At 73.3% G+C, this 56180-nt stretch carries 50 protein-coding genes and 3 tRNA genes (1 of these 53 cut by a window edge); 29 read left to right on the top strand and 24 right to left on the bottom strand.

The features are described 5' to 3' along the window. Window positions 1-1247, top strand: the 3' end of a protein-coding gene (gene aceE / locus ACIRST_RS21880) for a pyruvate dehydrogenase (acetyl-transferring), homodimeric type (protein WP_350523983.1). Its footprint begins 1504 nt before the window's first position; 1247 of the gene's 2751 nt are visible here — the last part of the coding sequence; its start codon lies off the left edge, out of view; it ends in the stop codon at window positions 1245-1247. Between the two features lie 119 nt (window positions 1248-1366). Here the strand turns inward: aceE and ACIRST_RS21875 are convergent, their stop codons facing one another. Continuing rightward, entirely contained in the window at window positions 1367-2971 is a 1605-nt protein-coding gene (locus ACIRST_RS21875) for an MFS transporter (protein WP_402803684.1), read from the bottom strand. Window positions 2972-3187: 216 nt separating this feature from the next. Between ACIRST_RS21875 and ACIRST_RS21870 the strand changes: the two genes are divergently transcribed. From ACIRST_RS21870 to ACIRST_RS21830, 9 genes are all read left to right on the top strand, one after another. Continuing rightward, a complete protein-coding gene (locus ACIRST_RS21870; RefSeq protein ID WP_350523981.1) occupies window positions 3188-3868 on the top strand; it encodes a TetR family transcriptional regulator in 681 nt (226 codons plus the stop codon). Window positions 3869-3952: 84 nt separating this feature from the next. Beyond that, complete coding sequence (locus ACIRST_RS21865; RefSeq protein ID WP_402803682.1) at window positions 3953-5266, top strand: sensor histidine kinase; 1314 nt, start codon at window positions 3953-3955, stop codon at window positions 5264-5266. After that, window positions 5263-5952, top strand: a complete 690-nt coding sequence (locus ACIRST_RS21860; protein WP_402803680.1) for a response regulator — start codon at window positions 5263-5265, stop codon at window positions 5950-5952. The genes ACIRST_RS21865 and ACIRST_RS21860 overlap by 4 nt, the downstream gene beginning before the upstream one ends. A 125-nt stretch (window positions 5953-6077) precedes the next feature. Beyond that, window positions 6078-7199, top strand: coding sequence for an alpha/beta hydrolase (locus tag ACIRST_RS21855; RefSeq protein WP_402803678.1), 1122 nt, complete (start codon window positions 6078-6080; stop codon window positions 7197-7199). 26 nt (window positions 7200-7225) lie between these two features. Further along, window positions 7226-8455 (top strand): acyltransferase, encoded by a 1230-nt coding sequence (locus ACIRST_RS21850; protein ID WP_402803676.1) that lies wholly within the window; start codon window positions 7226-7228, stop codon window positions 8453-8455. 192 nt (window positions 8456-8647) lie between these two features. After that, a complete protein-coding gene (locus ACIRST_RS21845) occupies window positions 8648-10588 on the top strand; it encodes a galactose oxidase-like domain-containing protein (RefSeq protein WP_350523976.1) in 1941 nt (646 codons plus the stop codon). A 28-nt stretch (window positions 10589-10616) separates the two neighbouring features. Beyond that, entirely contained in the window at window positions 10617-13043 is a 2427-nt protein-coding gene (locus tag ACIRST_RS21840) for a Dyp-type peroxidase (protein WP_402803674.1), read from the top strand. Window positions 13044-13125: 82 nt separating this feature from the next. Next, the gene (locus ACIRST_RS21835; protein ID WP_350523974.1) at window positions 13126-13461 is read left to right on the top strand and encodes an MmcQ/YjbR family DNA-binding protein; all 336 of its coding nucleotides are present in this window, start codon (window positions 13126-13128) and stop codon (window positions 13459-13461) included. A 200-nt stretch (window positions 13462-13661) separates the two neighbouring features. After that, entirely contained in the window at window positions 13662-14876 is a 1215-nt protein-coding gene (locus ACIRST_RS21830) for an alpha/beta hydrolase (RefSeq protein ID WP_402803672.1), read from the top strand. Between the two features lie 78 nt (window positions 14877-14954). On the opposite strand, the gene ACIRST_RS21825 is transcribed toward ACIRST_RS21830, so the two are convergent. Next, window positions 14955-15944 carry a WYL domain-containing protein gene (locus ACIRST_RS21825; protein ID WP_350523972.1) on the bottom strand — a complete coding sequence of 330 codons (990 nt, stop codon included), beginning with the start codon at window positions 15942-15944 and terminating at the stop codon, window positions 14955-14957. A 101-nt stretch (window positions 15945-16045) separates the two neighbouring features. On the opposite strand from ACIRST_RS21825, the gene ACIRST_RS21820 reads away from it, so the two are divergent. After that, the gene (locus ACIRST_RS21820; RefSeq protein ID WP_396549499.1) at window positions 16046-16624 is read left to right on the top strand and encodes a TIGR03086 family metal-binding protein; all 579 of its coding nucleotides are present in this window, start codon (window positions 16046-16048) and stop codon (window positions 16622-16624) included. 161 nt (window positions 16625-16785) lie between these two features. Here the strand turns inward: ACIRST_RS21820 and ACIRST_RS21815 are convergent, their stop codons facing one another. Together ACIRST_RS21815 and ACIRST_RS21810 are read right to left on the bottom strand one after the other, a co-directional pair. Beyond that, on the bottom strand, window positions 16786-17799 hold the full coding sequence (locus tag ACIRST_RS21815) for an aldo/keto reductase (protein WP_402803668.1): 1014 nt from the start codon (window positions 17797-17799) through the stop codon (window positions 16786-16788). Further along, a complete protein-coding gene (locus ACIRST_RS21810) occupies window positions 17796-18302 on the bottom strand; it encodes a MerR family transcriptional regulator (protein ID WP_396549501.1) in 507 nt (168 codons plus the stop codon). Before ACIRST_RS21810 ends, ACIRST_RS21815 begins: the two co-directional genes overlap by 4 nt. 158 nt (window positions 18303-18460) lie before the next feature. Between ACIRST_RS21810 and ACIRST_RS21805 the strand changes: the two genes are divergently transcribed. Next, window positions 18461-19291 carry a serine hydrolase domain-containing protein gene (locus ACIRST_RS21805; RefSeq protein ID WP_350523968.1) on the top strand — a complete coding sequence of 277 codons (831 nt, stop codon included), beginning with the start codon at window positions 18461-18463 and terminating at the stop codon, window positions 19289-19291. Between the two features lie 88 nt (window positions 19292-19379). On the opposite strand, the gene ACIRST_RS21800 is transcribed toward ACIRST_RS21805, so the two are convergent. Continuing rightward, complete coding sequence (locus ACIRST_RS21800) at window positions 19380-20156, bottom strand: pirin family protein (protein WP_350523967.1); 777 nt, start codon at window positions 20154-20156, stop codon at window positions 19380-19382. 207 nt (window positions 20157-20363) lie between these two features. On the opposite strand from ACIRST_RS21800, the gene ACIRST_RS21795 reads away from it, so the two are divergent. The 5 genes from ACIRST_RS21795 to fabF all read left to right on the top strand — a co-directional run bounded on the left by ACIRST_RS21795 (window position 20364) and on the right by fabF (window position 25401). Continuing rightward, complete coding sequence (locus tag ACIRST_RS21795; protein WP_350523991.1) at window positions 20364-21560, top strand: helix-turn-helix domain-containing protein; 1197 nt, start codon at window positions 20364-20366, stop codon at window positions 21558-21560. 91 nt (window positions 21561-21651) lie between these two features. Continuing rightward, window positions 21652-22602 carry an ACP S-malonyltransferase gene (locus ACIRST_RS21790; protein WP_350523966.1) on the top strand — a complete coding sequence of 317 codons (951 nt, stop codon included), beginning with the start codon at window positions 21652-21654 and terminating at the stop codon, window positions 22600-22602. Further along, the gene (locus tag ACIRST_RS21785) at window positions 22599-23630 is read left to right on the top strand and encodes a beta-ketoacyl-ACP synthase III (protein ID WP_350523965.1); all 1032 of its coding nucleotides are present in this window, start codon (window positions 22599-22601) and stop codon (window positions 23628-23630) included. The genes ACIRST_RS21790 and ACIRST_RS21785 overlap by 4 nt, the downstream gene beginning before the upstream one ends. Before the next feature lie 79 nt (window positions 23631-23709). Then, the gene (locus ACIRST_RS21780) at window positions 23710-23952 is read left to right on the top strand and encodes an acyl carrier protein (protein WP_189918130.1); all 243 of its coding nucleotides are present in this window, start codon (window positions 23710-23712) and stop codon (window positions 23950-23952) included. A 183-nt stretch (window positions 23953-24135) separates the two neighbouring features. Continuing rightward, the gene (fabF, locus tag ACIRST_RS21775) at window positions 24136-25401 is read left to right on the top strand and encodes a beta-ketoacyl-ACP synthase II (protein ID WP_350523964.1); all 1266 of its coding nucleotides are present in this window, start codon (window positions 24136-24138) and stop codon (window positions 25399-25401) included. Between the two features lie 63 nt (window positions 25402-25464). Here the strand turns inward: fabF and ACIRST_RS21770 are convergent, their stop codons facing one another. Together ACIRST_RS21770 and ACIRST_RS21765 are read right to left on the bottom strand one after the other, a co-directional pair. Beyond that, window positions 25465-25959: a DUF3145 domain-containing protein gene (locus tag ACIRST_RS21770; RefSeq protein WP_402803665.1), complete on the bottom strand. Its 495-nt coding sequence runs from the start codon at window positions 25957-25959 to the stop codon at window positions 25465-25467. A 365-nt stretch (window positions 25960-26324) separates the two neighbouring features. Continuing rightward, window positions 26325-27350, bottom strand: a complete 1026-nt coding sequence (locus ACIRST_RS21765; protein ID WP_402803663.1) for an NADP-dependent oxidoreductase — start codon at window positions 27348-27350, stop codon at window positions 26325-26327. 103 nt (window positions 27351-27453) lie between these two features. Between ACIRST_RS21765 and ACIRST_RS21760 the strand changes: the two genes are divergently transcribed. Both ACIRST_RS21760 and ACIRST_RS21755 read left to right on the top strand, forming a co-directional pair. Beyond that, entirely contained in the window at window positions 27454-27918 is a 465-nt protein-coding gene (locus ACIRST_RS21760; RefSeq protein WP_402803661.1) for a MarR family winged helix-turn-helix transcriptional regulator, read from the top strand. A gap of 120 nt (window positions 27919-28038) precedes the next feature. Beyond that, entirely contained in the window at window positions 28039-29547 is a 1509-nt protein-coding gene (locus ACIRST_RS21755; protein WP_402803659.1) for an LCP family protein, read from the top strand. Window positions 29548-29600: 53 nt separating this feature from the next. On the opposite strand, the gene ACIRST_RS21750 is transcribed toward ACIRST_RS21755, so the two are convergent. From ACIRST_RS21750 to ACIRST_RS21725, 6 genes are all read right to left on the bottom strand, one after another. Further along, window positions 29601-30515: a 1-aminocyclopropane-1-carboxylate deaminase/D-cysteine desulfhydrase gene (locus tag ACIRST_RS21750; RefSeq protein ID WP_402803657.1), complete on the bottom strand. Its 915-nt coding sequence runs from the start codon at window positions 30513-30515 to the stop codon at window positions 29601-29603. A gap of 86 nt (window positions 30516-30601) precedes the next feature. After that, window positions 30602-31249 carry a GPP34 family phosphoprotein gene (locus ACIRST_RS21745; RefSeq protein ID WP_350523958.1) on the bottom strand — a complete coding sequence of 216 codons (648 nt, stop codon included), beginning with the start codon at window positions 31247-31249 and terminating at the stop codon, window positions 30602-30604. A 38-nt stretch (window positions 31250-31287) separates the two neighbouring features. Beyond that, window positions 31288-31530 carry a hypothetical protein gene (locus ACIRST_RS21740; RefSeq protein WP_396549517.1) on the bottom strand — a complete coding sequence of 81 codons (243 nt, stop codon included), beginning with the start codon at window positions 31528-31530 and terminating at the stop codon, window positions 31288-31290. A 9-nt stretch (window positions 31531-31539) separates the two neighbouring features. Next, window positions 31540-32487, bottom strand: coding sequence for an SPFH domain-containing protein (locus ACIRST_RS21735; RefSeq protein ID WP_402803655.1), 948 nt, complete (start codon window positions 32485-32487; stop codon window positions 31540-31542). A gap of 108 nt (window positions 32488-32595) precedes the next feature. Continuing rightward, the gene (locus ACIRST_RS21730) at window positions 32596-34023 is read right to left on the bottom strand and encodes a glycoside hydrolase family 18 protein (protein ID WP_402803653.1); all 1428 of its coding nucleotides are present in this window, start codon (window positions 34021-34023) and stop codon (window positions 32596-32598) included. Window positions 34024-34252: 229 nt separating this feature from the next. Beyond that, a complete protein-coding gene (locus tag ACIRST_RS21725; protein WP_402803651.1) occupies window positions 34253-34720 on the bottom strand; it encodes a transposase in 468 nt (155 codons plus the stop codon). A 107-nt stretch (window positions 34721-34827) separates the two neighbouring features. On the opposite strand from ACIRST_RS21725, the gene ACIRST_RS21720 reads away from it, so the two are divergent. Genes ACIRST_RS21720 through ACIRST_RS21710 form a run of 3 tightly spaced genes read left to right on the top strand, consistent with a single transcriptional unit; the run spans window position 34828 to window position 37485 of the window. Next, window positions 34828-35337 (top strand): AidA/PixA family protein, encoded by a 510-nt coding sequence (locus tag ACIRST_RS21720; protein WP_402803649.1) that lies wholly within the window; start codon window positions 34828-34830, stop codon window positions 35335-35337. A gap of 56 nt (window positions 35338-35393) precedes the next feature. Further along, window positions 35394-35942: an AidA/PixA family protein gene (locus ACIRST_RS21715; protein ID WP_402803647.1), complete on the top strand. Its 549-nt coding sequence runs from the start codon at window positions 35394-35396 to the stop codon at window positions 35940-35942. 55 nt (window positions 35943-35997) lie between these two features. Further along, window positions 35998-37485, top strand: a complete 1488-nt coding sequence (locus ACIRST_RS21710) for a hypothetical protein (RefSeq protein WP_402803645.1) — start codon at window positions 35998-36000, stop codon at window positions 37483-37485. Between the two features lie 97 nt (window positions 37486-37582). On the opposite strand, the gene ACIRST_RS21705 is transcribed toward ACIRST_RS21710, so the two are convergent. Together ACIRST_RS21705 and ACIRST_RS21700 are read right to left on the bottom strand one after the other, a co-directional pair. Further along, entirely contained in the window at window positions 37583-38230 is a 648-nt protein-coding gene (locus ACIRST_RS21705; RefSeq protein WP_402803644.1) for a hypothetical protein, read from the bottom strand. 538 nt (window positions 38231-38768) lie between these two features. Next, window positions 38769-38842 (bottom strand) — tRNA-Ile (locus ACIRST_RS21700). Window positions 38843-39033: 191 nt separating this feature from the next. On the opposite strand from ACIRST_RS21700, the gene ACIRST_RS21695 reads away from it, so the two are divergent. Together ACIRST_RS21695 and ACIRST_RS21690 are read left to right on the top strand one after the other, a co-directional pair. Then, a complete protein-coding gene (locus ACIRST_RS21695; RefSeq protein ID WP_350523955.1) occupies window positions 39034-39888 on the top strand; it encodes a hypothetical protein in 855 nt (284 codons plus the stop codon). A gap of 118 nt (window positions 39889-40006) precedes the next feature. After that, window positions 40007-40753: a trypsin-like peptidase domain-containing protein gene (locus tag ACIRST_RS21690; RefSeq protein WP_350523954.1), complete on the top strand. Its 747-nt coding sequence runs from the start codon at window positions 40007-40009 to the stop codon at window positions 40751-40753. 125 nt (window positions 40754-40878) lie between these two features. On the opposite strand, the gene ACIRST_RS21685 is transcribed toward ACIRST_RS21690, so the two are convergent. Both ACIRST_RS21685 and ACIRST_RS21680 read right to left on the bottom strand, forming a co-directional pair. Continuing rightward, a tRNA-Asn gene (locus tag ACIRST_RS21685) sits at window positions 40879-40951 on the bottom strand. 61 nt (window positions 40952-41012) lie between these two features. Continuing rightward, window positions 41013-41085: transfer RNA gene (locus ACIRST_RS21680), tRNA-Asn, on the bottom strand. Window positions 41086-41316: 231 nt separating this feature from the next. Here ACIRST_RS21680 and ACIRST_RS21675 point away from each other — a divergent pair. The 3 genes from ACIRST_RS21675 to ACIRST_RS21665 all read left to right on the top strand — a co-directional run bounded on the left by ACIRST_RS21675 (window position 41317) and on the right by ACIRST_RS21665 (window position 44807). After that, window positions 41317-41622 (top strand): hypothetical protein, encoded by a 306-nt coding sequence (locus ACIRST_RS21675; protein ID WP_396549523.1) that lies wholly within the window; start codon window positions 41317-41319, stop codon window positions 41620-41622. A 107-nt stretch (window positions 41623-41729) separates the two neighbouring features. Beyond that, on the top strand, window positions 41730-43163 hold the full coding sequence (locus ACIRST_RS21670; protein WP_350523952.1) for an FGGY family carbohydrate kinase: 1434 nt from the start codon (window positions 41730-41732) through the stop codon (window positions 43161-43163). A 498-nt stretch (window positions 43164-43661) separates the two neighbouring features. Continuing rightward, window positions 43662-44807: a DUF2690 domain-containing protein gene (locus ACIRST_RS21665; protein ID WP_402803640.1), complete on the top strand. Its 1146-nt coding sequence runs from the start codon at window positions 43662-43664 to the stop codon at window positions 44805-44807. Here the strand turns inward: ACIRST_RS21665 and ACIRST_RS21660 are convergent. The 5 genes from ACIRST_RS21660 to ACIRST_RS21640 form a co-directional block, all read right to left on the bottom strand. After that, the gene (locus ACIRST_RS21660) at window positions 44804-46006 is read right to left on the bottom strand and encodes an RNA polymerase sigma factor (protein ID WP_402803638.1); all 1203 of its coding nucleotides are present in this window, start codon (window positions 46004-46006) and stop codon (window positions 44804-44806) included. The two genes, ACIRST_RS21665 and ACIRST_RS21660, sit on opposite strands and share 4 nt — an antisense overlap. A gap of 120 nt (window positions 46007-46126) precedes the next feature. Next, on the bottom strand, window positions 46127-48031 hold the full coding sequence (gene dnaG / locus ACIRST_RS21655; RefSeq protein WP_402803636.1) for a DNA primase: 1905 nt from the start codon (window positions 48029-48031) through the stop codon (window positions 46127-46129). A gap of 67 nt (window positions 48032-48098) precedes the next feature. Next, on the bottom strand, window positions 48099-49406 hold the full coding sequence (locus ACIRST_RS21650) for a deoxyguanosinetriphosphate triphosphohydrolase (protein ID WP_350523948.1): 1308 nt from the start codon (window positions 49404-49406) through the stop codon (window positions 48099-48101). Between the two features lie 125 nt (window positions 49407-49531). Next, on the bottom strand, window positions 49532-50530 hold the full coding sequence (locus ACIRST_RS21645) for an SGNH/GDSL hydrolase family protein (protein WP_350523947.1): 999 nt from the start codon (window positions 50528-50530) through the stop codon (window positions 49532-49534). 209 nt (window positions 50531-50739) lie between these two features. After that, the gene (locus tag ACIRST_RS21640) at window positions 50740-51684 is read right to left on the bottom strand and encodes a PAC2 family protein (protein ID WP_350523946.1); all 945 of its coding nucleotides are present in this window, start codon (window positions 51682-51684) and stop codon (window positions 50740-50742) included. A gap of 645 nt (window positions 51685-52329) precedes the next feature. Here ACIRST_RS21640 and ACIRST_RS21635 point away from each other — a divergent pair. After that, on the top strand, window positions 52330-53064 hold the full coding sequence (locus tag ACIRST_RS21635) for a GNAT family N-acetyltransferase (RefSeq protein WP_402803633.1): 735 nt from the start codon (window positions 52330-52332) through the stop codon (window positions 53062-53064). Here the strand turns inward: ACIRST_RS21635 and ACIRST_RS21630 are convergent. Further along, window positions 53054-54319: an ADP-ribosylglycohydrolase family protein gene (locus ACIRST_RS21630; protein ID WP_402803631.1), complete on the bottom strand. Its 1266-nt coding sequence runs from the start codon at window positions 54317-54319 to the stop codon at window positions 53054-53056. The two genes, ACIRST_RS21635 and ACIRST_RS21630, sit on opposite strands and share 11 nt — an antisense overlap. A gap of 109 nt (window positions 54320-54428) precedes the next feature. Between ACIRST_RS21630 and ACIRST_RS21625 the strand changes: the two genes are divergently transcribed. Continuing rightward, window positions 54429-55424: a hypothetical protein gene (locus tag ACIRST_RS21625; RefSeq protein ID WP_402803629.1), complete on the top strand. Its 996-nt coding sequence runs from the start codon at window positions 54429-54431 to the stop codon at window positions 55422-55424. 45 nt (window positions 55425-55469) lie between these two features. Here ACIRST_RS21625 and ACIRST_RS21620 read toward each other — a convergent pair whose 3' ends face one another. Continuing rightward, a complete protein-coding gene (locus ACIRST_RS21620; RefSeq protein ID WP_350523940.1) occupies window positions 55470-55982 on the bottom strand; it encodes a ribonuclease in 513 nt (170 codons plus the stop codon). Between the last annotated feature and the right edge of the window lie 198 nt (window positions 55983-56180).

The raw sequence follows: 56180 nt of genomic DNA, 5'->3' as shown, positions 1-56180 counted from the left end.
AGAAGGGTTCCGGCAACCAGACCATCGCCACCACCATGGCGTTCGTCCGGCTGCTCAAGGACCTCATGCGGGACAAGGGCATCGGCAACCGCTTCGTGCCGATCGCGCCGGACGAGTACCGCACCTTCGGCATGGACTCGCTCTTCCCGTCGGCGAAGATCTACAACCCGCTCGGCCAGACCTACGAGTCGGTCGACCGGGACCTCCTCCTCGCCTACAAGGAGTCCCCGACCGGCCAGATGCTGCACGACGGCATCTCCGAGGCGGGCTGCACCGCCTCGCTGATCGCCGCGGGCTCGGCCTACGCCACCCACGGCGAGCCGCTGATCCCGGTGTACGTCTTCTACTCGATGTTCGGGTTCCAGCGCACCGGCGACCAGTTCTGGCAGATGGCCGACCAGCTGGCCCGCGGCTTCGTCCTCGGCGCCACCGCCGGCCGCACCACCCTGACCGGTGAGGGCCTGCAGCACGCCGACGGCCACTCGCACCTGCTGGCCTCGACCAACCCGGGCGTCGTCGCGTACGACCCGGCGTACGGCTTCGAGATCGCGCACATCGTCCAGGACGGTCTGCGCCGGATGTACGGCTCCAGCGCCGAGCACCCGAACGGCGAGGACGTCTTCTACTACCTCACCGTGTACAACGAGCCGATCAAGATGCCGGCCGAGCCCGAGAACGTGGACGTCGAGGGCATCCTCAAGGGTCTGCACAAGTACGCGCCGGGCACCGCCGGCCAGATCCCGGCCCAGATCCTCGCCTCCGGCGTGGCCGTGCCGTGGGCCCTGGAGGCCCAGCGCATCCTCGCCGAGGAGTGGAACGTCAAGGCCGACGTCTGGTCCGCGACCTCCTGGAACGAGCTGCGCCGCGACGCGGTGGAGGCCGAGGAGTTCAACCTGCTGCACCCCGAGGAGCAGCAGCGCGTGCCGTACGTCACCCGGAAGCTCCAGGGTGCCGAGGGCCCGGTCGTCGCGGTGTCCGACTGGATGCGCGCGGTGCCGGACCAGATCGCCCGCTGGGTGCCGGGCCAGTACCAGTCGCTGGGCGCCGACGGCTTCGGCTTCGCCGACACCCGTGGCGCGGCCCGTCGCTTCTTCCACATCGACGCGCAGTCGGTCGTCCTGGCGGTGCTCACCGAGCTCGCCAAGCAGGGCAAGGTCGACCGCTCGGCGCTGAAGGACGCGATCGACCGCTACCAGCTGCTGGACGTCACCGCGGCCGACCCGGGCGCCGCCGGCGGCGACGCCTGATCACCCGGTAGGTGACCGAAGGGGCCGGACCTCCACGCGAGGTCCGGCCCCTTCGGCGTTCCGCACCACGACGGCCCCGGACTCCGCCGAGTCCGGGGCCGTGGTGGTGCGGGCGCGCGTCAGATGTGCACGGCGGGGCCCGCGTCGGTGGCGCCGCGGCGGGTGAGCAGGCCGAGCACGGCGGCGCCGAACGCCACCACGGCGGCGACCGTGAAGGCGAGCGACATCCCGCTGACGAAGGACTCGTGGACGGCGCCGGCCATCGCGTCCACCACCTGCTGCGGGGTGCCGGGCGGGGCCGGCGGGGCGATGCCGAGCTGGGCGGCCTGCTTGAGCCCCTCGGCCTGCGGGCCCTCGACCGGCGGCAGGCCGGCCCCGTCCCACTTGCCGGGCAGCACGTCGCCGACCTTGGCGGCCATCAGCGCGCCCAGCACCGCGGTGCCGAGGCTGCCGCCGACCTGCATCGCGGACTGCTGCAGGCCGCCGGCCACGCCGGACAGCTCCAGCGGGGCGTTGCCGACGATCACCTCGGTGGCGCCGACCATGACCGGGCTGATGCCGAGGCCCATCAGGACGAACCAGAGCGACATCACGCCGTTGCCGGAGCCGGTGTCCAGGGTGGACATGCCGAACATCGCGGTGGTGGTGATCAGCATGCCCGCCACGATCGGGATCCGCGGGCCGAGCTTGCCGATCGCGATGCCGGCCACCGGCGAGCCGACGATCATCATGCCGGTCATCGGCAGCAGGTGGACGCCGGCCTCGACCGGCTTCATGCCGTGCACGTTCTGCAGGTAGAAGGTCACGAAGAAGATCGCGCCGAAGAACGCGAAGGCCATCAGCACCATCAGCAGGACGCCCGCCGACAGCGGCACCGAGCGGAACAGGCCCAGCGGGATCAGCGGTTCGCGCGCCTTGCCCTGCCAGAGCGCGAAGAGCACCATCAGCAGCACCGCGCCGCCCAGGAACAGCAGCGTCCGGGCGTCGCCCCAGCCCCACTCGGGGGCCTTGATGATGCCGAAGACCAGCGCGAACATTCCCGCCGACAGCAGCACGATGCCGGGCACGTCGAAGGACTTGGCGGCGTTCTCGGCCCGCACGTCCTGGAGGATCCACAGGCCGAGCGCCAGGGCGATCAGACCGACCGGGATGTTGATGAAGAACACCGACTCCCAGCTGACGTGCTCGACCAGCAGGCCGCCGACGATCGGGCCGGCCGCGGTGGAGGCGCCGATCACGCCGCCCCAGATGCCGATGGCCATGTTGAGCCTCTCGGCGGGGAAGGCGCCGCGCAGCAGGCCGAGCGCGGCCGGCTGGAGCAGCGCGCCGAACAGGCCCTGGAGCACCCGGAAGGCGATCACGGTCTGGATGTTGCCCGCGAAGCCGATCGCGGCGGAGGTGGCGGCGAAGCCGACCGCGCCGACCAGGAAGGTGGACTTGTGGCCGAAGCGGTCGCCGATCTTGCCGGCGGTGATCAGGAAGACCGCCAGGGCGAGCAGGTAGCCGCTGGTGACCCACTGGATCTCGGAGGGCGCCGCGTTCAGCTTCTCCTGGATCACCGGGTTGGCGATGGCGACGATCGTGCCGTCCAGCGCCACCATCATGACGCCGACCGCGACGGTCAGCAGGGTCAGCCAGGGGTGTCCCTTGAGGCCGCCCCCGGACGGTGGCGTCGGCGGCGGCGCGGCGTCCGCCTCGGAGTTCTTGACGACGGACTGGCTCATCTGGGCCCTCCGGGGGCGTGGCTCGGTCGGAACGTGGTCGTGGCGCCCCGGCCCACCCGTCCCCACAGGTGCCCCGGCCCGACGGGCGCCACTCGCCGCAGATTATGTCAGCTGCTGACATTCGGCAAACAGTGACTTCTGGCCATTACTGCCATTTGTCAGAGCGCTAAGGTTGTCCTCCCACCCGCCACACCAGCGCCCCGGAAGGCCCCCGCCATGGCCGCTCACGCCCCCCGCCCCACCGGCACCCCGGAGGACCTCGGTCGGACACCCGGGCTGCGCGAGCGCAAGAAGCAGCAGACCCGGTACGCCCTGGTCCAGGCGGCCCACATGCTCTTCCTCAGCCAGGGCTTCGCCCGCACGACCGTCGACGAGATCGCCTCCGCCGTCGACGTCTCCCAGCGCACCTTCTTCCGCTACTTCGCCAACAAGGACGAGGTCGCGCTCGCCGTCATGGCCGAGGCCGAGGACTACTTCATCGAGTGCCTGCGCCACCGCCCCGCCGAGGAGTCCCCGCTGGAAGCCCTGCGCGCCTCGATCGTCAAGGCCTGGCGCGACCTCGGGAACGCCGAGGCCTCCGGCCCCGGCTCGATCACCAGCGCCCTCGAACTCATGCGGATGATCGAGGACGCGCCCACCCTGCTCGCGGCCCACCTGCGCCGGGTCACCGAACAGGAACGGATCGTGGTGCAGGTGCTCGCCGAACGCGAAGGCCTGGACCCGCGCGAGGACCTGCGCCCCACCGTGCTCGCCGCCGTCTTCGGCAGCGTGCTGCGCGCCGCCCACCTGTCCTGGACGGCCGACCGCGAACCCGACGGCCCGGAGGGCATGATCGCCCTGATCGAGCGCCACTTCGACCAGCTCGGCCCCGCCCTGGCCGGCCGCTGGCGCACCTGAACGCCCGTGTCATACCCGGGTACCACCCCGGATCCCACCCCCAGGTCGGACGCCGGGCGCCGGCCGCGCCCCTAGTCTGACCGGATGATCGACTCGTCCACCCGGTCCGGCCCCGTCGGCGTGGCGCGGGCCCTGCTCGGCACGCTCGTCCGACCGTCCGCCGACCACGCCCCGCTGCTGGCCCACTCCTCCCGGCCGTGGCTCCGCCACCTCCCGTACGTCCTCGCGGTGGCCGCGATCGCCTCGCTGCTGCCCAGCGGGATCAACGTGATGGCCAACGACTACGGGATCGACGGAGGGCTCGCCGCCGCCATCGCCGTGGCGCAGACCGCGCCGCTGCTGCTCGCGGTGAGCCGGCCGCTGGCCGCCTGGTGGATGATCGGCAGCACCGACCTGCTGGCCGCCGTCCTGGTGCTGACCACCGGGAGCGGGACCGGCGGCCCCTGGCCGTGGGTCCCCACCGCCCTGGTCGGCTACCTCTTCCTGATGGTCCCGCTGTCCCTCCGCGAGCCGAGGCGCACCCTGGTCGCGGTCTGGCTGGTCACCGCGGGTGCCGGGTTCGCCCTGTCGCTCGCCGGGGCGGGCTCCCGCTACACCGGGGACAACGCCCTCCTCGCGACCGCCCTGACCGGCGCCGTCCTGGTGCTCGGCGGAGCCCTGCGGGAACGCGCCGAGGCCCGCCGGCTGCTCAGCGAGCAGGAGCACATCAGCGAGGTCGAACGCGAACGGCGCACCCTGCTGGAGGAACGCGCCCGGATCGCCCGGGAGTTGCACGACGTGGTGGCCCACCACATGTCGGTCATCGCGGTCCAGGCCGCCAGCGCCCCGTACCGGATCCCCGACGTTCCGGCCGGGGCCGCCGAGGAGTTCACCGCGATCGCCGGCACCGCCCGCGAGTCGCTCGCCGAGATGCGCCGGCTGCTCGGCGTCCTGCGCAGCGAGGACTCCGGCGGGGAGAAGGCCCCGCAGCCCGGGGTCGGCCAACTCGCCCAGCTGGTCGAGACGGTGGGACGGGCCGGGGTCGCGGCCGAACTGACGGTGGCCGACAGCCTGGAGGAGGCGGTGCCGCAGGCCGTCGGCCTCTCCGCGTACCGGATCGTCCAGGAGGCGCTGGCCAACGTGGTGCGGCACGCCCCCGGCGCGCGGACCTGGGTGTCGCTCTCCTCGGACGGCCCCGAGCTGCTGGTGACGGTGGTCAACGGGCCGCCGCCGGAGCGCACCGAGTCGCTGGAGGCCTCGGTCGAGGGCACCGGGCAGGGCCTGATCGGAATGCGCGAACGCGTCCGGCTCGTCGATGGCAGGCTGGACACCGGCCCGCTGCCGGACGGCGGCTTCAAGGTGGCCGCCGTCCTGCCCCTCGGCACCTCCGACAACACCCCCCGGGAGCCCACCGCATGACCATCCGCGTGATCATCGTCGACGACCAGGCCATGGTGCGCGCGGGCTTCGCCGCCCTGCTGAACGCCCAGAGCGACATCGACGTGGTGGGCGACGCGGCGGACGGCGCCCAGGCCCTGGAGGTCGCCGGCCGCACCCACCCGAACGTGGTGCTGATGGACGTCCGGATGCCCGTGATGGACGGCCTGGAGGCCGCCCGACGGCTGCTCGAACCCGCCACCGGTCCACGGGAAGGCGGGGGCGCGCACCGGCCCAAGGTGCTGATGCTCACCACCTTCGACGTGGACGACTACGTCTACGAGGCGCTGCGCGCCGGGGCCAGCGGCTTCCTGCTCAAGGACGCCCCGCCGGCTGACCTGATCGCCGCGGTCCGGGTGGTCGCGGCCGGCGAGGCGCTGCTCGCCCCCTCGGTGACCCGCCGACTGATCGAGGACTTCGCCCGCACCCGCCCCGCCAGGCGCCACGACCCCAAGGTGCGGCTCAACGGCCTGACCCCGCGCGAGACCGAGGTGCTGGAGCTGATCGCCCGCGGCCTCTCCAACCAGGAGATAGCCGCGAAGCTGGTGCTCGCCGAACAGACCGTCAAGACCCACATCGGGCGCATCCTCGCCAAGCTCGACCTGCGCGACCGCGCCCAGGCGGTGGTGCTGGCCTACGAGTCCGGCCTGGTGACCCCCGGCCAGTAGGGGGGACATCCCCCTGATACCCGGGTAGCACCCGGGAGTTGGCCCCGCGGTGTGACGCCCGCGGGGCCGTCGCGTTCCTACCTTCCTCTTCGTCGCAAGCCGAACGAACGAGGGGGAGAAGGACCATGCGCGGATTCCGGATCAGGCGGGCACTGGCCGCCGCGGTGGCGCTGGCGGCGGTGCTCGGCGCCGGCGGCTGGGCCGCCGACACCCAGACCCCCGTCACCGGCCCGCCGCCCGGCAGCGCCGCCTGGACGGCCGACACCTCGCTCGGCCGGCGCCTGCCCGACCCGGCCACCACCGCCCCGGACGGGGTCGCCGCGTTCTTCGCCGCACTGGCACCGGCCGCACAGGACGCGCTGGCCGTCCGGTACCCGCTGGTGGTCGGCAACCTGGACGGCGCCCCGGTCGCCCTCCGCTACCGCGCCAACGCCCTGGCCCTCGCCGCCGAACGCACCCGGGAACTCGCCCGCGCCGCCGACCCGGCCCGCACCCCGCAGGACCACGAGGCCGCCCGCACCCGCGCCGAGCGCTACCGCACCCTGCTGGACGGCGGACGGCAGATCCTCGCCTTCGACCCGCGCGGCCGCGGCCAGGTCGCCGAGGTGTACGGCGACCTCGCCGCCGCCCGCCGCACCGCCGTGATCGTCCCCGGCTCCGACATCGACCTGCTCGACTTCGACCGCACCGCCGATCCGTACGGAACCCCCGCCGGCATGGCCCGCGCCCTGTACGAGGCCACCGACCGGCAGACCGCCGTGATCGCCTGGGCCGGCTACACCACCCCGGTCGGACTCGGCCTCGACGCCGCCACCGAGGACCTCGCCCGGGCCGGCGCCACCCGCCTCGACCGGCTGCTCGACGGACTCGCCGTCAGCACCCGCCCCCAGGAGCCGGCCACCGTGTTCTGCCACAGCTACGGCTCGGTGGTCTGCGGCCTGGCCCGCCCCACCCCCGACCGGGCCTCCGGGGTGGTGGTGCTCGGCTCCCCCGGCATGGGCGTCGACTCGGCCGCCGGACTCGACCCGCGCGTCCCGCTGTGGGCCACCGCCCGCAACGGCTCCGACTGGATCGGCGACGTGCCCAACGTCCGGCTGCTCGGCCTCGGCCACGGCGCCGACCCGACCGCCCCCGGCTTCGGCGCCCGCCCGCTGCCCGCCACCGGATCCCACGGCCACACCGGCTACTTCGCCCCCGGCACCGCCTCGCTCGCCGCCTACGCCGCCGTCGCCCTCGGCCGCGCCTGACCGCCCGCACCGGAAGGAGCACCACCATGGCCCACCCCCTCACCGCCCTGCGCCGCGCCGCCCGACAGGTCGACGCCCGGACCCCCGCCGGCCGCGACCGCGCCCTGGACGGCCTGCGCGCCGTCGCCCTGCTCGCCGTACCGGTCGGGCACTGGATGCTCGGCGGCCTCACCCGTTCCCCCGACGGCGCCCTGCACAACGCCAGCCCGCTCTCCTCGCTCGGCTTCTTCGCCCCGATCAGCTGGGGGCTCCAGATGCTCGGGGTGTTCTTCCTGGTCGGCGGCCACTCCTCGGTCCGCTCGCTGGAACGGGCCCGCGCCCGCGGCGTGTCCTACGGCGGCTGGCTGCGCGCCCGGACCGTACGGCTGCTGCGCCCGGTGCTCGGGGTCACGGCGGTCTGGGCGCTGCTGGTCCCGCTGCTGCCCGCGCTCGGCGTCCCCGCCGACACCCTGCGCACCGGCGCGACGCTGGTGGTGCAGCCGCTCTGGTACATCGCCGTCTACCTGGGACTGACCGCGCTCACCCCGCTCTGCGTGGCCGCCGGACGCCGGCTGGGCGGCTGGTCGGCGGGCCTGCTGGTGGCCTCCGTCGCCGCCGTCGACCTGCTGCGGTACGGGCCCTGGGCGCAGGCGGTGCCGTCCTGGGTCGCGCTGCTGAACATCCTGCCGGGCTGGCTGTTCGGCTACCAGCTCGGCGTGCTCTGGGCGCAGGGCCGGCTCGGGCGGCCGACCGCCCGGGTGCTGCTGTTCGGCGGCGGCGCGCTGTTCGCCACCCTGCTGCTGGTGTTCCACTACCCGGCCAGCATGGTCGGCGTGCCCGGGGCCGAGCGCACCAACTCGCACCCGCCGTCCCTGCTGGTGCTCGCCCTGGCGGCGGTCCAGTGCGGCGCCGCGGTGCTGCTGCGGGAGCGGCTGGGCCGGGTGCTGACCCGCCGTCCGCTGCTGTGGCTGCCGGTGGTCGTCGTCAACCTGTCGGCGATGACGATCTTCTGCTGGCACCAGAGCGCGATGCTCGCCGCGGCGGTGCCCGGCGCGGCCGTGCTGGGCAGCGTCCCGGGACTGACCACCGCGCCGGACTCGCTCGGCTGGGTGGCCGCCCGGCTGGCCCTCCTCCCGCTGTTCGCGGGCGTCCTGCTGGCGATCGGGTGGTTCACCCGGCGGTTCGACGGGCCGTGGACGTCCTTCTCCCGCGCCGGGAAGGCGGCGGCCGGCGCCGCCGCGGCCCTCTTCGCGGCCTACGCGCTGGGCGTGGTGTGACCCGCGCCGGGCGGGCAACGGCCCCCGCCGGACGGTGTCACCGGGGGGATGCACCCGCATGCGAACCACCACGCACTGTGATCTCCTGTGACCGTCGGCGACCACCGCAGGACCGCGCCCGCCCACGGCCCGTCCGTCCGCATTCGCCACCCCTCCCCCTCCCCCCGGCACACCCAACTCCCGAGGAGTCCCATGTCCTTGTCCCCACCACGCCCCCGGCCGCGGCGCGGGGCCCGCCGCCGACTGGCGGGCACCGCCGTGGTCCTCGCGGTGACCGCGGGCACCCTGCTGAGCACCGTCGCCCCGGCCGTCGCCCACGGCGGACCGGCCGCCCCCGGGGCCGACGACCTCATGCCGCACGTCGACTCCCCCCGGGTGATGGCCGAACTGCGCGAGGACGAGGTCGCAGCGCTCGGCCAGGAGCACGCCGAGGAGCACGCCCGGATGCGCGCCGCCGTCCGCGGCATCGGCGACTACCCGCAGACCACCCGCACCAACCGCTACAACGCGCTGACCGCCTCCCAGGCCGATCGCAACAAGGCCTTCGACCCGGCGACCTTCGGCGCCTTCAACCAGTACTTCGACTCGCCCGACTTCGGCGACCACGTCGCGCTGCTGCCGACCGGAAAGGTGCTGCTGTTCTCCTTCGAACGGATCGAGACCAACCCGGAGAAGGAACCCGCACCCACCCAGACCACCGGCAAGGAGAACGCCGGCCGGGCCTTCCTCTGGGACCCGAAGAAGAACTACGGTCCGGACGCGTTCAAGCAGGTCAACCCGCCGGTCGTCGACATGCCGGACGGCCTCGGCGAGAAGCGCCCGGCGCCCTTCTTCTGCTCCGGCCACTCCTTCCTGCCCAACGGCATGCTCGGCGTCTTCGGCGGCAACCTCGGCGGCAACGGCGGGACGGGCGCCAAGCTCTCGCTGATCTTCGACCCGTGGACGGAGACCTGGACCCGCAACCCCGACATGTCGGTGGGCCGCTGGTACCCCTCGGTGGTGACCGGCGCCGACGGCCGCCAGCTGATCATGTCCGGCCAGTCCGAACTCGGTTACGGCACCCCGACCCCGGTGGTCGAGCGGTTCCCCGCCAAGCCCTTCGCGGTGCCGGTGAAGAAGACCGACCTCCCCACGAACACCCCGGTGGACCGGTTCAAGGTCGACGCCCCGTTCACCACCGACTACCCGCACCTGTTCTCGCTCAACGACGGCAACGTCTACGGCTTCGGCCGCCAGGCCGCCGAGCAGTGGAAGTTCGACCCGGTCGCCGAGTCCCGCACCGACCTGGCCGCCCGCCCGGACGGCCGCAAGCGCAACTACGGCTCCGCCGTGCTGCTCCCCAACGGCGCCAACGGCCCGGACTCCGCGCTGGTCCTCGGCGGCGACCGGGACAACCCGAGCACCCTGCGCTTCTCCAACGGCACTTGGACGGCCGAGAAGTCCCGCGCCTTCGGCCGCACCCAGGACGACACCGTCCTGCTGCCCACCGGCCGGCTGATGACCGTCAACGGCGCCTACGACATCCGCGACTACGGCAACGGCCCGTACAACCCCAACGCGGACCTCAAGTACCGCCAGATCGAGCTGCGCGACGACCAGGGCAACTGGCAGCTCGGCCCGGTCCAGCGCCTGCCGCGCGGCTACCACTCCAACGCGGTCGTCCTGCCGGACGGGCGCGTCCTGGTCACCGGCGACGAGCTCCAGCAGCTGGCCAACAACACGGACATCAACCGCACGGTGAGCGGCATCCCCGGCACCGCCGGCCCGGTCACCATGAACGGCACCATCGAGATCTACGAGCCCGCCTACCTGCACCAGGGCGGTGGCCGGCCCGACCTGGACGACGCGCCGACCGTGCCGATCGGCTTCGACAAGAAGTTCACCGTCTCCAGCTCGACCTCGGACCAGGTGGTCAGGGCCGTCCTGCTCGCGCCGACCACGTCCACCCACTCGGTCAACACCAGCCAGCGCTACCTCGACCTGCGGATCACCAGCCAGGCCGGCAACCGGATCCAGCTGCAGGCCCCGCCGGACGCCAAGGCCGCGCCGCCCGGCTGGTACATGATCTTCCTCCTCGACGGCAAGGGCGTGCCCAGCGAGGCGAAGTGGATCCAGCTCAGCCCCTCCGCCTGACCCCACCCCCCACCGAAAGGAACCCCCGATGGCAACGGACCTGAGTCTGCGCGAGAGCGACGAGATCCAGGGCGACATCCTCGCCGGCTTCAAGAAGGACAACGTCAGCGTCCTCTTCCTCAAGTTCGAGGACGCGGCACGGGCCCGCGACTGGCTCCGCAAGCTGACCCCGCAGATCTCCACCACCCGCGAGGTCGCCAGGTTCAACGAGGCGTTCAGCGAGGCCAGGGCCGCGTCCGGCGGCGACGACCCCAAGTCGCTGACCGCCACCTGGCTCGGCATCAGCTTCACCTACGAGGGCCTGCAGATGCTCTCCACCACCGACCCGCTCCCGACGCTCCCGCAGGGCGACACCGGCCTGAAGGCGTTCAAGGAGGGCGCGGCCAAACGGGCCGGCGGGCTCGGCGACACCGGCGACAACTCCCCGGAGAACTGGCTCTTCGGCAACGGCAGGACCCAGTCGGTCCACGCCGTCCTGAAGATCTCCGCGGACACCGAGAAGGACCTGCAGACGGCCGTCGAGGCCCAGCGGATCGCCGCCGCCGAGTCCCGCGTCCTGGTCGTCTACCAGCAGAACGCGAAGACCCTCCTGGGCAGCCGCCGCGGCAAGGAGCACTTCGGGTTCAAGGACGGCATCAGCGAGCCCGGCGTCAAGGGCTTCGACCGGCCCAGCCCGACCGATCCGGAGCAGGTGGACGGCCACCCCGGCACCCGGATCATCCCGGCCGGCGAGTTCGTCTGCGGCCTGGACAACGACCAGTTCAGCTTCCCCAGGGACCAGTACCCGGCCTGGACGCTCAACGGCTCGTTCCAGGTGGTCCGCCGGCTCGCCCAGGACGTCCCCGGCTGGTGGTCGCAGGTCGCGGTCAAGCTGGGTGAGCTCCGGAAGGCCAAGGCCGTCCCGGACCACGCCACCACCGAGTGGCTGGCCGCCCGGATGGTCGGCCGCTGGCGCTCCGGCGCCCCGGTCTGCCACTTCCAGGACCGGGACGTCCCGAACAACCCGACCGCCGCCAACGACAACGCCTTCGACTTCTCGGACGACCCGGAGGGCCTGGTCACCCCGCTCTGGTCGCACCTGCGCAAGACCGAGCCGCGCGCCGGCCTGCAGGAGAGCCCGGACAAGCCCCCGTTCCCCGCCAAGGACCTCAACGGCCGGCGGATCATCCGCCGCGGCACCCCGTACGGAGAACCGTTCGACCCGGCCTCCGAGGGCCCGGGCGGCCCCGACGACCCGCGCGGGCTGCTGTTCGTCTGCTACCAGGCGGACCTCAAACGGCAGTTCGAGTTCATCCAGGCCAGCTGGATGGACCGGGCGAACTTCCCGCCCAACCGCGACTCCCAGGACACCACCCCGCCCGGGCACGCCAACCCCAGGCCCGTACCCGGCCGGGACCCGGTCACCCAGAACTGCACCGACCCGGACACCGGACAGGTCACCCCCCTCGACTACGAGAGCCGGGACACCAGCGGCCTGATCCAGCACACCCCGCTGGACTTCGCGCAGTTCGTCCAGACCACCGGCTCGGTGTACGCCTTCATGCCCTCGATGAGCATCCTGCGGGGGCTCTGCGAGGGCCGGCTCGCCCCGGTCGGCGGCCAGGGCTCGGGCGGGCAGGGCTCGGGCAGCCAAAGCACGGGCGGGCAGGGCACCACCACGCAGCCGGGTGGCGGCGGTTGGCCGCAGCCCGAGCCGCAGCCGGTGAAGGCGTACCCGTGCGACGAGTTCGTCGGCGTCCCGGACCAGTTCCGCCGGGCCGGCCAGAGCCAGTACTGGACGTTCCACGGCGACCGCTGCCGGCTGATCTCGGTGGCCGACGGCTCCGCCCACACCGACCGCAAGGTCGAGGACGACACCTGGCTGACCGGCTGGTCCTGTCTGCAGGGCGTCGGCCGGGTCGACTGCTTCCTGCCCGTGCCCGACCAGCAGGACCCGGCCGGCAAGAGCTGGTACTGGGTCTTCCACAGCACCGCCGGCCGCCAGCAGTACCGGCTGGTCTCCGTCACCTGCGGCGGCGGCCGGTACACCACCGCGCTCGAACGATCCGACCGCGACCTCACCTACTGGGGCTCGCTCAGCGGCGTCGGCCAGGTGGACTGCTGGCTGCCCGTCCCGGACCAGCAGCGGGTCGGCGGCAAGAGCTGGTACTGGTGCTTCCACACCACGGCCGGCCGCCAGCAGTACCGGCTGATCTCGATCGCGGACGGCTCCTCGCACAACGACGTGCGGGAGCGCACCGACCGCGAGCTCTCCCAGTGGAGTTCGCTCAGCGGCCTGAACCGGGTGGACTGCTTCCTGCCCGTGCCGGACTGCCAGCGGGTCGGCGGCAGCAGCGAGTACTGGGTGTTCAGCGGCCAGAACTACCGGCGGATCTCGGTCGCCGACGGCAGCGGCCACCCGGACCGGCTGGTCTCCGCCGACCGCTCCTGCGACGCCTGGGCCTCGCTCGCCTGAGACCGGTCCCCTCGACGCGCCCCCGCCGCGCCACCGCGCGCGCCGGGGGCGCGTTGTCACTGCCCTGCTCTAACCTGCCGCCATGGTGACGTTCGACGAGTTCCGCGCGATGGCCCTGGCCCTGCCGGAGGCCGCCCAGGAGCCGACCTGGGACATCGAGACGCTGCGGGTCCGCAGCCGGATCTTCGCGATGGGCGCGCCCGACGGGGACCGCGTCACCGTCAAGGCCTCGCCCGAGGACCAGGCCGAACTGCTCGCCGCCGAACCCGAGGTGTTCTCCTCCGCCCCCTACGTCGGGCGGCACGGCTGGGTGAGCGTCCGGCTGGACCTGGTGGACCGGGACGAGCTGCGCGACCTGGTCACCGAGGCGTGGCGGCGGACGGCCCCGAAGCGGCTGGTACGGGAGTTCGACGCCTGAGCGCACGGCCGTTCGGGCCCGGCCCGAACCACTGGGAGACGCCGCGAGGACACCCCCGGTTCATGTGATCCATCCCACAGTTTAGGCGCGCCCGCCGCCCCTTCGAGCCCCCTAGGCTTGCGCAGGGAAGTCAGCAGTCCTTATCGCACCCTCCGGGCACCGCCCGAGAAACGGTGACGGGCCCCAAGGGAGTTGGTGCGGTGCGCAACCGTCGACGCTGGAAGCGGGTACTGATCGGAGCGTTCGCGGGTTGCGCCGTGCTCGCCGACGCCGGCGCCTCGGCCGCCGCGGCCGCGGTCTCCTCCGAGCAGCTGGCGATCTCCACGCCCCCGGCCGGCAGCGCCGCCTGGATCCAGGACCACTCCTTCGGCCACGCCCTGCCCGACCCGGCCACCACCAGCCCGGCCGCCGCCGCGGAGTTCTTCGCCTCGCTCGCGCCCACCGAGCTGGACCGGCTGATCCAGCAGTACCCGCTGGTCGTCGGCAACTACGACGGCGCCCCGCTGGACCTGCGCTACCGCGCCAACCGGATCGCCCTGGCCGTCGAACGCGACACCGCCCGGACCCGCGCCGCGGACCGCAAGCTCGACTCCGACACCCGCGCGCTGGCCGTCTCCCGCGCCAACGACGTCGAGCACCTGCTCGCCCCCGGCCGGCAGATCCTGGCCTTCGACCCGCGCGGCCGCGGCCTGGTCACCGAAGTGTGGGGCGACCTCGCCGACGCCGAGCGGATCTCCGTCCTCGTCCCCGGATCGGACGCCGACCTCGGCCACTTCGACCAGACCGCCGAGCCGCTGCGCTCCCCGGCCGGCATGGCCCGCGCCCTGCACGCCGAGGAGCAGCGCCAGGCCCCGGGCACCCGGACCGCCGTGATCTCCTGGACCGGCTACGTCACCCCCTCCGGCCTCGGCCCGGACGCGGCCACCTCCCGGCTCGCCGACGTCGCCGCGCCCCGGCTGGAGCGACTGCTCGCCGGACTCAAGGAGACCACCCGGCCGGACGCGCCCCCGTCGCTGCTCTGCCACTCGTACGGCTCGGTGGTGTGCGGCACCGCCGCCCCGAAGGTCCTCCGCGCGGCCGCCTCGCCGTCCGACACCTCGGGCATCACCGACATGATGGTGTTCGGCTCCCCCGGCATGGGCGTGCAGAGCGCCGCCGACCTGGGCACCGGCGTGCACGTCTGGGCCGCCCGCAACCCCAGCGACTGGATCGGCAACGTCCCGTTCCTGGAGGTCGGCAAGCTCGGCCACGGCGCCGACCCGACCGGCAGCGGCTTCGGTGCCGAGCAGATCTCCTCGGCCCGCGCGGTCGGCCACAACGGCTACTTCACGGACGGCACCGACAGCCTGCACAACTTCGCGGCGATCTCGCTCGGCCACTACCGGGACGTGGTCCGGACCGAGCCCAACTCCTAGTCGCAGCCCGCCGTGGCCGGTCCCGGTCACCGTCGGCCCCGGTCACGACGACGGGGCCGGCGACGGCGTCCGACCCGGCTACGACGACTGGTCCTGGTACAGCCGCAGGGCGTCCGCCGCCGCCCGGGCCAGCTCGCGCCGCGCGGCCGGCGGGGCCAGCACCTCGACGTCCGCGCCGAAGGCCAGCAGCGACCGGACCGCCGCCGGGGCCGGGAAGGCCATCGCCACCTCCACCCACTCCTCCGCCGCCCCGGCGCCCGCCTCCGGCGGCTGCACGGTGACCCGGCCGCCGTGGATGCGCAGGAAGAGGTCCAGCCGCCCGCGACGCACCCGCACCCGCACCGGCAGCTCCTTGGGGAGCCGCTCGACCTGCTCGCGGAGCACCGCCCACACCTCGCCGAGCCCGACCCCGGCCCGACGCCGCACCGCCTCCTCGGCGGTCTCGGCGGTCAGCACCCGGTCGGCCCGGAACAGCCGCGGCTCGCCGTGCAGATCGGCCACCAGGTACCAGACCGAGGCCTTGCTCACCAGCCCGTACGGGTCGACGGTGTACTCCACCGGCGCGGGCGTCCCGCTGTGCCGGTAGCGCAGCCGCAGCCGGCGGTCGGCGAAGACCGCGTACTGCAGCTCGCCCAGGTCCGGGCCGGACGCGGCGGCGGACGCGGCGCCCTGCATCCAGCGGGCCGGGTCGACCAGGATCCGCTCGCTGATCCGCTCGGCGGCCGGGCGGTGCGGGGCCGGCAGCGCCGCCATCACCTTGCGCAGCGCCGAGCCGAGCGCGCCGTCCAGCCCGAGGTCGCTGTGCGCACCCTGGGCGGAGAGCACGAACAGCGCCCTGGCCTCGTCCGCGGTCAGGCCGGTGACGTCGGTGCGGTAGCCGGGCAGCAGGCCGATGCCGCCGTGCCGCCCGCGCTCGGTGAACACGGGCACGCCGGCGGCGGAGAGCGACTCCACGTCGCGGTAGACGGTGCGGACGGACACCTCCAGCCGCTCGGCGAGTTCGGTGGCGGACACCCGGCCGCGGGTCTGGAGCAGGAGGAGGATGGAGAGCAGGCGGTCGGCCTTCATACGACAAGAATCCCAGTAATCCTGACGGCAGTTGTCAGGTTTTACTGGGAGATTGCGTTCCGAGCCCGAAAGACCGACCCACCACGGGGAGTTGACCGCACGTGAACGCCGTCCAGGACGCCCGCCCGCAGTACCTGCTCGCCCTCGCCCAGCTGGAGAAGCTGTTCGCCGCCGTCACCCCGGCGGACCTCGACCGGCCCACCCCCTGCAGCGAGTTCACGCTGCGCCGGCTGCTGAACCACGTCGTCGGCGGCATCCACCGCTTCGCGTACATGGGTGAGGGCGGCCGCGCCGAGGACATCGTGCCCGCCATCGAGGACCCGTCGGACGAGGGCTGGCCGGCCGCGCTCGCACGGGCGGCCGGCCGCGCCACCGCCGCCTGGGCGGACGACGCCAAGCTGGGCCGCCCGACCTTCGCCCCCTGGGGCGAGGTGCCCGGCGGGATGGTGGTCGGCGGCTACGTGATGGAGGCGGTGACCCACAGCTGGGACATCGCCACGGCCCTGGACAACGGCTTCGTGCTGGACGAGGGGCTCGCGCACACCGCGCTGGCCGTCGCCGAGATGGTGCTGCCGCCCGAGAGCCGGGTCGAGGGCGTCCCGTTCGCCGAGGTGCAGCCGGTCGCCGAGGACGCCGACATCCACGCCCGGCTGGCGGCCTGGATGGGCCGCACGGCCTGAACCGCGTGACGGAGCGGGCCCGGGGAGCCACCGACTCCCCGGGCCCGCCCGGCTGTTCCGTCCCGGGCCGCGCCGCCCGCACGGACCGACGAGGACCGCGCCGGACCGCGCCGACCGACGAGGACGACGCCGCCCGCTCGGACTTCGCCGGCCGCCCGGGACTACTCCCGGCCGACCGAGGTGAAGCCCATGTCCGCGTAGCGGTCCCCCGCCACCCGGCCGGCCACCGGCTCCAGCAGCGCCAGCTCCTCCGCGTCCAGCAGCAGCGTCGCCGCAGCGGCGTTCTCGGCGAGGCGGCTGCGCTTGCGGGTGCCCGGGATCGGCACCACGGTCAGCCCGTGCACCTCCGCCCGCTGGTGCACCCAGGCCAGCGCGACCTGGGCCAGGGTCACCCCGCGCGACGTCGCGACCTCCCGCAGCGGCGCGAGCAGCTCGCCGTTGGCCGCCGCGTTGTCGCCGGTGAACCGCGGCTGGGTGCGGCGCACGTCGTCCGCCGCGAGCTGCTCGGCGGCCTGGAACGAGCCGGTCAGGAAGCCGCGTCCGAGCGGCGAGTACGGCACGAAGGCGACGCCAAGCTCGGCCGCGGCCGGCACCACCGTGCGCTCGACGTCACGGGCGAACACCGACCACTCGGACTGCACCGCCGCGATCGGGTGGACCGCGTGCGCCTCGCGCAGCTCGGCGCCGGTCACCTCGGACAGGCCCAGGTGGCGCACCTTGCCGGCCTCGACCAGCTCGGCCATGGCGCCGACCGAGTCGGCCAGCGGCACGGCCGGGTCACGGCGGTGCATGTAGTAGAGGTCGATCTCGTCCACGCCGAGGCGGCGCAGCGAGGCGTCCACGGCGGCCCGGATGTACGCGGGGTCGTTGCTGATGCCGCGGTAGCCCGGGTCCTCCTCCTTGCGCAGGAGGGCGAACTTGGTGGCGAGCACCACCTTGTCCCGGTTGGCCCGGACGAAGGGGCCGATGAACTCCTCGTTGCGGCCGTAGCCGTAGGCGTCGGCGGTGTCGAACAGGGTGACCCCGGCCTCCAGCGCGGCGGCCAGGGTGGCCAGCGCCTCGTCGGAGTCGGTGGGGCCGTAGAACTCGCTCATGCCCATGCAGCCGAGGCCCTGGACGCCCACCAGCGGGCCGTCGGTGCCGAGTTCGGCGGTGGGAAGGACGGGGTGAGTCATGCGCTCTGCTCTTCCTCTACACGGTTGTACTGGCATCGGACCGGGGCGCCGGTGGTGTCGACGGTCTTCCCGGCATAGAGATCGATCTTGTAGTCGAGGACGGCGAGGGTGGCCTGAAGGTCGGCGATCCTCTGCCGGACCTCCTCGCGCTGGGCCTCCAGCAGGCGGCGTCGCCCCTCGTAGGTCCGCTCGCCCTCGCGGGCCATGTCCACGTACTTGAGCATGTCCGCGATGGACATGCCGGTCAGGCGCAGCCGGCCCAGGAAGGCCAGCCGGTACAGGTCGGCGTCGCAGTAGCGGCGCTGCCCGCCGACCGCGCGGTCGACCGGGTCCAGCAGGCCGATCCGCTCGTACCAGCGCAGGGTGTGGGCGGTCAGGCCGCTCGCCGCGGCGACCTCGCTGATGGTGTGCCGAGGTGTGCGGTCCGGCTCCCCGCCCGGGGCCCGGTTGAACACTTCGGAGCAGCTGCGCAGGTCGATCTCGACGCGTGCGGGTGTGGCCATCGAACGTTTCCCCCTGTCCTGTGCGACGGGAACGACGCTACCGAGTTGGAGTGCACTCCAAGCAAGCCGGACGGGCCCGGCAGCCTGGTGCGCGCACCACCCGGCTGGGACCGGGGTGCCCCGCCGCCCCGCGCCGGCCCCGACTACAGTCGGGACCCATGGAGAGCTTGCGCGTGATCGAGAACTGGCCGGTGCCCCACGCCGCGGCAGCGGTGGTCCGGGGGGCGGACGGCGCGGTGCTGGGGGCGCACGGGCCGCAGCAGCACCTCTTCCCGCTGGCCTCGGTGACCAAGCTGCTCACCTCCTACGCGGCGCTGGTCGCGGTCGAGGAGGGCGTGTTCGAACTGGACGACCCGGCCGGGCCGCCCGGTGCGACCGTCCGCCACCTGCTCGCGCACACCTCCGGCCTGGGCTTCGACGAGGACCGGGTGTTCGCCGAGCCCGGCAACCGCCGGCTCTACTCCAACGCGGGCTTCGACGCGCTGGCGCGGACGCTGTCCGAGGCCGCCGGGATCGAGTTCTCCCGCTACGTCGCCGAGGCGGTCTTCGAGCCGCTGGGCATGACCGACACGCTGATCAACACCGCGCACAAGTCCCCGGCCGGCGCCGGCGGCCTGTCCACCGTCGCCGACCTCGCCCGGTTCGCCGCCGAGCTGCAGGCGCCCAAGCTGCTGGACCCGTCCACCGTCCTGCGGGCCACCCGCGAGGTCGCCTTCCCCGGCACCGGCGGCGTGCTGCCCGGTTACGGCCACCGCCGCCCGAACGACTGGGGCCTCGGCTTCGAGATCCGCGACGGCAAGAGCCCGCACTGGACCGGCACGGCCAACTCGCCCGCCACCTTCGGCCACTTCGGCCAGTCCGGCACCTTCCTGTGGGTCGACCCGCAGGCGGGTGCGGCCTGCGTCGCGCTCACCGACCGGGACTTCGGCCCGTGGGCGGTCGAGGCCTGGCCGGCCTTCTCCGACGCGGTCCTGGCCGAGCTCCGCTAGGCCCGCGGCGTAGGCGCCCGCCGCTCGCGGCCCGGCGCGCCGAGGCCCAGGCTCCGGGGCCCAGGCTCCGGGGCCCGGGTTCCGGGGCTCAGCCGTACGAGACCGGCGAGTGCATCTCCCACAGCAGGAGTTCCGCGCCGGCCTCGCCCGCCGTCGGGGCGGCGAAGGCGTCGCCGGTGATCCGCACGCTGTCGCCCGGGGCCATCGAGCGGCCGCCGCCCTTGGGCCCCGGGACGGTCCGGTAGCCCAGCGCCCCGGCCGTCAGGTGGGCGTACCGCCACGGGGCGGCGGGCAGTTCCGGCAGCGGCTGCCACGGTCCGGCGCTCACCAGCCACAGCGCGGCGTCGCTCCGGCGCAGCCGCAGGGCGTGCGTCCCGGCGTCGCGCTCCAGGCCGGAGGCGAGCAGTGTCAACCCGCCGTCCGCCGGTTCCACCTGGCGCAGCCCGTACGCGGGCGCCGCGTCGAACTCGTCCGGCTGGAGCCACATCTGGACGAAGCGGACCGGACCGGTGGCGCCGCCGACGTTGCGCTCGGTGTGGGTGACGCCGGAGCCGGCGCTGAGGTGCTGGACCATCCCGGGCCGGACCACCCCGCCGTGGCCGTGGGAGTCCCGATGGGCGAGCGCGCCCTCCAGCACCCAGGTGAGGATCTCGGTGTCCCGGTGCTTGTGCTCCTCGAACCCGGCGCCGGGGGCGAGGAGTTCCTCGTTGCACGCGAGCAGCGCGCCGAAGTGCGTGTTCTTGGGGTCGTAGTGGCCGGAGAAGGAGAACGCGTGGCGGGTCTCGACGCCCTCGGCCGGAGCGGAGCGGTAGCGCTCGGCGGTGCGGCGCAGGTCGGCACGGGGGCGGTCAGCGGCTTCGGTCACGGCCCCCACCGTAACGGGTGTGACCCTTGCCACCGCGCCGCTGCGCCGGGGGGTGTGCACGAGCAGTCACTCACGTGAGGCAGTCTTGTCCTTGTGCCAGCCGCATCCGCGAACTCCAAGAGCGAACCCAGTCCCGCCGTCGAACCCACCGGGAAGAGCCCGGCTCCCCGGACCGCCCGCGACCGTCCCGGCCGCCCCGCGCCGCGCCTGACGGCCCAGGAGCGCAGAAACGCCGCCGAGCGGGCCGAGCGCCGGGCCGCGACGCTCAAGCGGCTGGAGAAGTCCTCGGGCAAGCTGGCCACCGCCGCGATCGCGCGGATGGACGACGAGCTCGGCTGGTACCGGCGGATGCCGCCGGAGCACCGGTCCTGGATCGGCCTGGTCGCCCAGGCCGGCATCGCCGCCTTCACCGAGTGGTACCGCCACCCCGAGGCCGCCCGGGCGATCTCCACCGACGTCTTCGGCACAGCCCCGCGCGAGCTGACCAGGGCGATCACCCTGCGCCAGACCGTCGAGCTGATCCGCACCACGATCGAGGTGATGGAGGAGGCCATCGAGGAGGTGGCCGCGCCCGGCGACGAGGCGGACATGCGCGAGTCGGTGCTGGTCTACGCCCGGGAGATCGCCTTCGCCACCGCCCAGGTGTACGCCCAGGCGGCCGAGGCGCGCGGCGCCTGGGACGCCCGGCTGGAGGCACTGGTGGTCAACTCCCTGCTGTCCGGGGACGCCGACGAGGGCGTGCTCTCCCGCGCCGCGGCGCTCGGCTGGGGGCAGCCCAGCCAGGTCCGGGTGGTGATGGGCAGCGCGCCGGACGGCGACAGCGAGCTGGTGGTGGAGGCGATCCGCCGGGCCGCCCGGTACGCCAAGCTGAACGTGCTGACCGGGGTGCTGGGCAAGCGCCTGGTGGTCGTGGTCGGCGGCGAGAAGGAGCCGGTGCACGCCGCCCGGGCGCTGATCGGCCAGTTCGCGCCGGGGCCGGTGGTGGTCGGCCCGACCGTGCCCGACCTGCTCTCCGCGACCCGTTCCGCGCACGCCGCCGCGGCCGGTCTGCGCGCCTGCGCGGCCTGGCCGGACGCCCCCCGCCCGGTGCTGGCGGACGACCTGCTGCCCGAGCGGGCGCTGGCCGGCGACCAGGCCGCCCGCCGCCAGTTGGTGGAGGAGATCTACACACCGCTGGACGAGGCGGGCTCGGCACTGCTGGAGACGCTGAGTGTCTACCTGGAACAGGCCTCTTCCCTGGAGGGGGCGGCCCGGATGCTCTTCGTCCACCCCAACACGGTGCGCTACCGGCTACGACGTGTGACCGACGTCACGGGGTACGCCCCCTCCGACGTACGTTCGGCGTTCACTCTGCGGATCGCACTGGCCCTCGGCCGGCTGACCGCCGCCGGGGAGCCCGGCTGAGCCGGAGTGTAGGGACCATACAATCCCGGATGGTTTTCTTCGTTACCGTCGCCTACCCGCCCCTGGGCGCCTGGCGAGAGAGGGTTGAACCGTGCTCGTAATCGTCGCCCCTGGACAGGGTGCCCAGACCCCCGGTTTCCTCAGCCCCTGGCTGGAGCTCGACGGTGTCGCCGACCGCCTCCGCGGCTGGTCGGAGGTCGCCGGGCTCGACCTGGTGCACGCCGGCACCGAGGCGTCCGCCGAGGAGATCAAGGACACCGCCGTCGCCCAGCCGCTGCTCGTCGCGGCCGGCCTGGTGACCGCCCGTGAGCTGTTCCCGGACGAGGACGCCGCCCGCAAGCTGGTCGGCGCCGTCGCCGGCCACAGCGTCGGCGAGATCACCGCCGCCGCCGGCGCCGGTGTGCTCAGCGCCCGTGACGCGCTGACCTTCGTACGCGAACGCGGCCGGGCCATGGCCGCGGCCGCCGCCGTCACCGAGACCGGCATGACCGCCGTGCTCGGCGGCGATCCGGAGGTCGTCGCCGCGAAGCTCGCCGAGCACGGCCTGACCGCGGCCAACAACAACGGCGGCGGCCAGATCGTCGCCGCCGGCACGCTGGCCCAGCTGGAGACGCTGAAGGCGGACCCGCCGGCCGGCGCCAAGCTGATCGCCCTGAAGGTGGCCGGCGCGTTCCACACCGAGCACATGGCCCCGGGCGTCGAGCGGCTGGCAGAGCTGGCCCCGACCCTGACCGCGGCCGACCCGCTGGTCCGCTACGTCTCCAACAAGGACGGCGCGGTCGTGGACTCCGGCGCCGAGGTGCTCGCCCGCCTGGTGTCGCAGGTCTCCAACCCGGTCCGCTGGGACCTCTGCATGGAGACCCTCGGGCAGCTGGGCGCGACGGCCGTGATCGAGCTGTCCCCCGCGGGCACCCTCACCGGCCTGCTCAAGCGCAACCTCAAGGGTGTGGCCACGCTCGCCCTCAAGACCCCCGCCGATCTGGACAAGGCCCGCGAGCTCGTCGCGGAGCACGGCGGTCAGGACCAGGAGATCCAGGCATGACGAAGCCGCAGATCCGTCCCGCCACGGGTGCGCAGTACTCGCGCATCCTCGGCGTCGGCGGCTACCGCCCGGTCCGGGTGATCCCCAACGCCGAGGTCCTGGAGTGGATCGACTCCTCGGACGAGTGGATCCGCACCCGCAGCGGGATCGCCGAGCGCCGCTGGGCCGGCCCGGACGAGTCCGTCGCCGAGATGTCGATCCAGGCCGCCGGCAAGGCCATCGCCCAGGCCGGGATCTCCCCCGACCGGATCGGCGGCGTGATCGTCGCGACCGTCTCGCACCTCAAGCAGACCCCCGCGATCGCCACCGAGATCGCCGAGCGGCTCGGCTGCGGCACCGCCCCGGCCTTCGACATCTCGGCCGCCTGCGCCGGCTTCGGCTACGGCCTGGGCCTGGCCGACGGCATGATCCGCGGCGGCAACGCCGAGTACGTCCTGGTCATCGGCGTCGAGCGGCTCAGCGACCTGACCGACCAGTCGGACCGCTCGACCGCCTTCATCTTCGGCGACGGCGCCGGCGCCGCGATCGTCGGCCCGTCCGACACGCCCGGCATCGGCAAGCTGATCTGGGGGTCGGACGGCTCGCAGGCCGACCTGATCGCCCAGACCGAGGCCTGGGACACCGCGTTCGCCAAGCCCGACGCCGTCAACGGCGCGGGCGAGGAGACCAAGTGGCCGGCCCTGCGGATGGACGGCCAGCCGGTCTTCCGCTGGGCGGTCTGGGAGATGGCCAAGGTCGCCCAGCAGGCGCTGGACGCCGCCGGGGTGACCGCCGACCAGCTCGGCGCGTTCATCCCGCACCAGGCCAACATGCGGATCACCGACGCCATGATCAAGGCCCTGAAGCTGCCGGAGTCGGTGCCGGTCGCCCGTGACATCGCGGAGACCGGCAACACCTCCGCGGCCTCCATCCCGCTCGCGATGGAGCGCATGCTGGAGACCGGCGAGGCCCACAGCGGCGACCTGGCGCTGATCATCGGTTTCGGGGCGGGTCTCGTGTACGCCGCGGCAGTCGTTACGCTCCCCTAGGCGCGTTTCGCCCACTGATCCACAAGCCTGTGTCCGACCGCCGGTCGGACACGATCAACACTGAAGAGGAGCAGCCAGTATGGCTACCAAGGACGAGGTCCTGGAAGGTCTCGCCGAGATCGTCAACGAGATCGCCGGTATCCCGACCGAGGATGTCGCGCTCGACAAGTCCTTCACCGATGACCTGGACGTCGACTCGCTGTCCATGGTCGAGGTCGTCGTGGCCGCCGAGGAGCGCTTCGACGTCAAGATCCCGGACGACGAGGTGAAGAACCTGAAGACCGTGGGCGACGCTGTGGACTACATCCTCACCAACGCCTGAGCGATCGACTCGTTCGACTCGGTCAGTCCGTCCGGCGTCCCGCACGCCTGCGACGGCTGACCTGTCGGCCCGGCTCACCGAGCCCGGCCGACCCGCCGGCCGGGACGCCCCACCGGGGCGCCCGGCCGGGCCCATCCTCGGCTCCCGCCGACCCCCCGCACAACGTGAGAGAAGAAGAAACCAGTGACCGCTGAAAACCGCACCGTGGTCGTCACGGGTATCGGCGCCTTCACGCCGCTGGGCGCCGACGCCGCCAGCACCTGGGAGAACCTGGTCGCCGGTAAGTCCGGTGTGGCGGCCCTGACCGAGGAGTGGGCCGAGGAGCTGCCGGTGAAGATCGCCGCGCGCACCGCCGTCGAGCCCGGCGAGATCCTGCCCCGCCCGCTGGCCCGCAAGCTGGACCGTTCGGCCCAGTTCGCCGTGATCGCCGCCCGCGAGGCCTGGGCCGACGCCGGCTACGAGACCCCCGCCACCGACGAGTCCTCCAAGCTCGCCCCCGAGCGCCTCGGCACCGTCATCGCCTCCGGCATCGGCGGTGTCACCACCCTCCTCGACCAGTACGACGTGCTGAAGGAGAAGGGTGCCCGCAAGGTCTCCCCGCACACCGTCCCGATGCTGATGCCCAACTCCCCGGCGGCCAACGTCGGTCTGGAGGTCGGCGCCCGCGCGGGTGTGCACACCCCCGTCTCCGCCTGCGCCTCCGGCGCCGAGGCGATCGGCTACGCGATCGAGATGATCCGCACCGGCCGCGCCGACGTCGTGGTGGCCGGCGGCACCGAGGCGGCGATCCACCCGCTGCCGATCGCCGCGTTCGCCAGCATGATGGCGATGTCCAAGAACAACGACGACCCGCAGCACGCCTCCCGCCCGTACGACAAGGCCCGTGACGGCTTCGTGCTGGGCGAGGGTGCCGGCGTGGTCGTCCTGGAGTCCGTCGAGCACGCCGAGGCCCGGGGCGCCCGGATCTACTGCGAGGCCGTGGGCCAGGGCCTGTCCTCGGACGCCCACCACATCGCCCAGCCCGAGCCGACCGGGGCGGGCGTGGCCCGCGCGCTGGCCGACCTGTTCGAGCGCAACGAGCTGGACAAGGCCGAGATCGCGCACGTCAACGCGCACGCCACCTCGACCCCGCAGGGCGACACCGCCGAGCTGAAGGCGCTCCGCAAGGAGCTCGGCGACGACCTCGACCACATCGCCGTCTCGGCCACCAAGTCGATGACCGGCCACCTGCTGGGCGGCGCCGGCGGTGTCGAGACCGTCGCCACCGTGCTGGCCCTGTACAACCGCCTCGCCCCGCCGACCATCAACGTCGACGAGCTGGACGACGAGGTGGACGCGGACATCGTGCGCGGCGAGGCCCGCAAGCTGCCCGAGGGCCGGATCGCGGCGCTGAACAACTCGTTCGGCTTCGGCGGCCACAACGTGGTGCTGGCCTTCCGCACCCGCTGACGCCCGCGACGAAGGGGCCGGCGCTCTCCGCGAGCGCCGGCCCCTTCGTCGTGCCCACCGGTCTCAGACCACCTGGTGCAGCCAGCGCACCGGCGCGCCCTCGCCCGCGTAACGGAACGGCTCCAGCTCGTCGTCCCAGGGCTTGCCGAGCAGCCGGGCGATCTCGGCCTCCAGGTCGGCGCCCTCGCTGCGGGCGCGCAGCAGGACGGCGCGCAGCCGGTCCTCGGGGATGAGGATGTCGCCGTGGATGCCCGTGACGGCGTGGAAGATGCCGAGCGTGGGCGTGCTGCTGTACCGCTCCCCCTCCGCCGTGGCGCAGGGCTCACTGGTCACCTCGTACCGCATCAGCTGCCAGCCGCGCAGCGCGGAGGCGAGCTTCGAGGCCGTGCCGGGCTCCCCCTGCCAGGAGAGTTCGGCACGCCAATGCCCGGGTGCGGCCGGCTGGCGGATCCAGTCCAGGCTCACCCGCACATTGAGCACCCCCGCGACGGCCCACTCGACGTGCGGGCACAGCGCGCGGGGCGCGGAGTGGATGTAGAGAACTCCACGTGTCGTCACCGGGACCTCCAGGCTGTGGACGAGGGTCGCCTTCCCCAGCTGCCTCGTGCCTGCAGTTGATCCACAGTTACCCACGTTTGCCGACATTAAGCCACTAAATTGAGCAAAACGGACAGGCTTTCGCTCAATGCTAGTCGAATCCTCAACGAGGTCTACCCCTCGGCCGGATCTCTCCCCCGAACGGCCCCATCGCCAGGCGGGACCACCGTACCGCGCCGCCCCGCACCGTGGCTGACGCACTTTCGGATCCGGCCGGAATGCGGTAGTGCGGCCGGTCGCCCTGCGCCCGACTGCGAACCTTCCACGACGAACCGCCTCGCACGCCCGGTCGGGGCGGCGGGGCGGTCGGCGGTCGTGACGGTGCGTCAGCCGTCCAGGCGGACGACCATCTTGCCGGTGTTGGCGCCGCGCAGCAGGCCGAGGAAGGCGTCCACCGTGCTGTCGATGCCCTCGGTCACCGTCTCGCGGTACTTGAGCTCACCGGAGCGCACCCACGCCGAGACCTCCTCGACGAACTGCGGCTGGAGGTCGTAGTGGTCGCCGACGAGCAGGCCCTCCATCCGGAAGCGCTTGGCGATGATCTGCGCCAGGTTGCGCGGGGCCGGGGTGGGCTCGGTGGCGTTGTACTGCGAGATCATGCCGCACACCGCGATCCGGCCGTGCAGGTTCATCACCTCGATCGCCGCCTCAAGGTGCTCGCCGCCGACGTTGTCGAAGTAGACGTCGATGCCGTCGGGGGCCGCCGCCCGCAGTTGGTCGACCACCGGGCCGTTCTTGTAGTTGAACGCGGCGTCGAACCCGTACTCCGCCACGAGGAGCTCGACCTTGTCGTCCGAGCCGGCGGAACCGATCACCCGCGCCGCGCCCTTCAGCTTGGCGATCTGGCCCACGATGCCGCCCACCGCGCCGGCCGCGCCGGACACGAACACCACGTCGCCGGCCTTGATCTCCGCGATCCGGGTCAGCCCCGCGTACGCGGTGAGCCCCGGCATGCCGAGGACGCCGAGGTAGGTGGAGAGCGGCGCGGCGGCCGGGTCCACCTTGACGGCCGTCCGGGCGTCGAAGGTCGCGTACTCGCGCCAGCCGAAGAAGTGCAGCACGTAGTCGCCCTCGGCGAAGCCCTCGGCCTGCGAGGCGACGACCCGGCCGACCGCCCCGCCCAGCATCGGCTCGTTCAGCGCGTACGGCTCGGCGTAGGACTTGCGGGCCGACATCCTGCCCCGCATGTACGGGTCCACCGAGAGGTAGGCGTTGCGGACCAGGATCTCGCCCGGGCCCGGGGTCCGGACCGGGGCCTCGACCAGGGCGAAGTCGGTCGGCACCGGCCAGCCCTCGGGGCGGGCGGCGAGGTGCCATTCACGGGCGGCGGCGGGGGTGGTCTGCTCTGCCATGGGTGGCGCTCCTTGCGGTTCAGGCACATGAAAGGTTGAGCAACTGAAGTAACGATGGACATAAAAGGTTCACCTTGTCAACTTTTCAGGTAGACTCTGGCGCATGGACACTCAGCCGGTCCGGGACGCCACGCCGCAGCCCGACGAGATCACCCGCGAGGTCGTCGACCTCATGGCCAACCTGGTCGCGCTCTTCCACCGCGAGTACGAGGACGCCGCCGCCGCCCGTTCGCTCACCGGCGCCCAAGCCAAGGTGCTCGCACTGCTGCGGCGCGGGCCGATGCCGATGCGCCAGATCGCCCAGACGCTCAGCTGCGAACCGTCCAACATCACCGGCATCGTCGACCGGCTGGAGTCCCGCGGCTTCGTCACCCGCGAGGCGGACCGGCAGGACCGCCGGGTCAAGCTGGTCGCGGCCACCGACACCGGGTCGGCCGCCTCCGCCGAGCTGCGCGAGTCCCTGAACTTCGCCCGCGAGCCGCTGGCCGCGCTCTGCCCGGACGAGCGGACGGTGCTGCGCGACCTGCTCCAGCGGATGCTCGCGGGCGCCTCCGGCCCCGGCGCGTGACCAGCATCACAGGCCCGACGGGCGACCCGTTCGCCCATCGGGGGTAACCGAACCGCCCCCCGGAACGTCTAACGTTCGAATCATCGAACGCGAGAAACCTGAAGACGGGGGGCACGGAGGATGGGCAGCAGCACGCGCCGGCGCCGGTACCTGCGCACCGCCATCGGCCTGGCCGCCGTTCTGGTGCTGTCGGTCGTGGGTGCCGGAGCCTGGTTCTACCACCGGCTGGACAGCAACATCACCACGTTCGACGCGGGCGGTGTCGCCACCGAACGCCCGCCGGCCCCCGTCCCGGCCAGCCCCGGCGCCTCCGTGCCGGTCAACGTGCTGCTGCTCGGCTCGGACACCCGCGACGACGGCAACAACGCGCTGGGCGGCGGCGACGAGGGCGTCGGCCACTCGGACACCGCGATCGTGCTGCACATCTACGCCGACCACAAGCACGCCGTCGGCGTCTCCATACCCCGCGACACCCTGGTCACCGTCCCGTCCTGCCGGCTGCCGAGCGGCGCCTGGACGACGGCCAAGAACGACCAGATGTTCAACTCCGCCTTCTCCGTGGGCGACGCCCCCAAGGGCAACCCCGCCTGCACCCAGAACACCGTGGAGAAGCTCACCGGGCTGCGGATCGACCACACCGTGGTGGTCGACTTCAAGGGCGCGGCCGCGATGGCCGACGCCGTGGGCGGCGTGGAGGCCTGCGTGCCCAACGACGTCAACGAGTACGGCATCCACCTGAAGAAGGGCCTGCAGAGGCTCTCCGGGCAGTCCGCCGTGGACTACCTGCGGGCGCGCCACGGCATCGGCGACAACTCCGACGTGGGCCGGATGAAGCGTCAGCAGGCCTTCCTCTCCTCGATGATCAAGAAGGTCCAGGGCCAGGGCTTCTCACTGCCCACCCTGCTGCCGCTGGCGGACGCCGCCACCAAGTCGCTCACCGTGGACGAGGGGCTGGGCACCGCGATGAAGCTGGTGGACTTCGCCCGCTCGGTGCAGGACATCAAGCTCTCCGACGTCACCTTCGTCACCGCGCCCTGGCGCTACGCGGGCGACCGGATCCGGCTGGTCCAGCCGGACGCCGACACCCTCTGGAAGCTGCTGCGCGAGGACCGCACCCTGGACGGGCAGAGCACCGCCGGGACGGGACAGGTGACCTCCTCCCCCACCGCCACCCCGGCCGCCGGGACGCCGCTCACCCCCGAGCAGGCCGCGGCGCCGATCACCGTGGTCAACGGCGTCGGCACCCCCGGCCTCGCGGGCTCCGCCGAGCAGACGCTCAAGGGGCGGGGCTTCCTGAACATCACGCTCGGCTCCAACGCCCCGGGGCACCAGGCCACCCGGATCGCGTACGACCCCGCGCTGAAGGCCACCGCCGACCAGGTGGTGGCGCTGTTCCCCGGCGCCCAGGCGGTCGAGGAGCCCGGCTCGGAGGCGATCACCGTCACGCTCGGCGCCGACTACCGGTCGGCCGGCACGCAGATCAACGCGCTGTCCTCCCCGAGCCCGACGCCCGGCACCGCGGCCGACGGCACGCCGGGCACCGCACCGAACGGCGGCATCCCCACCGGCATAGCGGAGAACACCCGCAACGCCGACACCGATCCGTGCGCCAACCTGACCTTCGGCTGACCGGCCCGGCAGCGGGCCGACCGGGCCCGGCTGCCCGGCTGCCCGGCCCCCGGCTATTCGGGATCGGGCAGCCCGGTGACCACGGCGGTGAGGCGGGTGCCGGGCGGGAAGGCGCCCGCCCCGGCCAGGTCGGCCAGCGCGGCGAGCAGCTTGGCGACGTAACGCCGCTCCAGCGGGACGCCGTGGCGGCGCTCGAACCGCTCGGCGAAGGCCGCCAGCTCCGCCGGGACCCTGCCGTAGCCGCCGCCGTGGTGCGCGTGGTCGATCCGCCAGTTGTCGAACCCGCGGCCGTACGCGGCCCGGTGGAGCCGGGTGACCTCCGCCTCCAGGTAGCCCTCGCCGCCGCGCAGCACGGCCACGCCGAGCGCCCGTGCGCCCGGCGGCAGGCCCGCCGCGATGCCCGCCAGGGTGCCGCCGGTGCCGACCGGGCAGCAGACCACGTCGCGGGCGCCCAGATCGGGCAGTTCGGCCGGGATCTCGGCGGCGCCGACGGCGGCCAGGGCGTTGGAACCGCCCTCCGGGAGCACCAGGCAGGGGCCCCAGCGGCGCTGCAGCCCGTCGTCCGTCCCCCGGCCGAGGCCGGCCCGGCCGGTGGCCTCCCGGTACGCGGACCGGGTCAGGAACTCCAGCCGCATCCCGGCCGCTTCGGCGGCCCGCAGCGACCAGTTGCGCGGCCGGTCCACCAGTTCCTCACCGCGGACCAGGCCCACGCTCTCCAGCCCGAGCGCCCCGGCGGCGGCCGCGACGGCCCGCAGGTGGGTCGAGTAGGCGCCGCCGAAGGTCAGCAGCCGGGTGTGGCCCCGCTCGACGGCGGCGGCCAGGTTGGGCGCGAGCTTGCGCCACTTGTTGCCGGGGACGCTCGGGTGCAGCAGGTCGTCCCGCTTGAGCCGCAGTTCCACCCCGGCCCGGGCGAACGCCTCGTCGGTGCAGTCCACCAGCGGGGTCGGCAGCAGGGCGGGTTCGAGCACCCGGCCAGCTTACGGGCCCCGGCGGGCCGTCCGGACGGCACGGAGCCCGGCCGCCGACCGGCGACCGGGCTCGCGGGAGAGGCCGGTCAGCCCCCCGCCGCACCGTCGGCGCGGGTGGCGTTGACGGCCCGGCGCAGCGCCCGCGGGACGGGGCCGGCTGCGGGGGCCAGCTTGTCGATCCGGGCGCGGAACTCGCGCCGCCCGCTCCAGGTCAGGACCGTGCCCAGCTGGGCCGCGTCGACCAGGGCGACCAGGGCGGCGTCCGCCGGGTCGACCCGGCTGAGCGGGCCCTTCAGCGCCGAGCCGACCGACGCCACGAGCGACTTGCGCAGCCGGGGCTCCGTCAGGACGACCCTGGTGGACGGGAACAGTCCGAGCAGCCGGCGCGGCTCGACCCGGATCCGGCCAGCCGCCGCCAGGCCGTCCCGGACCACCCGCGCGGCGCGGGCGGTCGGGCCGCGGTTCCGGCCGACCCAGCTCTGCCAGCTGCGCCGCCGCTCCTGCCGGATCTGCTCCAGCAGCGCGGCGCTGAGCGGGTCCAGGCCGTCGGTCGGCCCGCCGGCGACGGCGGCCGGGTACCGGCCGTCCTCGCGGATCAGTCCGCGCCGCAGGAGTTCGACGAGCGCCGCCGCCCGCACCACCAGGTCGAGCCGGTCGGTGGCGGTGAGCCGCTCGCGCTCGGGGTGGTAGGCCAGCAGGTACAGCTTCTCGGGAAGGGTGGCGGACAGGTCCATGTCGGTCTCCGAAAGGTGTTCGCGCGCCCGGCCTCCGGTCAGCTCTCGTCGGAGCCGCCGGGCTCCGGACCGTCCTCGGCCGGGCTCTCCTTGGGCGGGCGTCCGCGCCGGGGAAGCCGGTTCGCGCCGCTGGGCATCCGGCCCGCGTCCGTGAGGGCGCGGCGGAGCAGGAACTCGATCTGCGCGTTGGTGCTGCGCAGGTCGTCCGCAGCCCATCTGGCGAGTGCGTCGTGAACTGAAGGGTCCAGTCGCAGCAGGATCTTCTTCCGTTCCGTCGCCACTGCCGCGCCTTACTGGTAGAGGGAGCCCGTGTTGACGACGGGCTGGGTGCCGCGGTCGCCGCAGAGCACCACCAGGAGGTTGCTCACCATGGCCGCCTTGCGCTCCTCGTCCAAGTCCACCACGTCGCGCTCGGCGAGCCGGTCCAGCGCCTCCTCGACCATGCCGACGGCGCCCTCGACGATCAGCTTGCGCGCCGCCACCACGGCCCCGGCCTGCTGGCGCTGCAGCATCACCTGGGCGACCTCCGGCGCGTACGCGAGCCTGGTGATCCGGGACTCGACCACCCGCACGCCGGCCGCGGCGACCCGGGCCGCGATCTCCGCGGAGAGCTTGCGGGCGATCTCGTCCGCGCCGTCCCGCAGCGACAACTGGCCCTCGTGGTGGGCGTCGTACGGGTAGCTGGTGGCGATGTGCCGTACGGCCGTCTCGGTCTGGATGGCGACGAAGTCGGTGTAGTCGTCCACCTCGAACACGGCCATCGCGGTGTCCTCGACCTGCCAGACCACCACGGCGGCGATCTCGATCGGGTTGCCGTCCGCGTCGTTGACCTTGGTGGTCTCGGTCTCGTGGTTGCGGATCCGCAGCGAGATGTGGCGCCGGCTGGTGAACGGGTTCATCCAGGTCAGGCCCTCGGCCCGGATGGTGCCCCGGTAGCGCCCGAGCAGCTGCACGACCCGCGCCTGGCCGGGCGAGACCACCGTCAGCCCGCACAGCAGCACCGCCGAGGTGATCACCAGCAGCGGCCCGGCGACCACCAGAGCGGCGCCCAACCCGCCGTTCCCGTTGGTCAGTTGGACCACGCCGGTGATGAACGATGCGACCCCCGCGACCAGGCCGAGCAACGCGCCGAAGAGCACCGGCAGTCCGGCGGCCCCGGTGATGAGCCGTTCGGTGATCTTCGGCACCGGAAGATCGATGGCGGGGCCGTCCTCGACGGCGGTGTGCGGTGTGGTCACGGGACCGACTCCCCCTGTGCGTCCTGTGCCGCGCGAGTGCTCGCGTCAGCTGTCAAAGTGATATCACTTTTCCTGACGCCGCAACAGGGGGAGTCCGGACCGACGCCGTCAGACGCCCTTCACGCCGTTCGACGGGGGCTTCTGGCCGTCCAGGCCGGCCCGGATGTGCTGGGTGAGGATCCCGGTGTGCTCGTCGTCGCCGTCGAGCGAGAAGGCCATCACGCCGCCGAGCTTCTGCTCCTTGGCGTACACGGCCTTGCGGTAGGCGACGCTCGGGTCGTCGTAGGTCCAGAGGACCTTGTCCTCCTTGCTGTACCGCCAGGCGTGCTCGGGATTCCCGGCGGCATCCTTCCGGTAGTGGACGGGGTACCGCGTGGCGTCGAGCCTGGCGATCTCGCGGTAGTCGTCGACGCCCGCCTGGTACTTCCCGGTGGCCGCGCCGCCCGCCGAGTTGAGCATTCCGTCGCCGTGCTCCTGGCCCACGTTCGACCAGCCCCGGCCGTAGTACGGGACCCCGATCGTGAGCTTCGAGCGGGCACTCTCGCCCGCGGCCTCGATCCACATCTCGACCGAGGCGTCCACGGAGAGGTGGTCGGTGGTCGAGGAGCGGAGCGCGGACTGCTGGTTCGTGGTCTTCTCCCACGCCCCGTGGAAGTCGTAGCCCTGGATGTTGCCGAAGTCGAGGAGCTTCATGACCTCCGCCGCGTCCCAACCGGCCTTCATGATCTCCGGATCGGCCGGCAGGAACGCCGTCAGCAGGTACTTCCCGCCACGGGGCGGGAAGTCCTTCACCAGCTGCGGATCGTCCAGCTGCTTGCGGAACTCCTTGAGGAGCGCCAGGAAATTCGCCCTGTCGTGCTCCTTGTCGACCTTGTTCCCGTGGAGCCCCTTCTCACTTCCGGGCCATTCCCAGTCGATGTCGACGCCGTCGAAGATTCCCGCCGCGACACCCGATCCGTGGAACTGTTCCGTCAGGGTGAGCTTGCCCGTCTGCCAGTGCTTCGTCCAGATCGGACTGGGCAGGTTGCCCTTGATGAAGAGGTCGATGCAGGACCGGACGAGCTCCTCCCTGCCCGCCCCGGTCGAAGCGGCGGCCGACCAGTTCCGGCAGAAGGTCCAGCCGCCGAGCGAAACCAGCACTTTCAGGTGCTGCCGTTTCGCCTTGAGCAGCTTGAGCTGGTTGAAGTTCCCCATCAGGGTCTGCGCCCCCCAGCCCGGGTCATCCGCCCCGATCGACGGCTTCTTCTGCTCGGCGTTGAACGGGGTCAGGTAGTCCGCACCGGCGTCTCCGGCGTTGATGTACCCGTCCGCCTCCTCCTGCTTCTTGTCGTCGAATGACCGCACCTCCTCGAAGAAGCGGTACCCCTGGTACCCTTCGGGGTTCGTTTCACTCACCGGCAGATCGCCCGAAGTGATGTTCTGGTAAGCGTAGTTGAGAATCGTCAGCCGCTCCGCGATCCCGTTGTCGTCAATGGTCCTGGGAAAGACCTGACGTCCGTAGATCGACCACTGCGTGAAGTAGCCGATGAATTCCATCTCTTCCTCCGTGGAATGGGCACGCCGACGGATCCCCAGCCGACCGGACGTGGACGAGGGCCGAAGTGGCCGGGCGGCACGCCGGTTTCGGAGCCGCCGAGGCATCCTTCCCGGCGACGTGCGAACCGCCCGGCATTTCCTCGCAACTCCGCCGAAAAGACCAATGCCCCGGCGTCGGCGCCCACTTCGGCCGGCCCACCGCGCCATTGCGTAGCATCACTGCTACCGATCATCGAGGATTGGGACAACTCACCCGTTCAGGTTGACCGTTGGACTCGAATCCCGTTTCTTTTGGCCGCCCGCACCCCCACCGGCCGCCGATCGTGTCCGCGACATGGCGCACCCACTCCGCATCACCGGACTCCCCCAGCTCCTCCGAGGCGATGCGGCCCAGCCGCTCCCACACCCCGGCCCGGCTCCACTGGGCGAACCGCCGGTAGACCGTCTGCCAGCTCGGCCCGAACAGCCGCGGCAGCTCCCGCCAGGTGCAGCCCACCGTGGCCACGAACACGATCGCCGCCAGCACCTCACGGTCCCCTGCCCGTCGCCTGCCGCCGCCCTGCGGCCTGACCACTTCGGCGGGCCGCACCACCTTCCCGAACGCCTCCCACAGCACGTCAGGGACAAGACGCGCGGCAAGACTCATCAGATCGTCCCCAGACAGCTTGGCCACCATAAGAAACACGGCCAACGCCATGACCCCACGAGCCCGGCCAGTAGCGTCATTTTCGACGGCTCGAACAGCGACCCGCCAGCAGGCTGGAGACAGCCTACTACGTGCACACACGATCAGGAATGGTGCAGATGTCAGGCCCTGAAGTCATCAACGTCCTCATCGCGTTCAACGCGGACGACATCCTCAAGGATTACCCGCCGACCGGCTCCACCCCGGAAAATCCGAAGACGGTCCCGGCGGACGACAAGTACATCTACATGATGGTCAAGCAGGCCAATATCATCGGCAGCTCCGGAGCCAACCTGAACCTCTCGGCGAAGGTCGGTGACGTGATCCGCTGGCGCGAGACGACGTTCTCGTTCGACGCCAACTACAGCGCCCTGCTCTACAAGTACGTGGGCAGCGACGAGAAACTGATCAGCCCTCCCAACCACCTGACACCCGACTCCAACCTGCCGTACCTGACCGGCCAGGCGGGCGATCCGTCCTTCAAGTCCCAGACCGTGACGGGCCACTACTGGAGCGCCGAGGTGCTCAGGAAGGGCGAGGAGTTCTACCACTTCTCCTTCGAGATCATCAGCCGTGAGGGCGAAGCCCTGGGCTACTACAGCTGGGACCCGAAGCTCACCGTCAAGTAGCGATCCACTCCCGCTGCCTGGCCGGCGCCCGTCGGCCGGGCAGCGGCATGACCCCGATGAGCCTGGAGCACAAGGTGTCGACCACGAGCGAAAGCCCCACCCGTCCGAAGGTCATCGACATTCTCGCGGTATTCGATGTCGCTGCCATCCTCGGGAAACACGAGAACCCGTCCCAGAACAGCGACGACCCGACCGAGATCGAATCTGCCGACATCCATCCGTTCAGTCCCCGAGGGGGTGCGGTGAGCGAGTTCGGCGAACTCGTGCTGGAGGCCGCACCGGGTGATTACCTGCGGTGGCGCGCGACCGCTCTTCCGTTCGACGACGAGTACAGCGTCCTGATCTACCGCTGCTTCGACGGATCCGGGGCGACGTCGGAATTCGAGCACCTCCTGAACCTCGTGCTGCTGCCCCGGCTGAAGGGCGACCCGCACGAGGAAGGGGGATTCGATACGGAACTCGCGACCGACCAGGTCTCGGCCATGCGGCTCGCGGCGACCGGCAACCCCTTCGTCCGGCTCGACTTCGAGATCATCAAGGGCGACGAGGTGGTCGGCTACTTCAGCTGGAACCTGGGGCTCATCATCCCGGTGCCCTCCCCGTAGGACGCGGACCCGCGCCATCGCGGCCCGTACGGCAGCCACGACCACCAGGAGACCGATGTCCACTACCGTCTTCCCCATCGTCGAAGCGTTCGACCAGCCCGCCCCGCGCCACAAGTGGACGCTCCTGGGAACGGCGCGGATCACCGACGGCCTGGAACTGACCTCGGACGAGGGGCAGCAGATGGGTGCCGCCGTCCTGGAGGAGTCCTTCCGGTCGACCGCCGACGTCGTGATCGACTTCGACTTCATGACCGGAACCCTGTCCGCGACCGGCGCGGCGGGCAACGGCTTCTGCTGCTATCTCTTCGACGCCTCGGCGAAGACGACTCCAGGCGCCCACGGTCCCGCCCTGGGGTACTCCTTCCTCCACCGGGGCGGGACGAAGGAACCCGGCGTGAGCAAGGGCTACGTGGGGATCGGATTCGACAACTCGGGGGACTTCGCCACCGAGCAGGCCGGCGAGGGCGCGATGCAGGACCCGCAGCCCGGCCTGGTCGGCGTCCGCGGCCCCGGGGACCTGCACGAAGGGTTCCCGTGGCTGATCGGGACCCAGGTCCCGGGGGGCTTCCACGGCGGCTGGCAGGACGGGCTGCGCGCCCGGATCGCCCTGATCGCCGGGCAGCTCACGGTGACCCTGTTCGGCAACGCGCATCCGAAGGGCGTCGTGGTGATCGACCGCGTCGGCCTGGCCACGGAGTTGCCGACCTCGTTCAAACTCGGTTTCTCGGCCGGCACCGGAACGGCGCGCGCCGTCCACCGCATCCGCAACCTCCGCGTGTCCCTGCCGGTCGAGGTCCCGCTCCTCCTGTCCGGCCCGGAGACGTCCGCCTGGGGTGACACGGTCCACTACACGGCGACGGTGGTCAACCGGGGCCCCAACGACTGCCCCGACGTGATCGTGAAGGGCCGGTTCCCCGCACACGTCCACGGCCTGCACCTGGTCTGCACCTGTTCCGGGCGCGCCACGAACGGCAAGGGGACGGTCCACGGGCGGGACTTCAGCCAGCCGGTCTCCCTCCCGGCCCCCGGCAACGGGCCGGAGAGCACGGCGACCATCACCCTGCAGTGCACGATCGACGACGACTACCTCGGCGACGACGTGCTCTGCACCGCCTCGGTCGGCACCGCCTCCTGCACCAACACGGCCGAGAAGACGACGGATTCGGTCCGGACGACGGTCGTCGAGACCACCATCACCCCCACCTACCGGCAGATCCAGAGCTGGCAGGACGGCCAGGTGTACGTCATCACCTACGAGATCACCCTGGCGGCGGTCGAGCGCAAGGTCACCTGGTGGCGGCTCTGGTTCGGCGGGCTTCCGGAGCACAGCGGGCTGCACAACAAGCAGGACCTGTGGGTGAAGGTCAACAACGACGGCTTCGACGGGAAGGACGTCGACCTGGAGAGCCCCCCGAACTCGACGATCAAGGAGGGCGATCCGCTCACCCTGAGGCTCCAGGTCGGCTACCCGTCGAAGGAGGCGGCCGGCGAGGGGGAGCTGACCGGTCTGCGGGCGCATGAGCGCCAGGTCGGGCCCGAATGACGGCCCGCGCCACGACGGAGCCCCGTTCCCGGCTGTCGTCGGGAACGGGGCTCCGTCCTGGTGCGGCGGCAGGTGCCGGCCGCGCCCGGATTCCCTGCTAGACCTGTTCGAACCTGCTCTCCTCCCTGATGAACTTCAGGGTCACCGGCGTGCCCGCGGAGAGCTGCACCTTGCAGACCGGACCCCAGGCGTTGACCGAGACCGTCGCGCTCTCCTTGTGGCCCGTGAGGTAGACGTACACCGTCTCGTGCGGTGTGAACTGGAGGATCTCGCTCCCGCCGCCAGGGACGATGATCAGCGGGGAGTACCCGGGCTTGATGCTCGACTTGTCACTGGAGGCCTCCTGGGTGATGCCGAACTGGAAGAGCTGCTTCGAGGTGTTCTTGATCCAGTACGAACCCTTCTCCGCCTTGCTGTCGCTCTTCTTGAAGATCGATCCGTTGAACTCGTAGACGACACCGTCCTCGGCAGGGGGCGGAGGGGTGTGGAGGACCGAGGACTGGCTGATGTGAGCCCCCTCGGCGACCGGCGTGGTCGAGGCGTACACCGAGTAGCTGGCCTCCCAAGTGATCTTGTTCTCGTTCAGTGGGGCGAACACCTGCCAGGCGACGTTGGCGGGATTCACGGTCGAGATGTCCACACCTGTGTTGACCTGCTTGGCGATCGCGACGCGCTTCTTGTCCTGGTTGGTGATCCAGTCGGCATCGTCTTCGGGGTTGATGTTGAGCTCGTACGCGCTTGCCATGGACCCTCCTTGAGGTCTGCGGGGATTCGGCCCTGCGCACCTGCGGCCACCCCGACGAGCAGGAGCGGGCCGTCCGGCGCCATGTCCGGCGCCTCAGCGATACGTATACCAACGACCTAGGATGGGGAAGACCCCACACTCCGATCGGCACCCGATCGGCCCAGCCGATCAACCCGAGCCGCCGCACCCGGGCCCCGTCGGAGCACAGTCGGCCGGAGCGCGCCAACTCGCCCGTGGGGGCCGAGGGTTCGGACTCCCCTCGACCCGGCGGCACAGGGGCCGCCCCGGGCCCGGAACTTGCACCGGTCGCATCGTCGGCACGGCCACGTGGACGGCGAGTTGTGCGGGGTGGCGTCGAACGAGGATTCCGAGCGCCCTGCGCGACCCCGGAGGGTCGCGGGCCGGCCGGTCCCGGGGATTCCCCAACGCGGGTGAACCTCGGCGCGTAATCGACACGGAGGGTGCCTGCGCGCGTACAGTCTGTTCTCGCCGCGCCGCACGGCCCGTCGGCCGAGGGGCCGCACGGGGGTGGGAGAAGTGGGGCGGGTGGGACTCGAACCCACGACCAAGGGATTATGAGTCCCCTGCTCTAACCGGCTGAGCTACCGCCCCGGTTCGCCGCGCGCGCCGGTCGTCGGCCACGGCAGCAGCAGACGGCCCCAGCGAGGCCGTCTCGGGCAGCATAGCCGGTCGATCACCCGTGGTGCGCGCCGGGGGCGCACCTGGGTGCGGGACGGTGCGCGCCTCTCCGGGCGGCGCAGCCCGGCTGGCGGCGCGGCGCCCCTCCGGGGCAGCCTGGGCGGATGACGACACGTAGGGCGGGGGCGGCGGCCGGCGCGTTCGCGGCGGCGGTGCTGGCCGTGGCGGGCTGCACCACCTCGGCCGGGCCCGGCGGGGGCGTCCCCACAGTCACCTCGGCGCCGGCCACGACCGCCTCGGGGGACAGCCACGGCTGGAGCAGGCAGCGGCTCAGGAGCGCGGTCGCCCGGCGCACCGGGGTCACCCGGACCGCCAAGCCCACCGTGCTCAACGGCCTGGTCGGCGCGGTGTTCACCCGCAACGCCGACGGCGACCACTTCTGCACGGCCAGCGTGGTCGACAGCGCCGGGCTCAACCTCATCGTCACCGCCGCCCACTGCGTCTGGGACCCGAAGCTCGGCCAGCGCAGCGACCTGGTCTTCGTCCCCGGCTACCGGGACGGGGACACCCCCAGCGGCGTCTGGCCGCTGCTGGCGGTCACCGTCGACGACGACTGGAAGGACCACGCCGACCCGGACGCCGACGTCGCCTTCGCGGTCGTCCAAGCCCAGAACGGGCAGCAGGTCCAGCAGGTGCTCGGCGCCAACCGACTGGGCGTCAACCGCGGCTACCGGCTCCCGGTGAAGGTCACCGGCTACCCGGGCAGCAGCGACGTCCCGATCACCTGCTCGAACACCACCTCCGAGCAGAGCCCCACCCAGCTGCGGATCGACTGCCCCGACTACACCGGCGGCACCAGCGGCAGCCCCTGGGTCACCGACTTCGACCCGGCCACCAGGACCGGCACCGTGGTCGGCGTGATCGGCGGCTACCAGGAGGGTGGCGACACTCCGGACACCTCGTACAGCAGCTACTTCGGCGACCGCGTGCAGGCGCTCTACGACCGCGCCACCGGCTGACCGGGCCGACGCCGGGCACCCGACGGTGGCGCCGCCCCGCACGGCCTGGTAGATCTTCCTCACGAACGGCGGAACGCACGGCCCCGGTGCCCGCCCCGAGGAACGAGACGGAGCCCCGATGGCCCCCCGCCCGGCACGGCCCGCGCGCACGGTACGCACGGCCGCCCTGGCCGCCCTGCTGCTCGCCGCCTCCACCGCGTGCGGCGGACAGGACGGGACGCCGACCGCCGAGGTGGCGGGCCAGAACCCCGCCCGGGACCGGATCGGCACGCTCTCCCTCCACACCGCGCAGGGCCCCCGGGCCTGCACCGCCAGCGTCGTGCAGAGCCCCCGGCACAACCTGCTGGTGACCGCGGCGCACTGCGTGCAGAGCCGCCGGATCGGCCTGCTGGACGGCCTGGTGTTCACCCCGGGCTACCGCAACGGGTCCACCCCGTACGGGACTTGGCCGGTGCAGTCGGTCACCGTCGACCCGCACTGGGCCTCCGACGACGACCCGGAGTACGACGTGGCGTTCGTGACGGTGGGCACGGTCGACGGCCGGCAGATCGAGGACACGGTCGGCGGCAACCCGATCGCCACCGGGGAGGGCTTCGGCCTGTCGGTCTCGGTGACCGGCTACCCGAACGCGAGCGACGAGCCGATCACCTGCTCGGTGCGGACCCGCTCGCAGAGCGCCACCCAGGAACGCTTCGACTGCGGCGGCTACACCGACGGCACCAGCGGCAGCCCGTGGGTGACCGAGAAGGGCACCGTGGTCGGCGTGATCGGCGGCTACCAGGAGGGCGGGGAGACCCCGAGCACCTCGTACAGCGTGACCTTCGACCAGCGGGTGACCGACCTCTACCGGAAGGCGACCACCTGATTCCGGGGCCACCCGGGGCGGCGTCACGACGTGACGTACGCAACACCGTGCGACGGCAACACGAAGACCCCCCGGTCGACCGAGGGGCCTTCGCTCTGAGCAGTCACCGGGCGCACCCGGTGCAGCTCCCGCAATTGGACTCGAACCAATAACCTGCCGATTAACAGTCGGCTGCTCTGCCAATTGAGCTATGCGGGATCGCGGCACCAACCTGCGTACCACGGACGGGACCAGGACCTCGAAGAGTCCTCCTCCCGAGCTCCCCCAATTGGACTCGAACCAATAACCTGCCGATTAACAGTCGGCTGCTCTGCCAATTGAGCTATGGGGGATCGGCTTCCGCCCCGGCCCCCGGTTTCCCGGGCTCCGCGGCGCTCGCTGCGGGACATACATTAGCGCACTCGGGGGGGTGGTCCGCCAATCGCTTTCGCCGGTTGCCCCGGGGTTGCCGCCCGGCGTGCCCGGCGCGCGCCCCCGGCCGCGTCCGGGGATGCTGGGGGCGCGGACGGTTCGCCGTCCCGACGGACGGGTAGGGCAATGCGGCAGAAGGCCGCCAGGAGAGGGTGGATCCGACCATGTGGAAGCTGTCGTTGGCCGCGGGCTTCGCGGCCGGCTACGTGCTGGGCTCGCGGGCCGGGCGTCGGCGCTACGAGCAGATCGCCAGGGTCACCCGGCAGATCGCCCGGAACCCCACGGTGCAGAGCGCGGCCGACCGGGCGCGGCACCAGGCCGGCGCGGTGGCCGGGAAGGCCGCGGGCGCGGTCGCCGACCGGGTCGGCGACCGGCTGCCGCCGTCCGTCACCGACCGGGTGCCGTACTTCAACCGGGCCCGGGCGGAGGACGACGGCTGGGGTACCTTCCGCCCGTGACGGGACGGTGACCCGAAGGCGAAGCGGGACCCAACCGGTGGTCCCGAACGGGCAACGGCTCACCCGGCCCGGACGCGTCCCGGGCCGGGCTGAGGCATGATCTCGACATGGCCATCGTCGCGGGGATAGACAGCTCGACCAGCCGTACCCGGATCGTCGCGTGCGACACGGAAACCGGGGCCGTCCTGCGCTCCGGCAAGGCGCCGCACCCCGTGCCCGAGGACCAGGACCTGCGCCCCGGCGAGGCCGACCCGCAGGTCTGGCTGCACTCGCTCGGCGACGCCGCCGCCGGCGGCCTGCTGGAGGGCGTCCGGGCGATCGGCGTCAGCGCGCAGCAGCACGGCATGATCGGCCTGGACGCGGGCGGGGTGCAGGTCCGGCCCGCGATCCTGTGGAACGACCCGCGCTCCAGCGGCGCCGCCGCCAAGCTGCTGGACGCCCTCGGCGGCCCGGCCGGCTGGACCGCCGCGATCGGCGCCGTGCCCGCCCCGACGTACACCATCGCCAAGCTGCGCTGGCTGGCCGAGTTCGAGCCCGCCAACGCCCGCCGGGTCGCCGAGGTGCTGCTGCCGCACGACTGGCTGGTCTGGCAGCTGCTCGGCCACCCCAAGCGCCGCACCACCGATCGCGGCGACGCCTCCGGCACCGGCTACTGGTCGCCGATCACCGGCGAGTACCGGCAGGACCTGATCGAGCTGGCGCTCGGCCACGGGCTCAGGGTGCCCGACGTCCTCGGCCCCGCCGAGCCCGCCGGGCACACCCCCGAAGGCCTGCTGATCTCGGCGGGCACCGGGGACAACATGGCCGCCGCCCTGGGCCTGGGCCTGCGCCCGGGCGACGCGGTGGTCTCGCTCGGCAGTGCCGGGACGATCTTCGCGGTGCACGAGGAGGCCGTGGTGGACGCCTCCGGCCTGGTGTCCTCCTTCGCCGACGCCAGCGGCCGCCACCTGCCGATGGTCGCCACCCTCAACGCGGCCCAGGTCCTGCTCTCCACCGCCGCGCTGCTCGGCCGGGACCTGGAGGGCCTGAGCGACCTCGCCCTGCACTCCTCCCCCGGCGCGTACGGCCTGGTGCTGCTGCCCTACCTGGACGGCGAGCGCACCCCCGCGCTGCCGCACGCGGCCGGCACCCTGACCGGCCTGCGCGCCGAGGCGATGACGCCCCAGCACCTGGCCCGGGCCGCCGTCGAGGGCATGCTGTGCAACATCGCGGACGCGCTGGACGTGCTGCGCGCCCAGGGCGTCGGGGTGAAGCGGGTCTTCCTGCTCGGCACGGCCGGGCGGCTGCCCGCCGTCCGGCACATCGCCCCGATGCTGTTCGGCGCCCCGGTCGTGGTGCCGCCGCCGGGCGCGCACGCCGCCCGCGGGGCCGCCCGGCAGGCCGCCTGGGCGCTGGCGGGCACCGTGGAGCCGCCGGAGTGGGAGCTGCCGGACGCGCAGACCGTCGAGCCCGACGGGGAACAGGACCTGGCGATCGGCTCGGCGGTGCGGCAGCAGTACCGCGCCGCCCGCGACCAGATCCACCCGGAGGCGTCGGCCTGACCGACCGGCCGCGGTGGCGGCCGTCCTCACCCGCCGGTGCTGCGGCGCCGGCCCGCCCCGCCCGAGGAGCACGGGGTGCCGGCCCGGCGCGCCTGCGCCACCGGGCCGCCGCGGGAACGTCACGGCGGGAGGGCGCAGCGAAGCGCCCTCCCGCCGGTTGTCCCGGGCGGGCCGGGGCAGCCTCCCCCCGCGAGGCTGCCCCGGCCCGGTGGGGGAACCGGGACGGATTCCGGACGGCCGACGCGCGTCCGTCCGGAATCCGGACGGACCCGTCGGACGGCCGACCGCTCCGACCAGAGAACTCTGCACGACGGCCACATGGTTGTTCGAGCGTCACCTGGGCTTGTGAGACACTTCCGTCCGTCTCAGCGCCATGACCAGGGGATTGAGACGCCAGGCCGATGAGGTTGGAGACGCGGAGACACCCGAACGGCCCGGGCCGGAGCCCGTTCCGCCCGTTCACGTCCCCCGTTCCGCCCCTCACATTTGGAAGGCCGCATGGGTTCCGCCTGGAAGAACCTGCCCGAGGAGTTGTCAGAGCCCGCCAGACGCCTGGCCGAAGAGCTCCGGGCCATCAAGGACGCCGCCGGACTCTCGCTGTCCGAGCTGGCCTCGCGCACGCACTACAGCCGGGCCTCGTGGGAGCGCTGGCTGAACGGCAAGCGGGTCGTCACCGAGCAGGCGCTGGACGCGCTGATCGGGGCGGTGGACTGCGACGGGACGGCGCTGCGCGCGCTCTGGGAGCGGGCGGTGACGGCGCCCGGGGAACCGGCCGAGCCGTCGGGCGCCCCGGCGGGAACGCCGCCCCACGACGGGTCCGGCGAGGCCGTCGAGGCCGTCGCCCCCGTCGAGCCCGTCACGCCCGGTACGGGGTCCGCCGGGGAACCGGACGAGGCGCTGGTGACCGGCCAGGCGCCGGAGCCCGCCCCCGTCGCCTGGTGGCGGCGCCCGGCGGCGCTGCTCACCGGCGCGGCGGTGCTGGCGGCCCTGCTGGTGCTGGTCGGCCTGCGCGCCGCCCGGCACGACGGAGCGCAGACCGCCGCCGGGCCGCACCCCGCCCCCTCCGCGGTCGCCACCGCCGCCCCGGCAGCCACCCCGTCCCCGGCCGCGACCACCTCCGGCGCCCGGCCCATCCCGGCCGCTCCCACCTGCCAGGCCATGGGCTGCGACCACAAGGACCCCAAGTACACCGGCTGCGGCAAGGACGCGCGGACCCTGCACACCGACGTGATCGGCAAGGTGGTGATCTACCTCCGCTACAGCCAGGCCTGCCAGGCCGCGTGGGCCGCGATCACCGAGGGCGAGCCGAACGACTTCGCGACGATCATCGACAGCACCGGCGACAGCGAGCAGGCGCTCATCCACTACGGGTACGACAACTACTCGCAGATGCTGAACGCGTCGGACCCGACGATCGGGTTCCACCTCTGCGGGCACCAGCCGGCCGGGGACCTCTGCACCTCGGAGGTCTTCGACCTGGCCTCCGTGGTGGCCTCGACCCCGATCCCGATCGGCCCCGCCTCCCCGCCGCCGGGCACCGGAGCGGGCGCGGCCACCACCCCCGCGGCGGACCCGACGGCGGCCCCGGCCCCAGCCCCGGCGACGGCCCCGGCAGCCGCGACCGACTCGCCGACGCCGTCCTAGTCGAGGTACCCGCGCAGCTGCTCGGCGAAGGCGTGGTCGCGCAGCTTGACCAGCGTCTTCGACTCGATCTGGCGGATCCGCTCCCGCGTCACGCCGAAGACCGCGCCGATCTCCTCCAGCGTGCGGGGGCGCCCGTCGTCCAGCCCGTAACGGAGCTGGACGACCTGGCGCTCCCGCTCGCCCAGGGTGGCCAGCACCGCGTCGAGGTGCTGGCGCAGCAGCAGGAAGGTCGCGGACTCGGCGGGCGAGGCGGCGTCGGCGTCCTCGATCAGGTCGCCGAGCGCGACGTCGTCCTCCTCGCCGACCGGGGTGTGTAGCGAGATCGGCTCCTGGGCCAGCCGGAGCAGCTCCCGCACCCGTTCCGCGGTCAGCTCCAGGACGGCGGCGATCTCGGCCGCGGTCGGCTCCAGGCCGCGCTCCTGCAGCAGTCCCCGCTGGACCCGGACCACCCGGTTGATCAGCTCGACCACGTGGACCGGCACCCGGATCGTCCGGGCCTGGTCGGCCAGGGCCCGGCTCATCGACTGGCGGATCCACCAGGTCGCGTACGTGGAGAACTTGTAGCCGCGGGCGTAGTCGAACTTCTCCACCGCCCGGATCAGGCCCAGGTTGCCCTCCTGGATCAGGTCCAGCAGGGTCAGCCCGCGGCCGACGTAGCGCTTGGCGACGGAGACCACGAGGCGCAGATTGGCCTCGATCAGCCGGCGCTTGGCGATCCGGCCCCGCACCACCAGGGTGTCCAGCTCGCCGGCCAACGGGTCGGGCGGCGGCGGGTGCCCGTTCAGCCGCTCCTCGGCGAACAGTCCGGCCTCGACCCGGCGGGCCAGCTCGACCTCCTCGACGGCGGTGAGCAGGCGGATCCGGCCGATCTCGCGCAGGTACTGGCGCAGCAGGTCGGCGGCCGGGCCGCCGTTCTCGGCCGGCTCGCGGCGCGCGTCCGCCAGGTCGACGCCGGGGTCTCCCCCGGGATCTCCCCCGGGATCCGCTTCGGGCCCGGCCTCGGGCTCGTGCTCGTGCTCGGACCCGGCCTCCGGACTGTCCGGGTGGCCCTCCGGCAGGCCCTGGGCAGGGACCCGCGCACCGCCCGGGGGCGCCGCCCCGGCCCGGCCGTGGTCGGTCTCCTGCTCCCCGGCCGGTCCGGCGGGGTTCGCTCTCGTACTGGTGGTGGTCGCTGCGGCGAGGCCTTGCTCCACGGGCATCCCCTCGGGGCGGGCGCGACTCTGGCGGACCCGCGCTGTACGGAGGTGGGACGCCCTCCAGTGTGCGGTACGCCACACTCCGTGGCCGAGACTCGTGCGCCGACTTTCTGCGCAACCGTCCTACAGCGCCGCGGCACCCCGGCTCTTGAGCTGGTCGCCGTACTGCTGGAGCTGCCACAGCTCGGTCTGCACCGCGTGCAGCTGCTCGGCGTCGGCCCGGTGGCCGAGCCGCTGGAGGTAGCCGCGGACCTCGTCGATCCGGCGGTCGACGGCCAGCCGGCGCAGCTTGACCAGGAACTCCCCCGCGTAGACCGCGTCCGCCTTGCGGCGCGAGCGCACCGGCTCGACGGTCAGCTCGGTGACCAGCGAGCGCACCCGGTCGTCCGGGGAGGCCTCACGCACCGCGCTGGTGAAGTCCGGCAGGGTCGCACCGTACGCGGCGCCGCCCGCCTTGGCGATGGCCTGCCGGACGGCGGTGTACGGCGGGGTCGGGAACTCGTCCTCGCCGTAGTGGTCGAAGGCCGGGCTGACCAGGTCCGGGTGCTGCAGAGCCAGCTTCAGCAGCTCGCGCTCGACGAACTGGGCCGGGTCGCGCGGGTTGAGCCGGAAGGCGGCCTGCGCGGGGCGCGCCGGCTGCACCGGCTCGGGGCGGCGCTGCGCGGCACCGCGCGGGTTCTGCTGGCGCTCGCGGTCCCAGCGGGCCAGCTGGGAGACCCGGCGCACCACGAAGGGCTCGTCCAGGATGCCGAGCATGCCGGCCAGCCGGACGGCGTACTCGTGCTGGATCGAGCGGTCCTTGATCTTGGCGACGATCGGGGCCGCCTCCTCCAGCGCCGCCGAGCGACCCTCCGGGGTGTCCACCCGGTGCCGGGCCACCACCGAGGTCAGCGCGAACTCGAACAGCGGGACCGGGTTGTCGATCAGCTGCTTGACCGCCTCGTCGCCCTGGGCCAGGCGCAGCTCGCACGGGTCCATGCCCCCCGGGCTGACCGCGATGGAGGTCTTGGCGGCGAACTTCTGGTCGTCCTCGAAGGCCCGCAGCGCGGCCTTCTGGCCCGCGGCGTCGCCGTCGAAGGTGAAGACCGTCTCGCCCCGGTACTGGGAGGTGTCCATCAGCAGCCGACGGATGATCTTGATGTGGTCCTCGGCGAACGCGGTGCCGCAGGTGGCCACCGCCGAGGTCACCCCCGCCAGGTGGCAGGCCATCACGTCGGTGTAGCCCTCGACCACCACCGCCCGGCCCGACTTGGCGATCTCCTTCTTCGCCAGGTCGATGCCGTACAGCACGTGGGACTTCTTGTAGATCGGCGTCTCGGGGGTGTTCAGGTACTTCGGGCCGTTGTCGTCCTCGCGCAGTCGGCGGGCGCCGAAGCCGACCACCTCGCCGGCGATGTCCCGGATCGGCCACACCAGCCGGCCGCGGAAGCGGTCGATCAGGCCGCCGCGCTGGCCCTGCGAGGCCAGGCCGCCGAGCAGGATCTCCTTGTCGGTGAAGCCCTTGCCGCGCAGGTAGCGGACCAGGTGCTCCCAGCCGGCCGGCGCGTAGCCGACGCCGAAGGCCTTGGCCGCCTCCTCGTCGAAGCCGCGCTCGGCCAGGAAGCGGCGGCCGATCTCCGCCTCCGGCGAGGCCAGCTGCTCCCGGTAGTAGGCGGCGGCCACCTTGTGCGCCTCGACCAGGCGGGTGCGCTCGCCCTGCTGGTGGCGCGGGCTGTAGCCGCCCTCCTCGTAGCGCAGCGTGATGCCTGCCTGGGCGGCCATCCGCTCGACGGCCTCGGCGAAGGTGAAGTGCTCGATCTTCATCAGGAAGGCGATGGTGTCGCCGTTCTCCTGGCAGCCGAAGCAGTGGAAGACGCCCTTGGCGGGGTTCACGTAGAAGGAGGCGGACTTCTCGTCGTGGAAGGGGCAGACGCCCTTGTACTCCCCGCCGCCACCGTTGGTCAGCTGTACGTAGTCGCCGACCACCGCGTCGATCGGCAGTGCGCTGCGCACCGCCTGTACGTCTTCGTCCCTGATCCGCCCGGCCACCCCGGAAGTCTACTGGGGTGGCCGGGGTTTCGAGCAGGGGCCGGAGCCGGGCCCGCGGGCCGCGCCGTCACGCCCCGGCGGCGCCCACGAGCTTGGCGTGCAGGGCCAGCGCCGAGGCGTCGGTCAGGGTCGCGATCTGGTCGATGACCGTGCGCAGGGCGGCCCGGTCGTCCTCGGCCTCGCGGTACATCGCGGCGAACACCGGGTCCAGGCCCTCGGGGGCGCGCCGGGTGAGCACGTCCGCCAGCTCGGCGATCACGACCCGCTGGCGGGCCCGCAGCTGGGCCTGCTCGTCGCGCTGCATGACGAAGCGGACGGCGAGCGCCTTGAGCACCGCGCACTCCAGCCGGACGTCCCGCGGCACCACCAGCTCGGCGGCGTAGCGGGTGAGCCGGCCGGGGCCGTAGCGGGCGCGGGTGGCCTGCTCGGCGGCCAGGCAGAAGCGGCCGATCAGCTGGCTGGTGAGGTCCTTCAGCCCGGCCCGGTCGCGCGCCGTGCCGTCGTACGAGCGGGGCCACCACTCCTGGGCGAGCAGCCGGTCCAGGGCGGCGGCCAGCTCCTCCGGCTCGGCGTCGGAGGCGTAGCGCCGGGCGACCTCGAAGACCTCGGTGCGCTCGCTCGGGGCGCGCAGCGCGGCCGGGTCGATGTGGCCGGCCTGGAGGCCGTCCTCGACGTCGTGGGTGGAGTAGGCCACGTCGTCGGACCAGTCCATCACGGTGGCCTCGAAGCACTTGCGCCCGGCCGGGGAGCCGGCCCGCAGCCAGCGGAAGACCGGCAGGTCGTCGGCGTAGACGCCGTACTTGGGCGAGGCCGGGTCGACGGGGTGGGCGCCCTTGGTCCACGGGTACTTGGTGGCGGCGTCGAGCGCGGCGCGGGTCAGGTTGAGGCCGACGCTCCGTCCCGGCCAGGGGGCGAGCCGGGTCGACGGCTCCTCCTTGGGAGCGAACCGCTTGGGTTCCAGCCTGGTCAGGATGCGCAGCGACTGGGCGTTGCCCTCGAAGCCCCCGCACTGCTCGGCGGCCTGGTCGAGGGCCTCCTCGCCGGTGTGACCGAAGGGCGGGTGGCCGATGTCGTGGGCCAGGCAGCCGGCCTCCACCAGGTCCGGGTCGCAGCCCAGGGCCGCGCCCAACTCCCGCCCCACCTGGGCGCATTCGAGGGAGTGGGTGAGCCTGGTCCGCGGGAAGTCGCTGCGCATCGGGGCGACCACCTGGGTGGTGCCGGCCAGCCGGCGCAGCGCCGCGGAGTGCAGCACCCGGGCGCGGTCGCGCTGGAACGCCGTCCGGCCCGGGCGCTTGTCGGGTTCGGGGACCCAGCGGGCCTCGGCGTTGTGGTCGTACGGGATCGGGTCGGCGAGGCGGTGCGCGGTGTCATCCATATGCCCCTCACGGTACGCCGCACCCCCGACACCCGGGATGTGCCGCGCACGAAGGGGCGTGGACGGGAGCGTGAACCCTTGCCCCCACGCCCCTGCGCGCCAGTAGGAGGTGCTGCGGTGGCGGTTCAGCCGCGGACGGCCTTCAGGACGACGCCCGCCACCGCCTCCTGCCCCTTGGCGTTGGGGTGGATCGGCGCCAGACCGCGGGCCGGGAAGGGCGGCTCGATCCACCGCTCGCCCTCCCCCGCGCACATGTCGTGCCCCACCGAGGGCCCGGCCGTGTCCACGAACACCGCGCCGGCCTCCTCCGCGTGCTTCCTGAGCATCCCGTTGAGCTGCTTCTCCTTCTCCACCAGGAAGCCCAGGTCGGGGAGGGCCACCGTCCTGCCGAGCACCGGCAGGCAGCTCGACGGGTCGGCCGGCAGCAGCGTCGGGTACCCGATCACGTACACCCGGGCCTGCGGGGAGCGCCGCTTGATGTCCTGGAGGGCCCGGCCGAGCCGGTCGCCCGCCGTGTCCACCTTGCGCTGGACCTCGTCGGTGCCGTCGGCGGAGGAGTAGTGGTCACGGCACGGCGAGGCGGCGTGGGTCTGCTTGATCACGCCCTTCACCGCGTCCACCAGGTTGTCCTTGGCGCATTCGAGCACGACCTCCATGAAACCGGCGTCGTTGCCGCCGATCCCGAGGGTGACCAGCCGGGTGTCCGCGTCCAGCGCGTCCAGCTGGGCCGGGTTGCGGCCGTTGCCCGTGGTCTGCGGTCCGGTCAGGTCCTCGGTGGTGGCGCCGCTGCAACTGACGTCCCGGAACTGCCCGGACGCCACACCGAGGCCCTTGGCCACCAGCGACGGGTAGTCGACCGCGGAGCGGAAACAGCCGCTCGGCTCGCCGGTCTGCGGCGGGATCTGCATGCCGGCGGTGTACGAGTCGCCGAGGGCGACGTACGGGCCGCCGGGCGGCGGGGTGGGTGTGGCGGACGGGGTCGCGCCGGCCTGCGCGCGAGCGGGCACGGCGCCCGCGAAGCCCTTCCCCCCGCTGTCCGCACCGCTGCCGCCGGTGCACCCGGCCAGCAGCAGCGCGGTCAGCCCGGCCGTCACGGCGACGGTCGGGCGTGTGGTCCTGGGCATGGCATCCCCCCGGGGGTACGACGAGTCACGGTCGGCTCCTCATGGCAGCCCGTCCCCCGGGCACCTCAGGCTCCAACGTACGGCCGCCGGGGATGACTCCCGCCTCCGCGAAATCCTTCCAAGGGGAACCCGCGTCCCCGACGGGAACGCCATCGGGGCCGCCCGCGCGGGGCGCCTGCCCCGCTGCCGCGGTGCGCGTCGGCGTGCGGCTACTCCGCGCCGCGCTCGTGCTCGGCCAGGAACTGCTCGAAGCGCCGCCCCAGTTCGTCCGCCGACGGCAGGTCCGTCGGCTCGGCCAGCAGGCTCTCCCGGCCCTCGGCGCCGGCCACCGCGTCGTACTGGCCCTCCATGCCGCGGATCGCCGAGCGCAACTCGCCGTCCCCCTGCGTCAGCTGCTCCTCGATGTCGGCGTAGACCTCGCCGACCCGCTCGCGCAGCCGGGTGCCGGGCAGCACCAGCCCGGTGGCGGACTGCACCGCCTCCAGGACCAGTACGGCCGCCGCCGGGTAGGCCGAGCGGGCCACGTAGTGCGGGACGTGCACGGCGAAGCCCAGGACGTCGTGCCCGGCCTCCGCCAGGCGGTACTCCAGCAGCGCCTGCGCACTGCCCGGCACCTGGGCCTGCTCGAACCACTGCGGGTACCCGGGCGCGAGGTCGAGCCGGTTGCCGTGCGGCGTCAGGCCGACCGGGCGGGTGTGCGGCACGCCCATCGGGATGCCGTGGAAGTCGATCGAGAGGCGCACCTCGAAGCGCTCCACCAGCTCGCGGACGGCGCCCGCGAAGCGCTCCCACTCGACGTCCGGCTCGGGGCCGGTGAGCAGCAGGAACGGCGCGCCCGCCGCGTCGTGGACGAGCTGGAGCAGGATCTCCGGCGGGTCGTAGGACGTCCAGTGGTCGCGGTCGAAGACCATCGCCGGGCGGCGGGCCCGGTAGTCGACCAGCCGGTCGTGGTCGAAACGGGCCACCACCTGCGGCGATCCCGTCTCCAGCAGGTGGGCCACCACCTGGCCGCCGGCCTCGCCGGCGTCCATGAAGCCCTCGAAGTGCTGGAGCAGCACCAGACCGGCGCCGGTGTCGCGCAACTGCGCGGTGGCCGCGGCCACCGCGGCCACGCCCTGCTGATCCAGCTCGTACAGCGCCTGGAAGTCACGCACCGCGCACCCAACCCCGTTCTCTGCTCGTCGTCCGACCGGCTTCTCGTCCTCTCCAGCGTGCCGGGCGCCGCCGGAATTCCCGCCACGCCGGACGACTCCTCCGGGGCCGCGGCCGACCGCTCCGGACCATGATCGCACTCGGAGGAAGAATCCCTGGTCACGGGCGTGCGGGGGCCCGTTCCGGGGCGCGCCGGAGCGGCCCGCGCGGCCATTCGCGCGCCGCGAAGTGACGCACCGCCTTCTGGCGGGTATCGTCCTCTCGCTGCCTCGCATCGTCGCGTCGTCGTCACGTCGTCCGTAACGCCGTCGGCCACGTCCCGGTCCGGTGCTCGGCCAGCCACCCACGACGCATCTTGCCTTCACCTGGCCGCCTGCTTCCCTTCGCGCTCTCGTTTCCTTCTCGGCCATTTCGCGGACGCACACTGTCCCCTCGCTCTTCCCGCCGGACCGGTCCGAGGACCCGTGTCCGTTCCGGCACCCCGCGCCGCCCGTTCCGGGCCGCCGCCCCCGCCCCGCCCGACCGGATCCTCCGGCGTGCACGGCTACCCGGCGGACGGTCGCGGGCCGGGGCGAAACGTCCACCGCACCCCGTGCCGCACCCCGGCCCGGGAGGCACCCTCCGACCGATGAAGGACCGAAGGTTCCGTGCCCGTACCTGTCATCCTCACCGGCCGCACCGTGCGGCTGGAGCCTCTCGCCGCGCACCACGCCGAGGCCATCGCCGAGGCCGGCGCCGAGGACCGTACGACCTACGCCTTCACCCCCGTCCCGCACGGCCTGGAAGCGGCCCGCGACTACATCGCGCGTGCCCTCGCCGACCAGGCCGCAGGACGGTCGCTGCCGTTCGCGACGGTGAACGTCGCCGACGGCCGGGTGGTGGGCTCCACCCGGTTCCTGGAACTGGACTACTGGCAGGGCCCGATGGTGTGGCCGCCGGTGCCCGGCGTGCCGTTCGGCGATCCGGCCACGGCCGTGCCGGACGCCGCCGAGATCGGCAACACCTGGCTCTCGCCGCGCGCCCAGGGCACCGGCATCAACACCGAGGCCAAGCTGCTGATGCTGCGCCACGCCTTCGAGACGTGGGGCGTGCAGCGGATCTCGCTGCGCGCGGACGCCCGCAACCAGCGCTCGCGCGCCGCGATCGAGCGGCTCGGCGCGACCTCGGAGGGCGTGCGCCGGGCCCACTCCCGCGGGCTGGACGGGGTGGTGCGGTCCACCGCGTTCTACTCGATCCTCGACGCCGAGTGGCCGGCCGTCCGGGACATCATCGAGCTGCGGATCGCCGCCGCCACCTCGCCGAGCGCCCCGGATCCGGCGATCAACCAGGAGTGCCTTAGACACGGCGGCAGCGGCGCCGGGCACCTGATGATCACGGCCTGACCGGGGACCACCTGCCGGTCACGGCGTTCCTCAGGGCCCACGTGAGGACGGCCGGGCCGTGCGGGTCCCCGGGCGGCACCGGCCAGCGGTCGTGGGTCGACTCGACGACCGCCGAGGCCGGACGCCAGCCGCCGCGGACCCGGGTGACTGTCACCTCCCAGACCGGGTGGCCGTCCCCGGGCCGGCAGATCCTGACCGAACCCTCGTGGGTGTGCACCGCCCAACGGTGGTCCAGCACGTCCGTGTGCCGCCCGGCGCGCAGGTGCTGCCACTGTTCGTCGGTCCACTCCACGTCGGGGACGGGGTGCGGCCGCGGAACCAGCATGTCCGCACGCCCCCGGCCGCCGGTGACGGATCCGGGCTCCGGGAAGGCCCAGGCGGGCAGCGGCTCCCGGGCGGCCAGCCAGCCCGGCGGGATTCCCGCCGTGCCGGTGTGCGCGGCGACCACTCCCCCGGTGATCGCGGCCACGGTGTCCATGTCGCCGCCGGCCGCGATCGCCTCCCACACCGCCGCCGGGTAGTCGGCCAACCGCCGGGCGGCGCACCACAGGGCGTACGGGACGGTGTCGGCGGCGGAGGTCCGGCTGCCGTTGCCGAGCACCTTCGCGGCGACCCGGAGGTCCGGTTCGGCCAGCAGCGCGGTCGCCTCGATCAGACCGTCGCGCACGGCGCCCGGCGGGGTGCGGTGGGCGACGGCTCCCAGGAAGGACTCCGGCGTCGTACCCCCGGTCCTGGCCCGCACCGCCAGCGCCGCCGCGACCGCGACGGCGACGGTCCCGTCCACGGCCTGCGGGTGGGTGTGCGTGACGACCGCGGTGCGCGCGGCCTGCCGCGCCGCCTCGTCGAGGTCGTCCGCGTACGCCGCCCCGAGCGGGGCGACCCGCATCGCGGCGCCGTTGCCGTACGAGCCCTGGCCGTCGAAGAGTTCGGCGGCCAGCCGCCGGGCGTCGCCGCCCTCCCGGACCAGCCGGAGCATCCGGTTGGCGGCCGGGCCGTAGCCGCGGTCGAAGTCGTGGCGGCGGGCGAAGGCGTGGGTGAGGTCGAAGGTGTCGATCGTGCCGCGCTCGGCGTGGGCGGCGTGCACCGAGCAGGCCATCTCGGTGTCGTCGGTCCACGGCCAGGGGCCGGGCGGGTCGGTACGGGCGGCGAGGTGGGCGCGGGCGGTGCCGGGGACGAAGAACTGGGCTCCGAGGGCGTCACCGACGGAGAGGCCGTTGAGCGCGTCGAGCGCGGGGCCGGCGGATGGGATCGTCATATGGGCACCAGCTCAGCCGGTCGGGCGCCGCTTCGTCAACACGTTTGCCCGGCAGCCCCCGACGAGGGATGTTTCGCATACCTCCGATTCGGGCGGGCAGCACCCAGGCATGACCCGCACGAACCCGCTCCACCCGGTCGCCCTGCTCGGCGCCGACCAGCAGCACATCGCCACCCGGGCGCAGCTGCGCCGGCTCGGGGTGCCCTCCGGCACCATCGCCCATCGACTGCGGCCGGGCGGGCCCTGGCAGCAGGTGCTGCCCCGGGTGATCTGCCTGCAGAGCGGAAGGTTGACGGTCCATCAGAAACTCCGGGCCGCCCTGGCCTACGCGACTCCGAAGGGGCGCGATCCGCAGGTCGGCGAGGTGCTGCTGACCGGCTTCGCGGTGCTGGCCGACGCCGGACTGCCGAGCGCCGGCCACCCGGCCGACCTCACCGCGGTCGATGTCCTGATTCCTCGTCAACGTCGCGTCTGCGACCGGGAGTTCGTCCGGATCCACCGCGCTTCCGGGGTGATGCCGGGCGGCTTCGAGCGGAACGACGGGCTGTGGAGCACCACCGTCGCGCGGGCCCTGGCGGACCTCGCGCCGGGCGAGACCGGGCAGCGCCGGTTCCGGGCGCTGTGCGCCGAGGCCGTCCAGCGGCGGCACTGTGAACTCGGCGATCTGCTGGACCAGTTGCTCACCCGGCCGGGCGCGCTCGGGCTGCCGCACGTGGCCCGGGTGGTGGAGGACCTGACCGCCGGGGTGCGCTCGGTGGTCGAGGGCGAGGCCCGCGAACTGCTCGCGCACGCGGGCCTGCCCGAACCGCTGTGGAATCCGGTGCTCTTCCTGGACGGGCGCTTCCTCGCCGTCCCGGACGCCTACTGGCCGCACGCCTGCGTGGCGCTGGAGATCGACTCCCGCGCGTGGCACCTGCGCCCGGCCGACCACGAGCGCGGCCTGGCCCGCGCCAACCGGCTCACCGCCGCCGGCCTCCCGGTCGTCCGCACCACCCCGGTCCAGCTGCGCCGGGACCCGGCCCCGGTACTCCACGAACTGACCGCCCTGGTCACCACCGGCCCCCACGGCCCCCACGGCCGCATCACCTGGCGCCGGGCCAGGTGATGCGAGGTGGCGTCGGGCGAGGGGGGACGGGGTGCCGGCAGCCGTTCAGCAGCGGGGGTCGATCTCCTGGAAGGTGGCGTAGTGGTCCGCGGACCAGTACTGCTCGCCGGCGTTGCCGGTGACGACGCGGCGGGTGCCGCGGTCGTCGGAGCCCGGGGTGACGACGGTGTACTCGTGGTAGTAGCCGTCGGACTTCCGGGGGAGGCGGCTCTCGCGGTTCTCGAAGACGATGCCGTCGCGGTTGTAGGGGTACGGGCCGCCCTTGGCGATCAGGCCGAGGGTGTCCTGGGCCTGGCTGGGGAGCTTGGTGCGGCAGACGTCCGCCAGTGCCGGGTCGGCGGGGACCCAGGTGCCGGACGGCGGGGACGACTTGGGGGCCGAGGGCTTGGGGGCCGCGGACCTGCCCGTCGAGGTGCCGGCGGTGGCGGCCGCCGTGGCGCTCGCGGCGGCCTTGGGGTGGCTGCCGCCGCCCTTGCCGGCGAGCAGGTAGCCGGCTCCGGCGAGGACCACCAGGATCAGGACGGCCACGACGACGAGCGGGCTCTTGCTTCTGGTCATGCGCCCCAGCTTGGCAGGCGCCGGTGCCGCGGGAGCCGCGTCACGCACGTGGCCGAGGCCACACGGACGTACGGCCGGGGGGGGGGGGGGGGGGGGGGGGGGGGGGGCCGCCCCCGGGGCCCGCCCCGGGGGGGGGGCGGGGGGCGGGCGGGGGGGGGCCCCCCCGCCGGGGGGGGGGGGGGGGGGGGGGGGGGCGCG

This window comes from Kitasatospora sp. NPDC101447, from assembly GCF_044767225.1.
In the GTDB taxonomy this organism is placed as follows: domain Bacteria; phylum Actinomycetota; class Actinomycetes; order Streptomycetales; family Streptomycetaceae; genus Kitasatospora.
The sequence above is the reverse complement of the archived record's forward strand: the minus strand, read 5'-3'. Positions and strand labels throughout refer to the sequence as shown.

What these genes read in the sequence shown, in the direction of transcription:
- ACIRST_RS21875 (WP_402803684.1), bottom strand. Translation starts at nt 2,971, where the DNA reads ATGAGCCAGTCCGTCGTCAAGAACTCCGAGGCGGACGCCGCGCCGCCG.
- ACIRST_RS21870 (WP_350523981.1), top strand. Translation starts at nt 3,188, where the DNA reads ATGGCCGCTCACGCCCCCCGCCCCACCGGCACCCCGGAGGACCTCGGT.
- ACIRST_RS21865 (WP_402803682.1), top strand. Translation starts at nt 3,953, where the DNA reads ATGATCGACTCGTCCACCCGGTCCGGCCCCGTCGGCGTGGCGCGGGCC.
- ACIRST_RS21860 (WP_402803680.1), top strand. Translation starts at nt 5,263, where the DNA reads ATGACCATCCGCGTGATCATCGTCGACGACCAGGCCATGGTGCGCGCG.
- ACIRST_RS21855 (WP_402803678.1), top strand. Translation starts at nt 6,078, where the DNA reads ATGCGCGGATTCCGGATCAGGCGGGCACTGGCCGCCGCGGTGGCGCTG.
- ACIRST_RS21850 (WP_402803676.1), top strand. Translation starts at nt 7,226, where the DNA reads ATGGCCCACCCCCTCACCGCCCTGCGCCGCGCCGCCCGACAGGTCGAC.
- ACIRST_RS21845 (WP_350523976.1), top strand. Translation starts at nt 8,648, where the DNA reads ATGTCCTTGTCCCCACCACGCCCCCGGCCGCGGCGCGGGGCCCGCCGC.
- ACIRST_RS21840 (WP_402803674.1), top strand. Translation starts at nt 10,617, where the DNA reads ATGGCAACGGACCTGAGTCTGCGCGAGAGCGACGAGATCCAGGGCGAC.
- ACIRST_RS21835 (WP_350523974.1), top strand. Translation starts at nt 13,126, where the DNA reads ATGGTGACGTTCGACGAGTTCCGCGCGATGGCCCTGGCCCTGCCGGAG.
- ACIRST_RS21825 (WP_350523972.1), bottom strand. Translation starts at nt 15,944, where the DNA reads ATGAAGGCCGACCGCCTGCTCTCCATCCTCCTCCTGCTCCAGACCCGC.
- ACIRST_RS21815 (WP_402803668.1), bottom strand. Translation starts at nt 17,799, where the DNA reads ATGACTCACCCCGTCCTTCCCACCGCCGAACTCGGCACCGACGGCCCG.
- ACIRST_RS21810 (WP_396549501.1), bottom strand. Translation starts at nt 18,302, where the DNA reads ATGGCCACACCCGCACGCGTCGAGATCGACCTGCGCAGCTGCTCCGAA.
- ACIRST_RS21805 (WP_350523968.1), top strand. Translation starts at nt 18,461, where the DNA reads ATGGAGAGCTTGCGCGTGATCGAGAACTGGCCGGTGCCCCACGCCGCG.
- ACIRST_RS21785 (WP_350523965.1), top strand. Translation starts at nt 22,599, where the DNA reads ATGACGAAGCCGCAGATCCGTCCCGCCACGGGTGCGCAGTACTCGCGC.
- ACIRST_RS21780 (WP_189918130.1), top strand. Translation starts at nt 23,710, where the DNA reads ATGGCTACCAAGGACGAGGTCCTGGAAGGTCTCGCCGAGATCGTCAAC.
- ACIRST_RS21765 (WP_402803663.1), bottom strand. Translation starts at nt 27,350, where the DNA reads ATGGCAGAGCAGACCACCCCCGCCGCCGCCCGTGAATGGCACCTCGCC.
- ACIRST_RS21760 (WP_402803661.1), top strand. Translation starts at nt 27,454, where the DNA reads ATGGACACTCAGCCGGTCCGGGACGCCACGCCGCAGCCCGACGAGATC.
- ACIRST_RS21755 (WP_402803659.1), top strand. Translation starts at nt 28,039, where the DNA reads ATGGGCAGCAGCACGCGCCGGCGCCGGTACCTGCGCACCGCCATCGGC.
- ACIRST_RS21745 (WP_350523958.1), bottom strand. Translation starts at nt 31,249, where the DNA reads ATGGACCTGTCCGCCACCCTTCCCGAGAAGCTGTACCTGCTGGCCTAC.
- ACIRST_RS21730 (WP_402803653.1), bottom strand. Translation starts at nt 34,023, where the DNA reads ATGGAATTCATCGGCTACTTCACGCAGTGGTCGATCTACGGACGTCAG.
- ACIRST_RS21725 (WP_402803651.1), bottom strand. Translation starts at nt 34,720, where the DNA reads ATGGCGTTGGCCGTGTTTCTTATGGTGGCCAAGCTGTCTGGGGACGAT.
- ACIRST_RS21720 (WP_402803649.1), top strand. Translation starts at nt 34,828, where the DNA reads ATGTCAGGCCCTGAAGTCATCAACGTCCTCATCGCGTTCAACGCGGAC.
- ACIRST_RS21715 (WP_402803647.1), top strand. Translation starts at nt 35,394, where the DNA reads ATGAGCCTGGAGCACAAGGTGTCGACCACGAGCGAAAGCCCCACCCGT.
- ACIRST_RS21710 (WP_402803645.1), top strand. Translation starts at nt 35,998, where the DNA reads ATGTCCACTACCGTCTTCCCCATCGTCGAAGCGTTCGACCAGCCCGCC.
- ACIRST_RS21705 (WP_402803644.1), bottom strand. Translation starts at nt 38,230, where the DNA reads ATGGCAAGCGCGTACGAGCTCAACATCAACCCCGAAGACGATGCCGAC.
- ACIRST_RS21695 (WP_350523955.1), top strand. Translation starts at nt 39,034, where the DNA reads ATGACGACACGTAGGGCGGGGGCGGCGGCCGGCGCGTTCGCGGCGGCG.
- ACIRST_RS21690 (WP_350523954.1), top strand. Translation starts at nt 40,007, where the DNA reads ATGGCCCCCCGCCCGGCACGGCCCGCGCGCACGGTACGCACGGCCGCC.
- ACIRST_RS21670 (WP_350523952.1), top strand. Translation starts at nt 41,730, where the DNA reads ATGGCCATCGTCGCGGGGATAGACAGCTCGACCAGCCGTACCCGGATC.
- ACIRST_RS21665 (WP_402803640.1), top strand. Translation starts at nt 43,662, where the DNA reads ATGGGTTCCGCCTGGAAGAACCTGCCCGAGGAGTTGTCAGAGCCCGCC.
- ACIRST_RS21660 (WP_402803638.1), bottom strand. Translation starts at nt 46,006, where the DNA reads ATGCCCGTGGAGCAAGGCCTCGCCGCAGCGACCACCACCAGTACGAGA.
- ACIRST_RS21650 (WP_350523948.1), bottom strand. Translation starts at nt 49,406, where the DNA reads ATGGATGACACCGCGCACCGCCTCGCCGACCCGATCCCGTACGACCAC.
- ACIRST_RS21645 (WP_350523947.1), bottom strand. Translation starts at nt 50,530, where the DNA reads ATGCCCAGGACCACACGCCCGACCGTCGCCGTGACGGCCGGGCTGACC.
- ACIRST_RS21630 (WP_402803631.1), bottom strand. Translation starts at nt 54,319, where the DNA reads ATGACGATCCCATCCGCCGGCCCCGCGCTCGACGCGCTCAACGGCCTC.
- ACIRST_RS21625 (WP_402803629.1), top strand. Translation starts at nt 54,429, where the DNA reads ATGACCCGCACGAACCCGCTCCACCCGGTCGCCCTGCTCGGCGCCGAC.
- ACIRST_RS21620 (WP_350523940.1), bottom strand. Translation starts at nt 55,982, where the DNA reads ATGACCAGAAGCAAGAGCCCGCTCGTCGTCGTGGCCGTCCTGATCCTG.